Below are 55,901 nucleotides of genomic sequence, written 5' to 3' on the forward strand. Positions count from 1 at the left end.
TTTTTTAGGCTCTCGAAGATGGTGTCGACAGCAGCCTCCGCCTTGTTGCGGGGAAGGCCGGTTCGTTCAATCACTCGATGCACAATGTCCTGCTTGATCAAGGCATTCGCTCCAGACCACGGTCGCTTGCAAAAACCGGGCCGCTCGTCTTACGGGAGCTTCGCCACGGCATTGTCAGTATCGATGATGCCTTATAAGATGCAGATTCTGAACAAAATGTGCGACGAAACTGGTGTGTTGTCACACCGGTCACGGCGCAGCGGACGAGGAGTGGAAGTGTCCATCAAGAGCGACATCTGGATCCGGGAACAGGCCCTGCACCACGGCATGATCGAGCCCTTCAGCGAGAAACAGGTCCGGGAAGGTGTCATCTCCTACGGCCTCTCGTCCTACGGCTACGACCTGCGCGTCTCGGATGAATTCAAGATCTTCACAAACGTGAACAGCGCCATCATCGACCCGAAGCACTTCGACGAGCGGTCGTTCGTCACCGTCCAGGCCGATTCGGTCATCGTTCCTCCCAACTCCTTTGCCCTCGCGCGCTCGGTCGAGTACTTCAAGATCCCGCGTGATGTGCTCACCATCTGCGTCGGCAAATCCACCTACGCGCGCTGCGGCATCATCGTGAACGTCACCCCCTTCGAGCCCGAGTGGGAGGGCTTTGTCACACTCGAGATCTCGAACACAACACCGCTTCCCGCGAAGGTCTACGCGAACGAAGGCCTGTGCCAGATCCTGTTTTTTCAGTCCGATCAGGTCTGCGAGATTAGCTACGCGGATCGCCGTGGCAAGTACCAGAAGCAGCAAGGGATCGTCCTGCCCAAGCTTTAGGGCAGCCGAAGTGACGAAGGTACCCAAAGTCGCCGCAACATGATTGACTTGGGTACCTTCGAGCCGCTTAGATGGTTACTAGAACAACGCAGATCTGGGGAAACGGGGTTGAGAGCCACGGAGACGTGCTCGAAGCCCCTTCTTTTTGCCTTCCTGACGCCCTCCGAGCTGTTTTCGCCCCAATCAGCCGGTCTTTTCTTCCCGAAATGCATCTCATAGCGCGTAGAGCGAAGTTCCGTTCAGGCCTGTGACTAGCCTCCGGGACCGAGCGAAATCCCCTAAATCAAGCGGCGCGGCTCTGCCGCAGCTCAAATCTGGAGAAGATCTATCGCTATGAAAAAGTTTCTTGCTGGCCTTGCCCTCGTGGGACTTGGATTTGCTGGGACGAGCCTGACGGCCTCCGCAGCATCGAGCAAAACCGATCTGGATAACCGCCTGGAAGCAGCAACGCGCGTGATCACGGAAGTGGAAGCGGTGCCGGACAAGGCCATTCCGAACCAGATCACCGAACAGGCCACCTGCATTGGCGTTGTGCCCGGGCTCAAGAAGGCAGCCTTCCTGGTGGGTGGTCAGTATGGCCAGGGTGTCGTGACCTGCCACACCGCCCATGGCTGGAGCGCGCCTGTGTTCTTCCGCATCGCGGGTGCGAGCTTCGGTCTGCAGCTCGGTGGTCAGTCGACCGACCTGGTGCTCGTCGCTGTGAACCAGAAGGGTTTCCAGGACCTGCTGAAGAACAAGGTCAAGCTCGGTGGCGATGCAGCAGCCTCGGCTGGTCCTGTGGGGCGCAACGCGCAGGCCGGCACAGACTGGAAGCTCAATGCCGAGCTGCTGACCTACTCGCGGTCGAAGGGCCTGTTCGCCGGCATCGATCTCACTGGTGATGAGGTCTCGCAGAACTTAGACGACACGAACACCTTCTATGGCGGCAGCAACAATTCGTTCGAATCAATCCTGCGGGGCAACGTCCCGGTGCCGGACACGGCCAAGCCGTTTGTTCGCACCGTAGCCAAGTACTTCCACCGCGCGCAGGACGACAAGAAGTAGTCATTCCGCTTTAGCACAAGGCCCGCTCCGCTCTGGAGCGGGCCTTCTGCTTTGCAGATGCCCAAACGCCGCGACCCGCCGGCGAGTGGCACCGGGAGTGGATGCAGGTATAGTCGCTGTTTACGCATGCGCCGACGGTTTGAATACTGGTTCGTCCTCGCCCTGGTGCGTGGACTGGGGGCGCTGCCGCGTGGCGCGGCCCGCGGCCTGGGCGCAGCCCTGGGCGCCGCCGCGTTTGTGCTGATTCCGCGTCTCAGGCGAACGGGTGAGCGCAACCTGGCACTCGCTTACCCTGCCAGCGATCGCGGATGGCGGATGCAGGTGCTGCGCGAGCTCTACCGCTCGCTGGGGCGTCATCTCGCTGAGTTCTGCCTGATGTCGCGCTACACGCGCGAGAGCGCGTCGCAGTTCGTGCGCTACGCGGGACTAGAACACTATCTGAACGCGCGCGACGCAGGACGCGGCGTGCTGGTCGTGACCGGCCATCTCGGCCTGTGGGAGCTCTCGAGCTTCTATCACTCGCTGATGGGCTATCCCATGAGCATGGTGATCCGCCGGCTGGATAACCCACGCGTGGATCGCCTGGTAAACGGCATCCGCTGCATGCACGGCAACACGGTGCTGCACAAAGATGACTTTGCGCGCGGGCTGCTGGGCGCCATGCGGCGCGGCGACACGGTCGGCATCCTGATGGACACGAACATGACGCCCCCGCAGGGGGTGTTTGTCGACTACTTCGGCATCGCTGCCTGCACCGCTGCGGGCCTCGCGCGTCTCGCGCTCCACACCGATGCCATGGTCCTGCCCGGCTTCCTGACCTGGCGCGCGGATGAGAAGCGCTACGTGCTCGAGTTCGGCGAGGCGCTGCGCCTGATGCGCAGCGGCAACATTGAGCAGGACATCGTCACCAACACGCAACTCTGCACCGCCGCCATAGAGCAGTGGGTGCGCCGCTACCCCGAGCAGTGGCTGTGGCTGCATCGCCGCTGGAAGACGCGGCCGCCCGGGGAACCGCCACTCTATCCCTGAGCCCGCAAGCCAAGTGTCCCGCATATAGTGAAGGCATGCGACTGGCAGAACTCGCCGCCCGGCTCGGCGCGGAGTTGCGCGCGTCTTCCCAGACAGGCGAGATCGCTTGTGTCGGCGCACCCGCCTCTGCCGACGCCGGAACCCTCCTCTTTGCCGAGAGTGAGAACGCCCTCGCGGCCGCGCTCGGGAGCGCAGCCGGGGCAGTCCTCACCAACCCGGCGCTGGTGTCTCACGCAGATGGAGCGAAGCCGCTGCTCGTCGTTGCGCATCCTCGCCTCGCATTCGCCCGAGCGGCTCGCCTGTTCGCCGCAGATGAATTTGCAACCGGTGTGCACGCCACCGCGATCGTCGCACCCACGGCTGACTTGGGCGCAAACGTGTCGATCGAAGCTGGCGCGGTAATCGAAGACGGCGCAGTCATCGGCGACAACACTCGTATCGGCGCAGGGACAGTGATTGCCGTGGGCGTGCGGATCGGCAGTGACTGCCGGCTTTACCCGCGCGTCGTGGTCTACGCAGGGACCAGCATCGGCCATCGCGTTGTGGTGCATGCGGGCGCGGTGCTCGGCGCGGACGGCTTCGGCTATGTGCGTCACCCGGCGACCGGCGAGTACACGCAGTTTCCGCAGCAGGGGCGTTTGGTCATCGAGGACGATGTGGAGATTGGCGCAAATGCCACGATCGATCGCGGCGCGCTGGAAGAAACCAGGATCGGTCGCGGCACCAAGCTCGACAACCTCGTCCACGTCGGCCACAACGTCACCATCGGCGAGAACGTGGTGATCGCCGCGCAAACCGGAGTCTCCGGCTCAAGCACCATCGCCGATGGTGTCATCGTTGGTGGCCAGGTCGGAATTGCAGATCACGTCCAGATTGGCCCTGGCGCGATCCTGGGCGCGCAAGCGGGCGTTCCCTCACGCAAGCGCATTCACGGTCCGGGCGTGGTCTTCTGGGGCACCCCGGCCCGTCCCATTCAGCAGTACCTCAAGGACCTGGCCACGCTGGCGCGTCTCACGCGTAGCCGGCGGTAGCGTCTCACATACTATGGCGATCGTCGTTGTCGGTGGACACTCGCGCAGCGTGGGCAAAACTTCGGTGGTGGCGTCGATCATCGCGCGCCTGCCGCAGATGCACTGGACCGCCTTCAAGCTGACGCAGTTCGGGCATGGCTTCTGCTCCGCAAACGGCGAGCCGTGCGACTGCCAGACGGATGAGCACACCGTGGCGATCAGCGAGGAGCGCGACGCGGCGAGCGGCACCGACACTGCCCGCTACCTGGCCGCCGGTGCGATGCGCTCCTTCTGGGTGCGCGCTCGCATCGGCAACCTTGCCGCGGCGATGCCGCGCGTGCGCAAAGAACTCGCGAAGGCGGAGAACGCGATTCTCGAATCAAACAGCGTCCTAGGCCTGCTGCGCCCTGATCTCTACTTGAGTGTGCTCGATCCCGCGACGGCAGACTTCAAGGACTCTGCCCGGCTGTTCCTCGACCGTGCGGATGCGCTCCTGCTGCGCTCGGACACAGGGCACCTGGTCCCGCAGTGGCGCGGCGTGTCGCTGCGGCTCGCGGAAGGCATTCCGCACTTCACCATCGCGCCACCGGACTACATGAGCGATGCCGTCATTGAGTTCATCGCAACACGGCTGGATGAAGCTGCGCACGCTGTCAACCAGCGTGCGCAGTGACTGATTACGCTCTCCGATGGTCGATCAAGGTTGCGGCGCAGCCATCTGCCAGTGGTCGCCCGTCATCGTGAGCGAAGCCGTGGCGGCGTGCGTGTTGTCCAATGCGCTGCCCACGTCCGGAAATGCGGTCTTGATCTCCTGCGTGTTCACCCAAGGCGCAAGATCGCTGATCTTGTAATGATAGTTGACCTGAGCGTTCTGACTACCGTTGCTGGAACTGCCCGGCGTCACGCTGTCGATCGACGTCACGTCACGGTGACCGTAGCAGAAATTTCCGTAGCCGGGTTGCGTCGGGTCGGCAGTCCAGCTCTGCCGCCCCTTGTCGGACAGATCGTAGTTATTCACCTGCTTCGAGGCCACAATCATGACCTTCTTCTCGCCGGTGGTCCGCGTCAGCAGACCGGCATCGGTGAGCGCGTCGTAGTGCTCCGTCTTCGCATCGTCGGAGGTCGCCTCCTGCACTGGAAACTTCTTCGGCGCAGACCACAGGCAGCTCGGGTGCGCCTTGTAGTAGTCGTTGATGGCGCCTTCGTAATTCGGCTTGGTGGCAGACTCCTTGTTACATCCGGCAGCCAGCAAGACGCTAGCCAGGAGAGTTGCTACAGCAGGTGCGGTCGCTCGCATAAGTCGTCCTCTGGGGACTTAGGATGCAAGCGACCCAGATGCGTTCAGCCGAGGACCTTGACCAGTCCTTCAGCATGAAGCTGGCGGAGCAGCGCGAGCACGTCTTGCTCGAGCTCCGCTGCGTCCGCGCGGTACTCCAGCAGCAGCTCACGGCACAGATCCTCGACGCGGATCGGCGAGCCCATCCGCCGCCACACGGAACTGCCGGTCTCGCCCAAGCCATAGCAGCGGCCGCGGCCGATATTCATCAGCACAATCTCGCGATCCACCTCGGTCGCGACGGGCTTGTCGCTCCAGGAGACGATGCTCTGCGCGGTGATGGATGTCTCTGCTGCCATGCGGTCCTCGCATATGATACTGACACTTCGATGCCCACTGCTGTGCCAGCCCACTCCGGCGTCTTCGTTACTTTGGAGCCGGAACTGCGTTTGCTGCTGAGCTGTCTGCGCTGGCCGCTGCGGGAGGACGATCGAGCATCGATCCATGATCTCGCTCTGCAAACTGCGATGGACTGGACGTCGTTCGCTGTTCTATTCCGGCAACATCGCGTCGGCCCGCTGGTCTACCGGGCGCTCACTGCGGCCGACGCCAAGGTGCCATCAGCTCTCGCGGCAGAGTTGAAGAACGCTGCGGTCGAGAACGCGCACGCAGCCATGCGCTATCTGCGCGAGACGAACCGCTTGTGCAATCTGCTCGAGCGAGCCGGCGTATCGGTGCGCGTGCTCAAAGGGGTCCCGCTCTCGCAGCAGGTCTACGGCGATCCGGGGCTGCGCGACGTAGGCGACATCGATCTGCTGATAGCGCCCGGCCAGGAGGAAGCGGCGGACGATGCGCTGCTCGCAGATGGGTTCCGGCGCACCGAGCCGGCCGCGTGCTTGACTCCGGCGCGACGCCGGTCGTGGAGCCGCCACGGCAAGGACTACACCTACGCAGCGGAGCGCTCCGGCTTCGAAGTGGATCTGCACTGGCGCTTGTTCCGCAATCCGCGCATGCCCGGCAACGCACTGGCGCAGATCGCGGATGTGCGGGTGCACTTCGGCGGGCTCGCACTTCCGACGATGGCCCCACTGCCCAGCTTCCTCTACCTCTGCGTGCATGGGGCACTCGAGGGCTGGCTGCGCTTCAAGTCGCTGGCCGACGTCGGCGCATTCTGGCGCGGTTTTTCAGAGGAGCAGAGAAGGGAAGCAGTCAACTGCGCCCGCTTGCACCAGGTTCTGCCTGAGCTTGCATCCGCTCTTTTGTTCGCCGGAGAGTTACGTTTGCTCGATCCGGAATCGCTCAGCCCCGCCATGCAGTTGGCCGCGAGCAGTCGCGAAGCCCGCCACATCCTCGGCTACGCGAGGACCCTGCACACAGCGCAGGACTACCGGCCGACGTCGGGAGATCCGGGCTCCTGGGCGCTGAAGCGCTACGAGTTCGGGTTGCGCCGCAATGCCTGGTATCGGGCTGAGATTGTCCGCCGCATCCTCTTTCGTCCGCGGGTGTGGGAGCAGGTCGACCTGCCGGACGCGCTGTTTCCGCTTTACGCGCTGCTCAGCCCGCTGGAGTGGGTGCTGTTCCACCGCCCTCGGTCCTCGTCACCCGTGCTGGCTTTGCCCCAGAGGACCCGCTGGGCCCGCTGGCGTGGGCTGCCGTTCGCACGGCGTGTGCTGCTCCTGGAGGCGTTTGCTTCCCTTGCTGCTGCGCGCATTGCTCTTGCCGTGCTGCCGGTGCGGGCAGTCTTCCGCTGGCTGGCCAGCCCGCTGCGCCGGGCCACCCGCCGCCCTACGCGCCGCAGTCTGCCTGACACGGCAGAGCAGGTGCGTTGGGCCGTACTGACCGCGGCGCGCTACGGACCGGGCACGTTCGTCTGCTTCCCCCAGGCGCTCGCGGCGCATGCCATGCTGCGCCGGCGCGGCATCCCCAGCGTGATGCACTACGGGGTCCGCCGCTCGCTCGATCAGCAGCTTCGCGCACACACCTGGCTCGAGGTCGGGGACCGCATGCTGCTGGGCGGTGAGGGAGCGCCGCTGTTCATCCCCCTGCACTCGACCGGACCGATCAAGCCTCAGTCCCCGCCGGTCTGAAGCAGCGTAGCCTTGAGCGCCTCGACCACCTCACCCATCGCAGAGAAGCCCCAGGGCCGCCTGAGGCGCAGCGCGCGCGCGCCGTCGAGTACCGAGCCGCAGCGCACGAAATAGCGCTCCGTGAGGCCAAGGGCGCGCACCAGCCAGGCCTGGTAGGTGTGGTCGAGCATGGCCCGGAGCGCCTCCGCCGGGCTCAAGGTCTCGATCAGCACCTGACTGTCGGGCGGCAAGTTCCCCTCAGCTCGCTCCAGCAGGACAATGCCTGCCAGGGGCAGGGGAGCGCTACTGGTCGGGGTGCCCGTGTAGCGAAACTTCTCATCGTCCGTGAAGACGCGCGACAGGCCGTCCTGCGTGGCGCCCAGCGCGTCGAGCGTGGTGGTCCAGAGCTTCAGCCACGGGGCGACCGGGATGACTCGCCGATCCAGCGGGGCGCCGGGGTCGATGAGGAAGATGTCGTCCGAGACAAGCGGGAACCCATGGCCGGCAAGAAAGGCGGCGAGCGAGGACTTTCCAGCTCCGGAGGCCCCGAGGAAGGCAAACGCGCCGGCAGCGGTAGCCACCGCGCTGCCGTGGAGCGGCAGCAGTTCGCGCTGGTGGCAGAGCGCGGCAAAGATGCTGCCTAGCAGGTACGACCGCACGTCGAGCTCGGCAGCGTCGCTCACGGGCTGGATTCGTACCTCCACCCCCTCCCGCACCCAGTACGAGGCCACGCCATCGATGCGCAGCAGGAACTCGCGCGAGGTGGCTTCGCCGCCGTCAAACGCGACCGCGCCGGGCCCGAGCGTGGCGGGGACGGGGCTCAGGGTTATGGAGACCGGCGTCTCCCCGGCCTGTACCCCTGCGCCCGTTAACTCGGGCGCAGGCAGCTCGGGTATGAGCAGCTCCGATTCATAGAGCAGCGGACCGATGCGGTATTGGTTCAGTTTTGCCCCCCGGCACTATCCCCCGGAAGGTGCATACTCCGCACCTTGGGGACCCAGCTATGCTTAACGAGAGTATCCGAGCATCTGTCATTGCAAGCGGGTGGACGGTGCGGAAGTATCTCTCCTGCTTGTGCTTGCGGTTAACTCTGCAGGTGCGGTGTCGGGCGATCCACAAAGATTGATTGACGGTTCCAAGGGATTGCCCCGAAAATAGAGACGGCACACTGGGCGAGCCCGGTGACCGTGAACGTGTATCCGGTCGACGACGGCCGAAGAAGCAACGGTGGCAGAGAGAAACCTGCATCGTATCGTGGTTGGTTTTTTCGGGACGCAGCTTGCTGCGGTTCCCCAAGCGCATGGCCTGCTGAACGGTTCCTCGGAGGATGGATGACGAACACCCCCAATACGAATTCCCAACAACCGGCGCTGTCCGAGGCTGCACAGAAGGTATGGACGAAGCCGTTGCTGGACGTGCTGGAGCTTCCGAGTGCGGAATACGGCACTGCGCCGACTGTCAGCGATCGCCATGGACGGCATAAGTCCGCCTAACGAGGCAGAACGCCTCCTGCTGTCTGGAGTGTTGAGAGAGGAGCGCCGTCAGGCGCTCCTCTTCTCCTTTGTAGCCTTTGTAGCCGCGTACCGAAGGACCGGGTCCAGCCGATGAGCATGCGTGCCGTGGCAGGACTGTACATTCCGGAGCGGACCTGGTCTGCCCCGGCGCTCGAATCCCAGGTCAGCCATATGCTGGCCGGCATCACCTCCCAGCACATGGACCGGACGGTTGCCCATGAGAGGCTTTTCATGGCGGCGGCCCCATTCGCGGGCCGCAAAGCATTCGTGACTGGGGAACGTCCAGCCCAACAAGCGCTGCTGATCGGGGACGTGCGGCTGGACAATGGCGCGGCTCTCGCTCGTGAGCTCGGCCTCCCAGCCTCGAGCACGGACGAGGCGATCGTCGCGGCTGGCTGGCGGCGCTGGAGCTACGATCTGCCGCACCACCTTGAGGGTGGGTTCGCGCTGGCCTGCTGGGATGAGCCGGAGCGGACATTGTTTCTGGTACGCGACCACGCCGGAGAGCGCCCGCTGCATGTGCTTTCGGGCCTCGATCGCGACGGCTGCTTCGGCTTCGCGTCGATGCCCCTCCAACTATGCCGGATGGCCACGCTTGGCCACCGCGTTCACCTGGAACGGATAGCGGAACTGCTGAGTGCCGTCGACCTGGAATCGCCAAAGACCTGCTTCGAAGGCATTGAGCGGCTTCCTCCGTCCCACTGGGTGAAGATCAGCCCTTCAGGCATGGAGACACGTGCCTACTGGTACCCTCTCCAGAGCCGTCCCATCCGCTATGCGCGGGACAGCGACTACATCGAAGACCTCCGCGAGCGGTTCGACCGGGCAACTGGCGTTTTGCTCGCTGACTCTGGTGGCGTGGGCTGCGAGTTGAGCGGTGGGCTGGACAGCACTTCCGTAATGGCAACGGCGGCCACCCTTCTGGCGCGCGAAGGACGACGGCTCACCGCCTTCACAGCGGTGCCCATGCCGGGGTTCAACGGCAACGCGTTGCCTGGCCGTTTTGCCGATGAGGGGCCGACGGCAATGGCATCGGCAGCGCAGCATGCCAATGTGACCCACGTCTTGGTGGATGCTGCGAACCGCGATCTGCTGGAGACGTCGGATCGACTGGCGCGCCTGACGGGCCAGCCTGCCACCAGCCCAGTGAATGAGCTATGGCTCACCGCAATTCTGGACGGCATGCAAGCCCGCGGCCTGGATGTACTGCTCGTCGGCTACGCGGGAAATTACACCATCAGCTTCGGCGGGCTGATCGGCCTGAATAACCTGTTCCGCAGGCTCCGGTGGATCGAGCTCTTCCGCCGCACCCGGGAGTTGCGGGCACGCGGCTACACCTCCTGGCGTGGCGCGGCTGGATGGGCGACAGGCGGCGTAGTGCCGGCGTGGCTGCGCGCACGTTACCACCCGGATCTACGGCACTTCCGCATGGACGCCAGCCCGGTGCGACCGGAGCGCATCGCTGAGCAGAGACTCCGTGAGCGCGCCTTGGACAGCATCTTCGGCGAGGAGAGCAGCCTTGCAGAGATGCGGCGTCGGCTCTACGAGGTCTTCGACGTTGGGGTGCCTAATGGGAGCGCAGCAGCTGGGTGGGGCATCGCCCAGCGTGACCCGACCCAGGCCAGGAGCATCCTCGAGTTCTGCTACGGGATCCCGATCGAGCAGTTCCTTGCCGGCGGGCAGACTCGCTCGCTTGTGCGGCGCGCAATGGAGGGGCGGCTTCCGGAGGCTGTACTGCGGCAGACGATGCGCGGCATGCAATCGGCTGATTGGTATCTGGTGGTGGGCGCACAACGGGAGCGGCTCGCGGCAGAGCTGCGCCGTGTCGGGCATTCTCCGCAGGTGCAGAACCTGCTCGATATGCCGCGCCTGCAGCGGCTTATCGAGACTTGGCCCACGAGCGGCTATAACGACCCGCAGACCTACGAGAGCTACAATCTCGCCCTCACCCGCGGCATCGCGGCCGCGAGCTTCGTCGCATCCTGGGATCCGGACATGCCTCGGGAGATCGATTCGCCGCTCGAAACAACAAGACCCGGCACCGGGCCGGGCCTTGCGGAGACGCATCGCGTCTGATCAGGCGGTGGTGGTTGCGCAGTACTCGTGGAAGGCGCGGACCAGCTCCTGCCCGATCAACTGGGCAGTGGCGCCTTCGATGACATAGCGCTGCATCAGGTAGACCAACTTGCCATCGCGCAGGATGGCGATTGCCGGCGATGTCGGCGGCTGACCTTCGAAGTAGCTGCGGGCCCGCTCGGTCGCTTCCCGATCCTGGCCGGCGAAGACGGTGATGCTCTGGTCCGGCTTGATCTCGCTCTGCATGGCCAGCCGAACGCCGGGGCGCATCTTGCCGGCAGCGCAGCCGCAGATCGAATTCACCACCAGCATCGTTGTGCCGGGCTTGGCGAGCGCCGCGTCCACCTCTGCTGCTGTCCGCGCTTCCTGGATGCCGGCGCGGGACAGTTCCTCGCGCATCGGGACCACCATGATCTCTGGGTACATGCCTGCTCCTTCTCAATTCGGGTTGTGGGTCGCATCGTGCGCCGGTTCTGTCACAGCGCCGCTGCTTCGATTGTAGTCCCGGGCGTTTGGGAATGCGCGTCACCCGGAAGCGCGGAATTGGCTTTGCTCCATGGAACCAGGAACGCTGCACGATTCACGTGGTGAATACACGCGGGATCGCAACCTCCCGTTCACATGGCCTTGACCCTCCGAATTACGGCAATGCCTAGTCTTGGCGCTATTCGGAGGCTTCACTCGATGATTCGCACCCAAAAAATTACCGCGCTCGGTCTGGCAGCCTGCCTCTCCGCGGGCACGGCCGCGATGCACGCGGCCGACTCTGGCGAGAAGCACCACGCCAAGAGAAACGTCATCCTCTTCATCGCCGACGGTTTGCGTCACGGCTCGGTCAATGAAACCGACGCGCCCACCATGCTGGCGTTGCGCAACTACGGCGTTCACTTCGTGAACAGCCATGCCCTGTTTCCGACCTTCACCACGGCGAACGCCTCTGCGATGGCGACCGGTCACCTGCTGGGCGACACGGGCGATTACAGCAACACCATCTTCACCAACTACCCGCTCTACGACACCGGTAACTTCGGCTTCGCCCCAGGCACGGTAACGCCCTTCGTCGAGAACAACCAGGTGCTGACCGACCTGAACGCACACTTCGATGGCGATTACCTGAACGAGGACACGCTGCTGCAGCTGGCGCGCGAAGCGGGACTGAACACCGCGTCCGTCGGCAAGGTGGGCCCGGTCGGCATTCAGGATGCATCGCAACTCAAGCTCGCGGGTAACGCCATTGCCACGCCGCAGACCGTGTTCATCGATGACGCCACGGGCGGCTCCGCCGGGATCCCGCTGCGGGCGGACATCCAGGCAGCTCTGACGGCTGCGGGCCTCCCGCTGACCGCGCCGAACCGCAGCAACGGCTGTGCCGCGACCGCGCAGTGCAACAACGGCTTCTCCGGCAACAACGTCACGCCGGGCACCACGTCGGCCAACTACACGCAGCAGAACTACTTCGCCGATGCCTTCACCAAGGCTGTGCTGCCCACGTTCGTGAAGAATGGCAAGCCGTTTGCCGCCGTCTTCTGGTCGCGCGATCCCGATGGCACGCAACACAACCAGGGCGACAGCCTGAGCAAGCTGACCCCGGGCATCAACGGCCCCACATCGAAGGCCGCGATCAGGAACGCGGACAACGACCTGGCCGAGATCCTGAACTACATCGCAGCGAATCCTGAGCTGGCCAGGACGACCGACATCATCATCACGTCGGATCACGGCTTTGCGACCATCAGCCACCACGAGACGGACACCGACGGCGGCGTGGCGAACAGCTACGCGACCGCCTTCACCTACAAGGACGCGACCGGCCGCGTGGAAGTGAACCCCGGCTTCCTGCCCGTCGGCTTCCTTGCCATCGATTTGGCGCACACCCTCAATCTTCCGCTGTTCGATCCGGACAGCCAGGTGGTGAGTGCCACGTCCGGCAAGAAGGTGTACGAGCCGGTCGATCCGACGATCGCCCAGCAGACCGCAACGGTGCGGCAGCACCCCGCCGCCGGTGATGGCCTGATTGGCGGAACGGGACAGGTCCTTGAGCAGACGGATGCCAAGGTTGTTGTCGCCGCGAACGGTGGTTCGGACCTGATCTACGTGCCGGACCACGATGCTGCACGCGTTCGGGCGATTGTGAAGTACCTGGTCGCCCAGCCATACACTGGCGCGCTGTTCGTGGACGACACCTACGGCCCTATCGCGGGTGCGCTTCCATTCAGCTCGGTCGGCCTGTTTGGCGACTCGCTGACACCGCGTCCGACGATTGCGATCAGCTTCAAGACCTTGTACCTGAACAAGGGTGACCTGCAGTCTGCCGTGCAGATTGCGGACTCCGGCTTGCAGGAAGGTCAGGGCATGCACGGCTCGCTCGGCCGCGACAATACCTACAACAACATGGCCGCGTATGGTCCGGACTTCAAGCGGTTCTACGTCGATAAGGCGCCAGTCTCAAACGCAGATATCGCTCGCACCTTTGCTGCCATCCTTGGTCTTAAGTTCGACGACAGGGGTGATCTGAAGGGACGCGTTCTGCGTGAGGCGCTGAAGGACGGGGACGATGAGGGCGAGGGCCTTGTGCATCATGAGCGGCGTCGTCTCGTGTCGGAGAAGGACCAGACCGGCAAGCGGACAGTGCTCTACTACCAGCGCGTCGGTCAGCACCTCTACTTCGACGAGGCTTGCCGCGTCAGCAACGTCGGCGACAACGACTACGACGACAGCAACGTCTGCCGCTAACCTGCAGCAGCAATGAGAGACGCCCGGCCTCGGCCGGGCGTCTCTCTGTTTGCGTGCAGACTATTGAGCCCAGGCGAGTCCGTCGGCGAAGGGGCCTGCGGCAATCTCCGTGACCTTCCAGTTGGCAAGATCGATCGCCGCTACCTTGCCGGCAGTCGCGCATGACACGTAAGCGGTTTTCTGGTCCGGACGGATCAGCACCTCCTGCGGATTTGCAGGGACTGGCACGTGGCGCACCACGGTGAGCGTCTTCATATCGACGACCGCCACCTCGTTCGCAGCAGGCACTGCGACGAGCAGCCACCTGCCATCGGCGGTCGCCGCGCTGCCATATCCTTTGCTGGGCAACGGGATCCAGGTGCGCAGCTTGCGTGTGCCGGTGTCGATGGCGGCGAGCCGCGGCTGCGTCTCATCTGCCGTGAAGGCCAGCTTGTCGTCGGCTGAGAGCGCGATGCGCTGCACGCCCCATTGGCTCGCGCCCGGCTGCACCACCGGAATCACCGCGAGCGTCTTCCGATTTACTAGGTCGAGCACCGAGACAGTCCCCGGGCCGACATTGGCCGTGTAGCCCAGACGACCGTCATGGGAGATGGCCAGCATGTGCGATTGCTCCTGCCCGGTCGGCACCGAACCGACGATGTGTCCCGATTTTGCATCGACGATGGTGACGGACTTGTCGAGCTCCGTCGTGACGTAGAGCAGGCCGTGCGCCGCGTCGAGCACCGGCAGATGGGGCCGCACGCCGTGCCCGAAGTCGATGTGGTCGACAACGCGCCGGGATGGCACATCGATGACCAGCATCTCGTGGCCGTCAAGCCCGGGCTTGCCCACGCCCGCATTTCCATAGATCGGCAGCCATGCCGTGCGACCATCGGCGGAGACCGCGATCTCATGGCCGTGCAGTCCCGGTGTGTTCTCTGCGACCTCGGCGACCTCACGCTGTGTCACAGGATCGATGATGCTGACATTGCTGCTCTGCTGGTTGACGACGAGAAGTGACTGCGCAGCAGCGGGCAGAAGGAAAGCAGAGGCAAGGGCGAGCAGAGCAAAGCTGCGAGTGGCGTTCATCGGACTCGGAGTATAGCCCATCGGTGCTGGTCGCCCGCCGCTCACGTAACGCCCCGAGTCCTCCCACCAGAGTGGCAATTACTGTGGGCAGCGGCCTCGTGTAGGCTCGCGCTATGGAGTTCCGGCAGCGGGTTGCGCTCGCGCCCTACACCACTTTTCAGATTGGCGGTCCGGCCGCATGGTTCGCCGAGGCGACCACCGAGGCTGACCTCGAAGCCGGCGTCCGCTTTGCCACTGACCGCGGGCTGCGCATTTTCGTGCTCGGCGGCGGCAGCAATGTTCTGGTCGCTGACGAGGGCTTTGATGGACTCGTGCTACGCATCGCGCTCCGCGGACTGACGTTTCATCCAATCGGTGGCGATGTTGTCCTGCTCTCTGCCGCGGCAGGCGAGGACTGGGATGAGCTGGTCGGCCGTACCGTCGAGGCGGGTCTGGCCGGGATGGAGTGCCTGTCCGGCATCCCGGGCACTGTCGGCGGCACGCCCGTGCAGAACGTTGGCGCCTACGGGCAGGAGGTCTCACGCACGATACGCAGCGTGCGCGCCTATGACCGGCAGACCGGCGCCTGGGCCGATCTGGGTGCAGGGGAGTGTGGCTTTGCCTATAGACGCAGCCGGTTCAACCAGGGTCCGGATCTCGACCGGTTCATCGTGTCCCAGGTCACCTTCGCACTGCGCGAGAATGCACCTGCTGCAGTGACGTATGCTGATCTGAAGAATTACTTCGCTGCACGCGCAATCCCGTCGCCGACACTCGCTGAGGTGCGGCAGGCTGTGCTCTCGATCCGCCTGGGCAAGGGCATGGTCGTGACGGCTGACAATCCGGAGCGCTTCAGCGCGGGCAGCTTCTTCAAAAATCCGGTTGTGCCTGAGAGCAAGCTGATGCGGATTGCAGACGCGGTTCACGTGCCAGAGGCGGACGTGCCCCGGTACCCGGCCGGCAGTGGGGAAGTGAAGCTGCCTGCAGCGTGGCTGCTGGAGCATGCGGGATTTGTGAAGGGCTATCGGATGGGCCCTGCGGCCGTGTCGACGCGCCACACGCTTGCACTTACAAACCAGGGCGGCGCGACCGCTGCGGACATCCTGCGGCTGCGCGATGCCATTCAGAGCCGCGTGCAGGAGCTGTTTGGCGTTGCACTCGAACCGGAGCCGGTGGCTGTTCGCTAGATAGACTCGGCCGCGTCGAGCCGGCGCAGCATGTCATCCAGCAACGGATCGAGTGGTTCCCGCCGCTGACGCCACTCGGGCGGGATGCCGCTGACCCCGGTTCGCATCACCACAATGCCCCCGACGATCGCGCAGTTCGTGTCCATATCACCGCCGCCGTCGATCGTGTTCCACAGAGCCTCTTCGTAGTCGCCAAGATGACGCGCTGCGCACCAGAGCGCAAACGGAACGGTGTCGCGTGCGGTCCCGTGAGCTCCATTGCCGACGGTGAGTGCGGCCTCGAGAGGGTCCGTGTTCCGGGGCATGCGCAACGCCTCACCGATGCTGTCGCGCATCCGGCCGGCGGGCGTGCATTCGATGACCTGCTCGAGAAAGTGCTGCGGGGAAATCACGGTTGTATGCTCGCGATCGCGAGCGGCCAGAGCTGTGGCAATCGCGACGGCGACCGCTCCCGCGACACCGTCCTGGTGGCAATGTGTCGCGATGGCCGACAACGTCGCCTGTTTGGTGGCAGATTGAAGGTCTGCGGCGAAGTAAGCGCCCACGGGCGCAACCCGCATGGCGGCGCCGTTGCCCATCGATCCCTGGCCGCCGAAGAGCGCCTGCGCTTCCTCGAACCAGTTCTCTGTGCCAAGCGCATGCAACCGGAGTAGCAGCCCATTCATGGCCGCGCCGTAGCCGCGCTCCGGATCGTGGTGGTACGCGAAGTTTGCAGCCAGGCTGCGCGATTCAATGCCGCCACGCCGCGCCAGCAGGGCGTAGATGGACGCAGCCATCATCGTGTCGTCTGTGAATCGCCAGGGTGCAGCTGGCAGTCTGCGCCGGGAGCGAAAGTCAGCCGCGCGGTGCTGCGGCTGAAAGAAGCACTCGCCAAACGCGTCCCCGCAGGCCAGTCCTTCAAGCGCCTCGCGTGCCCGGGCCAGCGGAGCTTTTTCTCGAGCGGGTGTCAGCACAGTCGTATGGCCCGAATTGTCACCTGCATCGCTCCCGCCCCTTCTGGGCCCGTCACTCTGTTGTGCTCCACGCATGGGCCACCACGGCAGAAGGGTGCCTGCCGAGAAAGGTACCTGTGGGGGTCACATGGAAATGTAGCAGTCCGCAGTTGCCTTTTGTGCGCCACTGTTCGAGCAGCTTCCGATCGCAGCGGATCGGCCGCCCGAGTGCGCCTGCGCAGCTTCCGCGGAGACTTGCCCGTGTATCTGGGGGTGACTAGCGTCCCCTACCATTAGGAGCGATAGCCCACACCTCGAGGTTGCTGCATCGGCATGGAACCTTTCGCTCTCGGACGGATATCTCGACTCGACCGCCGACCCTCTCATTGCCACTTCGCTCTATTCCATCGAAAAGAATTTTCATGCCGTCGAATCGATCTGCTGGCCAGGTCAGTCCAGGGCACGCAGCAACGACGCGCGCTCGTCCGCTAACACGTCTGCTGCCGAACCCTGAGCCACGATGCGCCCGGCTTCCATGCGCAGCACCTCGGCTCCGGGCTGCATGCCCAGACGCCAGCCTTCTGCTACATCGTGGGTCACGTAGAGCGCCGGCGTGTTCGTGGCGCTTAGCCAGAGATCGAGATCGGTGAGGATCGCATCCTTCAGGGCAAGGTTGAGACCAGCGAACGGCTCGTCGAGCAACAGAACATGTGGGTGCGGAGCTAGCGTGCGTGCAAGTGCAACTCGCTGCTGTTCGCCACCAGAGAGTTGGGACGGCTTGCGTGCCAGCAGCGGCTGCACGCGGAAGAGCGTCGCCATCTCGTCTACGCGGCGCTCCCGCTCCGCGCGTGCGAGCGGCCTCAGCCCGAATGCGATGTTGTCACGCACAGAGAGGCCGGGGAACAGCGCCGCGCGCTGCATCACCATGCCACAGCCGCGTGCCATGGGCGGCAGCCAGCGGCTGGTCTCGCTCTTCCACACGGTGCGACCCGCGAGTGTAATGATCCCCTTCGCAGCGTGACCTCTTTCGCCGCGCGGACGCAGAAGTCCGGCGAGTATGCGGAGCAGAGTCGTCTTGCCCGCGCCGGATGGTCCGACCAGCACCGCCTGACATCCGCGCAGTTGCGCCTTGGCGTGGAAATGAAGACTGCCGACGCGGGCACGGATGGCGAAATCGAGCCACGGCGTCTTCTGCTCAGACATTGTTGCGGACCCGCTCGTGCGTGGGCCATCTCTGCAGGGTGGAGACGGCCAGCAGCGCGACAAGCGATACACCGACCAAGGCCAGAGCTGTGTGATTGGCCGCGGAGTAATTGCCACTCTCGACCTGATCGTAGATAGCGATGGAGAGTGTGCGTGTGACGCCGGGGATGGATCCGCCGAGCATCAGGACGACACCAAACTCGCCGATGGTGTGGGCGAAGCACAATAGTGCGGCGCTCACGACGGACCACCGCGCCGACGGCAGCAGCACGCTGGTGAGCGTGCGGATCGGGCCTGCGCCGAGCAGTACAGCCGACTCAAGCAGCGCTGGATCGGTGGCGCGGAACCCCGCCAACACCGGCTGCACCGCGAAGGGGAGGCTGTAGATCACGGAGCCGACCACCAGCCCGGGAAAAGTGAATGCGAGCGGATGCCCGATCAGCGCGATCATGCCGCGTCCGACGGCGGTAGACGGCCCGAGGAGCACCAGCAGGTAGAAGCCGAGCACCGTCGGCGGCAGTACGAGCGGCAGCCCGACCAGCGCCTCCACCATGCGTGCGCCGATGCTGCGGGACCGCGTGAGCCATGCTGCGAGCGGAAGAGCGAGCGGCAACAGGAGTGCCGTGGTCAGGCCCGCAAGTCGCAGAGTGAGCAGCCATGCCTGGCGGTCCATGGGTTAGCTCTGCGCTCCGACACACGTTGGCGCCATCAGGAGAGAGGCTCCAGACCGCGGCGGCGCAGCTCGGATTGCGCCTGAGCGGAGTGCAAGTATCGCTCGAAGGCAACCGCGCCGGCTGTATTCGTGCCATGGCGCAGCACGAGTTCGCCCTGCACGATAGGAGCGTACGCAGTCTGCGGAATCGATTCGGCATGTCCTTTGCTGCTCAGGGTGCGCGCGAGTGTCAGCGAGATCAGGCCGACCTCCGCATTGCCGCTGTTCACGAACTGCGCGGCCTGCGCGATGTTCTCTGCTGTGCGCAGTTTGGTCTGCACAGCTGGCAGAAGGTGGAGCGAGGTGAGCGCCTCGAGGGCTGCGCGACCGTACGGCGCATGCTGCGGATTCGCAATCGCGATGCTGTGGACCTCGGGGCTTGCAAGCTGATCGAGCCTGAGTGGCTGAGCGGCTGTCGACCAGAGAACCAGCGTGCCGCGCGCATACGGGTGTGGCGATGCGTCGGGTGCGCCCAGTCCCTTCTGCATCAGGCGCTGCGGAAAGCCCATGTCTGCGGCGAGGAAGAGATCGAAGGGCGCACCATTCTCGATTTGCGTGGTGAGCGTCGCGGACGACGCGTACGACGCGACGGTATGGATGTGCGTGTCGCGTTCGAAGTCGGCGAGCAGCGCGGGAAGCACTGGCTCCAGGTCCGCGGCCGCTGCGATGCGCAGCACGGGAGCGTCACGCTCAGCCTGCGCAACGCAACACACCAGCAGCAGACCGAGCAGCAGCGGCGCGAGTAGCAGTGCTGTTCGACAGCGGTGCAGCATGGAGCGGCGATCACACACGCAGCAGCATGACCTCTGTCGACTTGATGAGCGCAGCCGCGGTCTCGCCGACTTCGAGCTGCAGTTCACGGACAGCGTCTGAGGTGATCAGCGACGTGATCACCTGGCCGCCGATCGAGAGCTTCACCTGCGCCAGCAATCCTTCGATCTTGATATCGACCACGCGGCCGACCAGTTGGTTGCGCCCGCTCACCGTGCGCAGCATCTGCCGCTTCGGTGTCTCCGGCCGCCGTGCCTTGTGGAGCAGGCCGTCGAGCTCTGCTTCTGGAATGCGATAGTGGCCGCCCGGCGTCTTGATCGCCTTCAGCTTGCCGCGATAGAGCCACTGCTTCATCGTCGGATACGAGATGCCCAACCGTAGCGCGGCCTCACGAGGAGAGAGCAATTCCGCCATGGTGACAAGTATACGATTCTTTCCAGTTTGCATTGCGCTGAATGGAGCGACATGACGCGGTAACTTGAGTCCCGATGACTCCTCTGGTACCTAAGTTTCGTTTACATTCCACGGGCCACCCGCCTATTTTCACCGACGTGGGCAGTTCTGGGGGAGGGCTGCTCTAGCGCCCGCGGCTTCTTCGGAGGCCGCGGGCGCTTTTGATTGCACCGGCCTGCCGCTAAGATTGGGACAGGGGTGAGGGGGCTTGCGACTTCTGAAGCGGACCTGCATCTCTTAATAGAGAATTTCCGGGGCAAGACCCGCGGGCTGGCCGCTGAAGACAGCGGTACCAGGATGGAGGAATATGGCAGGTCATGGGATCACCGAGGTCAACGATGCGAACTTCGAACAGGAAGTTCTCCAGTCCAGCGAGCCGGTACTGGTCGACTTTTGGGCCGCATGGTGCGGACCGTGTCGCGCACTCGCCCCGATCGTCGATGAGGTCGCCGCAGCCTATCAGGGCAAACTGAAGGTCATGAAAATGGACGTGGACCGCAATGCGGCAACGCCCGCGCGGTACGGGATCCGTGGTATCCCTGCGCTGCTGCTCTTCAAAGGCGGCAAGGTAGCCGAGCAGATCGTCGGTTACGTGCCGAAGGAAACGATCGATCGCAGCATCAGCAAGGTACTGACCACCGCACCCGTCGCTTAAGCGGACATAGAGGGCGAAAGAGGCTCGGCCAATGGCCGGGCCTCTTGCTGTTTGCGCCAGAGTCTCGGATCGCCACCCGGGGTCAGGCGTACTTGCGTAGGATTCCGAGCACCCGGCCTTGTATGGCGAGTTGCTCCGCAGGCACGTAGATAGGCGCCATCTCGGCGTTGGACGGCTGCAGACGAACGCGTTCGCCTTCGATGTAATAGCGTTTCAGCGTCGTCTCGCTGCCGCGCACCAGCGCCACCACGATCTCCCCCTGCCGCGCCGTCTTCACCCGCTCAACCAGCACATAGTCGCCATGGACGATGTGCTCGTCGCGCATGGAGTCGCCGCGCACCTCGAGCGCAAACACATCCTTGTTCCCAATGATGTCGCCGAGCGAGATGGACTCCGAAGTCTCGGCCGCGTCGACCGGCAGACCCGCAGCGATCCGTCCCATCAGGGGAAGCCGGTCCGGCTGCCGCGTCTTGCTCTTCTGCGGCAGGATGTCGATCGAGCGGCTGCGATTGTGCGCGCGCTCAAGCAGGCCCTTCTTCTGCAGGTTCGTGATGTGCTTGTGCACCGTGGCCAGGGACTTCAGATTGAGCCCCCGGGCAATCTCATCGAAGGAGGGCGAGTAGCCGTTCTCCTCGACGAAGTTGCTGATGAAGTCGACCACCTCTTTTTGCCGGCGTGTGACGGACATGCCGCCATTCTAGCGAACAAACAGCGAAGTGGAGCGAAGAATTCTTCGCCTTTCGTTTCTGGCGTCCCAAAGTGGTACTCAGGCGAAGAGGCGTACCAAAAGCGAAAGTGGGGCGAATAAAAGTGAAAGCAAATTCTTGCCAAACCACCCCCGCTGACGAGATCGTGTCCTTGCACACCGGGCCTCAACCGGCGGCAAACCGAGGTATCTACCTTGCGACTCCTGATTGCTGAACACGATCCTGCCCTGGGCCAGTTCCTCGAGCGCTCCTTCCTGAAGGAGGGCTACACCCTGACCGTGGTTCAACACGGCGATGCCGCTGTTCAGGCCATCGCAGCGGGGGACTATGACCTGCTGCTGCTCGACCTCGACCTGCCGGACCAGGCTGGAATGGGAGTGCTCGAGGCGGCACGTCAGTTGGGCAACGGGATGCGGGTGCTGGTGCTCGCTTCCGGCGCCGGCGAACTGGATCTGCGGCTGGCCTGCTACGGCGCCGGAGCGGATGACTGCCTAGCGAAACCTTTCGCCATCCGCGAACTGAAGGCGCGCTGCCAGGTGCTGGCTCGCCGTCACGACGCGATCCCTCGACTGCGCTGCGGCGCGCTGGAACTGAACCGTCTGGACCAGACCCTCGCCTCCGAACAGGGCGATGTGTCGCTCAGCCGGCGCGAGTTCGGGCTGCTCGAATTCCTGATGCTGCACCGCGGCCGTTGCGTCTCTCGCGCCACCCTGCTCGAGCACGTCTGGAGCACCGGTGAAGGCGGCAACCCCAACGTAGTGGATGTCTACATCAACTACCTGCGGCGCAAACTGGGCGCGAACGGCGTGCTGATTGAGACGGTCCGTGGCCAGGGCTACCGCATCGCGTCGCCCCAGATGGGCCGGCCCAGTCTTCCGGTCCCCCTGCCAATGCTGCCCGCCGCCTTTCACACGGGATACCAGCAGGCTGTCTCCTAATCGCGCTTTCCGCGATTGTGCCTCTTGCGATCCGATCCGCGCCCCGTTCACCAGCACACGCACAGAGGAATCCATGGCCACTGCACCCATCTCCACCAGGAAATCCGCCACCATCGTCGTCCTGAGCGCCAGTCGGGAGACGCGCCTGCGCCTGACCACGGCGCTGGCCTCGCAGCGTTGGGACGTGCACGAGGCCGACGGCGGTGCGGCCGCTCTGCTGCTGCTCGACCGATTGAAGCCGCAGGCCACCCTGGTGGAGGGCACGCTGCCCGATCTGCACATCGACGACTTCGCCGAGGAGGTCCGAGCCAGCCATCCTGGTGTTGATCTGATCGCGCTCGATGGCGTCATGGCCGAGGGCAGCGGAAGCGCACGCAGCCCTCGGCGGGGAGAGCTCCTGCAGGTCCTCCGCTCCGTCTGCGGTGAGACCTCCGCGGTCGGCCCCCGCGTTGTTCCAGAACTACCGAAGCCTTTCCCCGCCGTGGCTCCACAGCCGGAGACAAGACTCCGTGTGCCGGGCCTGATTGGCGACTCTGCCCGCATGCTCGAAGTCAGCCGTCGCATCCGGCTGGTCGCCCGGCGTCGCACCACGGTGCTGATCCAGGGGCCGACCGGCAGCGGCAAAGAAGTCGTGGCCCGCTCGCTCCACGAGCTCAGCGATCGCGCGCAGGCACCGTTTATCGCGCTGAACTGCGCCGCCATTCCCGAGGCCCTGCTCGAGGCCGAGCTCTTCGGCCACGCCCGCGGCGCTTTCACTGGCGCTGTGCAGCGTCGGCTGGGCCGCATCGAGGCAGCCCAGGGCGGCACACTCTTTCTCGATGAGATCGGCGAGATGCCGCTGTCACTGCAATCGAAACTGCTGCGGTTCCTTGAAAGCGGTGAACTGCAGCGGGTCGGTGAAAACGAGACGGTCAAGGTCGATGTGCGGGTGATCGCGGCAACGCACCAGCCGCTGGCCCGGCGCTCGCAGGAGGGCAGCTTCCGCGCCGACCTCTTCTATCGTCTGTCGGTCTTCCGCATTGAAACGCCGGCGCTGGCCGAACACAAAGACGATCTGCGCGATCTGGCAGCGCACTTTCTTGGCATCTCCTGCCGGGGCGAGGCTCGGAAGCAGCTCAGTGCCGCCGCCATGGACCGGCTGGTCGAACACTCGTGGCCGGGGAACGTCCGCGAACTCCAGCATGTCATCGAGCGCGCCGTGATCCTGGCCGAGGATCGCCTGGTCATCGCTCCGGAAGAGATCGAGTTCGACCTGGCCTGAGCGTCGGCTGCTTAGAAAACCCTAAGTGCGGACGCCGGCCGAGTGGCAGCCCGCATGCAAAAGGAACCATGGAGGCGGAATCGGATGAATCTGACGACCCCACTAGCCGACCAGCTCACGCACTACATGGATTTGGCGACCACGCAGTTAAAGGCGACCGCGGCCAACATGGCCAACGTGGATACGCCAGGATTTCGCACCGTCGGCTTCGATTTTGAGGGCGAGATGCGCCAGGCGCTGGCCGGTCATGCCCAGGCGGCCGGAACCGGCGGCCCGCCACTGAAGGAAGTCGACGGCCTGCTGGCCCGTCCGGACGGCAACAACGTCTCGATGGATCGCGAAGGTCTGGTGATGGCCGAGGCGCAGCTGAAGTTCCGCACCGGGGTCGAGCTGGCAAAGCGCGAGTTTGCCCGCGTGCTTGATGCGATTCACGCAGACACGAAGTAAGCAGCGCAACCGCGCTGAATGCGCAGGAAAGGAACAGGCGGACGAATGAATCTCTTCGGCGTTCTTGGTGTGAGTGGTTCGGCGCTGGCAGCAGAGCGTGTCCGTGCCGAGGTGACCGCGTCAAACATGGCCAACGCCAACACGACGCGCACCGCCGACGGCAAGCTGTTCCAACGGCAGCACGTGATCTTCGAGACCGCAGGCCACTCTGGCAGTGACGCCGGCAACGGCGGTCTGCTCGGTGGCAGCTTCGCTTCGACGCTAGAGAGTCACGTCGGGGGATTGATCGCGCCTGGTGGCTTTACCGGCTCGGTCGGCACTCTTGGCGAGCCGACTGCCGGTGGTGTGCAGGTTGCCGGCGTGGTGAGCGATAACGGCCAGGGGTTGCGTCGCTACGATCCGCAGCACCCGGATGCGGACAAAGACGGTTACGTGACCTATCCGGACATCGACCCACTCACGGAGATGGTCGACCTTATGGGCGCAACACGCGCCTACGGACTGAATGTTTCTGCGATCCAGGCGACGAAGCAGATGATCAGCGCGTCGCTCGATCTGTTGAAGTAAGCCGCACTCTTGCACCACTTGGAGACTCTATGCCGATCCCATCGCTCTCGAACCTTCCTCCGATTCAGTTATCACCTGCAACCAGCGCACTTGCGCCCGCCCAGCCGGGCGCTCCGTTCGCTGCCCTGATGCGCAATGCCATGCAGCAGATGAGTGCGCTCGATGCGAACGCTGCGCAGGCAGTGGACGGGGTAATGTCCGGCAACGGCACGGACATCCACACCGCCATGATCGCCACCCAGAAGGCGGATCTCGCCTTCCAGATGGCGCTCTCCTTCCGCAACAAAGCGGTGGGCGCTTATCAGCAGTTGATGAACACGCAGTTCTGATCGGCAGGTCCTGAGCGATGGAAACGGCAACCAACTCCACATCGTCAGCACTCGCCATGCTCGCGCCGGTCACTCGATCGTGGCAGCGCGTCCTGGCGCTTCCGAGGAAGACGCGTCTGCTGCTCGCGGGCACCGGCGCAGCGGTGCTGTTTGCGGCGGGTATCTTCTCGTCGATCGTGCTGCAGCCGAGCTCGCGGGTGCTCTATGCGCATCTCGACCCGACCGATGCCCGTGAACTGGGCGACCAGCTCACGGCCGCCAAGATCCCCTTCGAAGTCACGCCCGACGGCAGCACGCTGACCGTGCCTGCAGATCAGCTGGACAAGGCTCGGCTGGAGACGGCGGCCAAGGGCGGACCGAAGAGCGGCCGCATGGGCTTCGAGCTATTCGACAAGCCGAACTGGGTCGGCTCCGAGTTCGATGAGCGCGTCAACTATCAGCGTGCGCTCGAAGGCGAGCTCGAGCACACCATCGCGAGCCTCGGCTCCGTGCAGTCCGCGCACGTCCACCTGGTGCTGCCCCATGACTCACTCTTCACGGCGCAGCAGGAAGAGGCGAAGGCCTCCGTTGTGCTCAAGCTGAAGCGCCGCAGTCTGAGCGAAGACGAGGTCGACGCCATTCGCAACCTCGTCGCCAGCGCCGTCGATCACCTGAGTCCGGGGCGCGTGGTGCTGGTGGACGCCGATGGACGGAGCCAACTCGGCGTGCAGAACGCGAGTCACGCGACCGACGAAGAACAGCAGCGCCTGGCTGATCAGTTGATTGCCACACTTGAGCCTATCGCCGGCGAGGGAAATGTTCGTGCCTCGGTTCATCTTGAATACGACATGACGGCTGCGGACGAGATGCAGGAGATCTACGACCCCACTCACGTGGTGACGCTCTCGATGCAGCGATCGGAGCAGGAATCCGGCGAACACACCACGCCGGGAGGCGTGCCCGGGACCGCCAGCAACGCACCCAACACACAGCCTCCGCTGCTGCCGCCGCCGCGCACGCCGGCCACGACCAGCATTAAGGAAGAGAGTGGCAGCTACGGCGCCTCGAAGACGACGCGCCACACGGTCGCGGGCCCAGGGCGCCTCAAGCGCGCCACGGTCGCGGTTCTGTTGAACGACCGGGTGGAGCACGCCGGTCCGCGCGGGCAGTTCTCGCGCGTGCCGTGGAAGCCGGAACAGATCAAGCGCATCACTGAGCTCGCCCAAGCAACCGTCGGGTACGACGCTGGTCGTGGGGACATGATCTCGGTCGAGAACATCTCGTTCGACACCAGCTCCGAACAGAGCGCGTCGGTGGTCGAACGAGCTCTCGGCACAGCGCGCAGCCTGGATCTGCCGCGCTATGCAGCCGCGCTGGTCGGCCTGCTCGCACTCATTCTGCTGGTGCTCCGGCCGGTCACGCGCAATTTGGCTGTGACTGCGGCGCTGCCCGCACCCGGCAGTCTGATATCCGTCAGCGATGAAGCTCTCGAGCCGCTGGCTGCTCTGGCCAGTGGAGAGCCGGTTCGGCCGCCCCTGCCCACCCTGCTGGAGCGCGTCTCGGCCAGCGTCAACGCAGACCCGATGCAATCCGCCCGCCTGCTGCATGCATGGCTTGAGAGCGACTGAGGAGAGATGATGCCAGAGCTGACCAGTGCTGCCGTTCCCGCAACACCTCCTCCGCCCCCGGTGCTCGTCGGTCGCGCATCGACGCTCACAGGACGACGCCGTGCAGCCATTCTTTTGATGGCGCTCGGCGAAGACGTGGCGCGGCCCGTCCTCCAGGAGCTTCCTGAAGCGATGATCGAGCTGGTCGCGGCAGAAATCACTGCGCTGGACCAGATTCCCCCTGAGCTGACCAACAGCGTGCTCGAGGACTTTGAAGAGCTGCTCCGATCACAGCAGCAGAATCTGCGCGGCGGCATGGCCTCCGCCAACCGACTGCTCACGGGCGCCCTCGGCTCCTCGCGCGCAGATGCGGTCATGCTGCAACTGCAGCGCGCCAAGGAGGCGAATGACAGCAATCTCGCGATGCTGCAGCGCGTTGACCCTGCACAGTTGAGCAAGTCGCTCGAGAACGAACATCCGCAGACGGTTGCGCTGGTACTGGCGCACCTCGACCTGCAGCGCGGATCGCAGGTGCTCAGCTCGCTTGGGGAAGAGCAGCGCGTCGCCGCGGTGCAGCGGCTGGCTGAAATGCGCCACTTCTCGCCCGAAGTTGCACAGCGGGTGGCACGCATTCTGAACCAGCAGCTGCAGACCGTCGGTGATGCTCAGAAGCGTTCCTACTCTGGTTACAAAGCGGTGGCCGACCTGCTGAACGGGCTCGAAGCCGAGGCGTCAAAGAAGATCCTTGACCGGGTCGAGATGGAGTCTCCGGAGACGGCGATTCACGTCCGCAACCTGATGTTCACGTTTGAAGACCTGCTCAATGTGCCGGGCGCAAGCGTGCGCGATCTGGTGGCCAGCATCGACCGGCGTCAGCTTGCGCTCGCCATGAAAGGGACCAAGGACGAGCTGCGGGCACATATTTACAAGGCTATGTCCACGAGGGCTGCCGAGATGCTGCAGGAAGAGATCGAAGTCATGGGCCCAGTCCGCTCGCGCGAAGTCATGCAGGCGCAGCAGAGCATTCTCGCCAGCGCGCGCCGCATGGAGGCAGCCGGACAGATCATCCTTAAGCTCGAACAGGGCGACAGCCTGATGGTCTGACGCAGCTCGACCGATCGCGCATAGCGGAACAAAAGGGAAGAGGCGCACGAGATGGACGCAGAAATCCGACGCATGACCTACGCAAGCAAGCCCCCGATGAACAAGCTCCCCCCGGGGCTCGCCTCACTGTTCGGACAGTCCCCGGTCACTCGCATTCGGTATGACGGGTCGGTCAACACACCGACCTCGCCAATAGGCGCCGTTCCCGCGCCCACGCATGTGCTGCTTGAGGCCCGTATCGCAGAACTTGAGGCAGCGCAGGCCTCTCTCGAATTCCGGCACGCAGAAGCACTGCGGGATGCCGAGGCCGCAGCCTCCCATGTATTGCACCGCGCGCTTGCTGAACAGAAAGCGTTGCTTGACGGCGAATGGGCCTCGCAAACGCAGGCAAGTCTCGCGGCCTTCGAGCAGGCTCGCACGGAGTATTTTGCGCAGGCCGAAGCGGCTGTCGTCCGGCTGGCGTTGGCCATCGCCCGCCAGATCATTCATCGCGAGTCGCAGGTCGATCCGCTGCTGTTGCGCGGCGCCGTGCGCGTAGCGCTCGAAGATGCGCAGGGTGGTACGACCTGCGTGCTCGAGGTTGCTGCGCATCGCCAGGCCCTCTGGCAGGACTGGATTAACAAAGACGGGCAGCTGCGCGCAGAGGTGCGCGGCGTCGAAGGCGTCCCCGACGATCACTGCCGCGTCATGCTCGGATTGAGCCAGGCTGACCTGAGCACCGAGGCGCAGCTGGCCGAGATCGAGCGTGGCTTCTTTGATCTGCTGCGCAAGCCCGCCGGAGCGCGGGCGACGGAGCCTGCGTGATCGGGGACCTCTCCGCATTGGTTGGCGCATGCGAGGGCTATCTCGGACGTGAGAGTGCGTGGCACTGGACCGGCACAGTCGTGAACGCGGCCGGTCAGAGCCTGGAGTGCGCCGGTCCGGTCGCCTCGGTTGGTCATGGCTGCGAAATCCTCGACAGTAGCGGTCAACGCTACGCCGGCGAGGTGATCGGCTTTCGCGGAGAGCGCGTGCTGGTCATGCCGCTGGACGCGATCGACGGCGTCCGACATGGCGATGTGGTCGTGGGCTTGGGCCGACCGCCGGAGTTTCCCACTGGTCCCGCCCTCATCGGACGTGTGCTCGATGGAAGCGGCCGCCCGCTGGACGACCTCGGGCCGCTGCCTGCTTCCTGCTACGCTCCCGTGCATCGTCCGCCGCCAGCACCCAGCGATCGTGTTCCGATACGCGATCCGCTTGCCACCGGCGTGCGCGCCATCGATGGCATGCTCACTGTTGGGCGCGGTCAGCGCATCGGTATCTTTGGCGGATCCGGCGTGGGCAAGAGCACGCTCATCGGCATGATGACGCGCTACACCAGCGCGGACATTATCGTCGTCGGCCTCGTGGGCGAGCGTGGCCGCGAGGTCGCAGAATTTCTTGAGGACGCGCTGGGAGAGGAGGGACGACGCCGTTCTGTTGTCATCGTCTCGACCTCCGACCAGTCGCCTCTGCTGCGAATGCGCGCTGCGCTGGCGGCGACCACTGTCGCCGAAGGTTTCGCAGCCGAGGGCAAGGATGTTCTGCTCATCCTCGACTCGCTGACTCGGTACGCGATGTCCGCACGCGATGTCGGCCTTGCTGCCGGGGAGCCGCCCACCGCAAAGGGCTACACCCCATCTGTCTTCAACCGATTGGCGAAGCTGGTCGAGCGTGCCGGTCGATTCCAGCAGGGCAGCATCACTGCGTTCTACACCGTTCTCATGGAGGGTGACGATCAGCAGGATCCGATCGTCGACTCTGTGCGCTCCTTCGTCGATGGGCATGTCATGCTTTCGCGCGCGCTTGCCGCGGAGGGTTGGTATCCACCCATCCACGTGCTCGATTCCATCAGCCGGTTGATGCCGGCCATTGCCTCGGCCGAGCAACTGGACGCGGCCGCTCAGCTGCGTCGCGCGATGGCGGTCTACGATCGTGCCTCTGACCTGATCCGCATCGGTGCCTACCGCGCTGGCACAGATCCAGAGCTGGATCGCGTGATCGCTCTGCAACCAGCGATACGGCAGCTGATGACGCAACGTGCGACCGAGCGATCCTCGATCGAGCAGTCCGTAGAGGAGATGCTGCAGGTGACTACTTCGTGAGCACGAGCCGGTCTCTTCGCAGACTTCTCGCTCTCCGCGTGCTCGAACACGAGCGGCAGGAAGCGATCCTGCTGACCAAGCGCCAGCGACGGCAGCTCTGCTCCGACGCGATCGCACGCCTCGATCACGAGGATGCAGCAGCAGCCCAGGCGCGCTTTGACGGGCTTGCAGTGGGCGATGCCTGGCAGGCGCTGGCTTCGGAGATGGTGCTCGCCTGCTCGTCTTGGAAGGGCTTGCGCCTTGCGCAGGAGATGGAGCGACATGAGCAGGATGTGGCTGCTGCGGTCCAGGCCTATCAGCAGGCGCGGAACGAGATGCGGCAGGTCGAGACAGCCTGGCATGAGAGCCGTCGACGCGACGCGCAGGAGGCAGTCCGGCGCGAACAGAAGCTGGCGAATGAGTGGTATCTCGCTGCGTTACTCCGACGTCGGCCAGAGTCCTCCGATGAAGATCAGAGCCTTCCAAGAATTACAGCCGCTGCTGCCGCAGAGAATGGTGTTTCGAATGCTTCAGGACATATTGCATGAACTCGAGCGCTCCCATCACCGCATCCGCGGCACCTTTGCAAACAGCCGCTCCCGCGCGACCGCACCCCGGTGATTTTCTGGGTGCGATCCAGGCGTTGCTGATCGCGAATGGGCAGCACACCGTGGCTCAGACCACATCCGGAAGCGCCGCGCTTGAGCTGCGCCCCGATGTCCAGAACCCACATGCGCCCGATCAGCCTGCCAGCGCAGTCCCTGCGCAGCTGCGAACCAAGCCGGTGCCCTTGCAGGAAGCGGCAGGGGCACCCGAGCCGCGCCTCCTGACGACGGCAACCGACGCACTTGCGTCACTGCGGAAGCCGGTAGAGCAGGCCGCACTGTCGGAGCCGCGCGCCACGGACGGGAAGGCACACTCCAGCAACACCACGAAAACCTCCAGTGCTGGAACGAAGCCCGGATCCGGAGCTCGTTTGCAGGCGTCGGCTGTCCTCGCGCCTGAAATGCAGCTCGGCACGGCGCTCCATCAATACACGGCTTTGACTTCGACTCCTCTGATTGTTCCAGCGGCCTCCGCTCAACCGCAGCAGCCTGCGGGCTCGCCTTCTGCCTCCATGAACTCTCCGGACAGCAGCTCGGGGCAAGCGCATCAATCGGGCTTGTCTTCACTGCGTTCCTCCGTAGGAGTCGGCACTCTGCTCAAAACGAGCGCGGGTCTGGCGCAACCGTTGTCAACAGCACCGCCACAGCGTGGGGACGCAGCAGCGCCCTCCATGACACGCGAAGGAGGCCTGCTTTACCGGCCAGGTGCGGCCCCCGTTCTCACCGCTGCATTGGGTACGAGCGCATCAGCGTTGATCGAACACGCCAGGTCGGTAGCGGCTCCAGAGGGTCTGGACGGGGTCGCTGCGCCGAGCTCCACGCAAGTCACAGGCGCGGTTACCAATCAATCATCGGGCAGGGCGGACGCAGGTGGCAGTCTCGCGCAAGGCCTGCTTGCCCAGCACGATCTCCCGCCGGTTGCGGCGTCGTTCCCGATGGATGCGCGGGTGGCGCGAAGCTCCGTTTCGGGTGGATCGGCACGTCGCTTCGTCTCGAACCTTGCTATGAAAGCGGATGCACGTCATGCTTCGCAGCCACCCGCATCCGCAGCCACCCCTGGGGCTGTCCCGGCTGTTCCGGCGAGTGGGCCGGGGCCGCGCGTGACTCCGGCACTACTGCCGCCAGGTCACTCCGCTATGCCGAACGCCGTAGCAATGCCAAGACTGGGCGGAGCCCCGGCAAGCTTCGAGAGCGCGAATGCTGCTGGCGTGGCGCAGAGCGAGGGACCAGCTGGCAATCGGCTCGCCTCGGAGTTAGTTATGCCGTCCGATCTGCCCACAGCGACTTCGCCAGCGCACGTTCTCGAACGGCTGGACCAGGCAGCCCCGGCCGAGCCGCTGCAGCTTCACAGCGACGCCCGCCATCTTGCTGTGGGGGTGGAGTCCGGCTCGCTCGGTTGGGTTGAGGTGCATGCCGTCACCAACGCTGCGGGTCACGTCGAAGCCACCATTCAGACGCAGACCGATGCCGCGGCTCGCGAGGTAGCTTCTCAAACCAGTGATGTGCTCGCGTATGCGCGGGAGCACGCAAGCACACTGAGCCAGCTATCCGTCGACGTGGGGCAGCAGAACGAGGCCCCCCCGCGGGAAAGAGAGGCTCGTGTGCCCATGGAACACGGGATTGGCGACAAAGGAGGAGCAATTGCGCTTACTTCTGAGAGCAATCTGTCCCTTGGTCGCCCAGATTCGCTGATAAGCATCCTTGCCTGACCTCGCCGCGCTCTATGGGGGCCAGATCAGCGACAAACGTAACAACTTTGGTTACAATGAGGAGGGAGTTCATGCAGATTCCAGGCAAGATCCCGGCCGGTGTTGCGGCGCAGGATGCAGCAGCAAACAGCAGTTCGCAAAGCAGCGGCACCATCACTGCAAACGACTTCCTGGCCTTGCTCGTGACTGAGCTGAAGAATCAGGATCCTACGGCGCAGACTGACCCAAACGCCTACGTCAATCAACTGGTCCAGGTGAACAGCCTGCAGCAGCTGATCCAAATCAACCAGAAGACCACGGAGAGTGGCGCGAGTTCCGGAACCTCCGGCAGCTAGTCGCACCGCACTGTGAAACCGCAACACGCCGCGCTTGCGGCCAGGAGGCGTCATGCCATCTTTCTCGACAGCCCTGACCGGGCTTGAGTCCAATAACACCGCGCTGAATACCATCGCGAACAACCTCGCGAATATGAGCACCGTCGGTTACAAGGATCAGACCGATCAGTTCAGCACCCTCTTTTACCAGCAGCTCAACCAGTCGGCCAGCGGCAGCGTGCAAGTGGGTGTCGGTACGCAGATCGCGCAGACCACCACCAACTTCGCCGAGGGCGGTCTCACGAGCACCGGCCAGGCGACGGACATGGCAATCCAGGGGAACGGCTTCTTCCTCGTCAACCAGAATGGGCGGCAGGAGCTGACCCGTGCCGGCGACTTCTCCCTCGATAAGAATGGAGCTCTGCAGACGACGAGCGGCGCTTCCGTGCTGGGCTATCCCGGCGTGAACGGCAGTATCTCGATTGCCGGCGGCGTGCAGCCAATCATGGTGCCGTTGGGCGGAACACTTGCGGCACGGCAGACGGGCAACATGAACATCCAGGCGAATCTGGATGCCTCCACGGCGGTCGGCACAGCGGTGCCGGCGCCGGTCACGCTCTATGACTCGCTGGGCGCCGCACACCAAGCCACGGTCACATTCACCAAGACGGCGCAGAATACATGGAATTACCAGGTCGCGTTACCGGCAGGCGACGCGACCGGCGCGACTCCGAATAGCAGCGGTACGCTGACGTTCGACGGCAATGGAAACCTGACCAGCCCGGCGACCCCCATCACCAACATCGGTTTCACAGGGCTCAACGACGGTGCGCTGAATATGAACTTCTCCTGGAACCTCAGTGGATCTGCCGGCGCAAGTTCAGTCACGCAGACCGCGTCAGCATCGAACGTGGCCAGCACGAGCCAGGATGGCTTTTCGAGCGGTAGCTACCAGAGCTTCAGCGTCGGCAACGACGGCGTTGTTGAAGCGAGTTACAGCAACGGACAGCGGCAGATGATTGGGCAGCTTGCCATTGGTACGGTGGCAAATGTTCAAGGTCTTGAGGCGACAAACGGAACTGCCTACCTCGCCACGCTCGCATCTGGAGATGTTGTCGTCGGTACGCCGGGAACGGCGGGCCGTGGGCTCATCGAAGGGGGAGCGCTCGAGTCTTCGAACGTTGACGTCTCGTCCGAGTTTTCTGCCCTGATCGTCGCGCAGCGCGCGTTCGAAGCGAACTCGAAGACGGTGACAACCTTCGACCAGGCGACCCAGGAAGCGATCAACATGATCCACTAACGTTTCATGAGAAGACCACTGCGGCCCGGCGCGACCAGCCGGGCCGCCGGCTTTGTGGCAAGCCGGCTGCGCAGGTGTCGCTGGGGTGCACGCTCCACGACTCAAGCTGCTGCTATGCCGTGCTCTCGGCTCAGTGGGCCTATCGGCCGTGCTTGTCACGATTTGCGCTTGTGCTGCCTCGTTGGGTGAGGGCACTTTGAACGCCGGATGTAGAATCCTCTGAACAACCCCGGCATGAGCAGCGAAACAGCACCGTTTTCCCCCGAGCCTGGCAGCACATTCGAGAAGGCCATCGACGTCTGCCCCTCCGGCGTTGTCGCTCATCCTCAGGCTTGCCCGATGGGGATTCCGACAGTCTCATGACCAAGTCTGCGCCTGCCAGGTTTTCGACCGCCACCTCTGTTCTGTTGGATGTGCTGCGACTCAGTTCAGCGATCATGATTGCGATCGCGCACCTGACACAGCCTATGTTTTCGGTGGGCTGGCCGAATCTGACGGATGACGGCAAACCGGCGCTGGTGATGCTCTTTCTGCTCTCCGGGCTGGTGATCCGCTATGTGACCGTTCTGCGCCGTGGACGCATGACGGATTTTTGGGTGGACCGCATCTCGCGCGTCTACTCGGTCGTCCTTCCCGCCCTTCTCTTCACGATTGTTGCGTCTTACGTGGCGCTCTGGGTCAATCCGGCCTACTACATCGCTCATTGGGGAACCAATGATCATCCTTTCAGACGGGTGATCATGAATCTCTTGTTCCTCGCGCAATCCTGGAATCTGACGATCTCGGCATTCTCGAACGATCCGTTCTGGACGCTCTCGTACGAAGTCTTCTACTACGTGTTCTATGCGGTTGGCCTGTACCTCGCCGGCACACGGCGCGTGTTCTGGTTGATTGTCACCGCGGTGCTCGCGGGGCAGCACATTCTGCTGCTTCTACCGTTGTGGCTGATCGGGTGCGCCATGCAGGATGCGTACCAGCGTCTGCGGCGCAGTTCGTTGTCGCTGACGCAGTTGAACCTTCGTTTCCTGGGCAGCGGCATCGCCGGCGCGATCCTGACTCTGCTGCTCGTCCGAGCCCTGCTCTGGGCGAAGCAACCGGTCACGCTCTTTTTCTGGGCTCACCATCATGCGCCGGCCAATCTTCACTGGGCCTACATCTACTACATCGAAGGTGTGCCACTCGTGTTCGGGCTGTTGTGGCTGATGCTGCTGCTCGAGCATGTCAGCTTGGCGGAAAAGGCGCGCTGGGTTGGCTGGGTGCGACTGCTTTCTGAGGCGACGTTTCCGCTTTACCTGCTGCATTTCCCAATGTTTGTGCTGATCACGGCCCTGTTCCCCGGCCATCAGGCCAGCGTGCCATTCAAGCTCGGCATGCTCGTCACCTGCATCGGGATCTCAGCGCTGCTCGCCCGGCCCACCGTGCAGTTCAAGAACTACCTGCGCGATCAGTTGCGCCGCTATGTCTTTCACGCGCCACTGGTGCCCGCGACGCCGCGGCTCGAAACGGCGAAAGCAAAGTAGACGCTTCTATTTGTCTCCCTCCGGTCTGCCCCATACAATCACTGCGTGGCCCAGGGAACGTTGACGCAGCCCATGAGTGAACAGCCGGAGCAGACCGTCCCGGTGACCACGCCCGAGCCGAGCTCGGACGCGTGGCGCAGAACCGAACTCGCGCGGCATGCGCAGCGGCCCTTTCCCATGGATTTCATCCGCATGATCTTCACCGATTTGAGCGAGATCCACGGCGACCGCAACTTTGCCGACGATCCAGCCATGCAGTGCAGCATGGCGCGCTTCCACGGTCAGGAGGTGCTGGTCATCTCGAATGTGAAGGGTCGGAACGTAAAGGACAACGTCAAGGTCAACTTCGGGCTGCCCAATCCCGAGGGATACCGCAAGGCACTCCGCGTGATGCGTATCGCTGAGAAGTTTGGCCGTCCGATCTTCACCTTTATCGACCTGCTCGGCGCAAACCCCGGTCTTGGCGCGGAAGAGCGCGGCCAGGGTGAGGCCATCGCCCGCAACCTGCTCGAGATGTCCCGGCTCTCCGTTCCGACGATTGCCACGGTCACCGGGGAAGGCGGCTCGGGCGGTGCACTTGCGCTTGCCGTGGCCGATCGCGTGCTCATGCTCGAGAACGCGGTCTACTCGGTCATCTCGCCTGAGGGCTGTGCTTCGATCATGTGGCGCGATGCAGGGAAGCGCGCGAAGGCCGCGGAGGCGCTCAAGACCACGGCTCACGATGTGAAGGCGATGGGCTGCGTCGACGACATCGTGCCGGAGCCGCCCGGCGGCGCGCATCTCGATCCGGAAGAGGCTTCGCGCATGCTCGACGAGAAGCTGAGCTTCCACCTCCGCGAACTGGAGAGCCTCTCCGGGGAAGCACGTCTTGCCGCCCGTCGCGAGAAGTTCCGCAACATCGCGCAGTTCTACACGTCCTAGTCACACGAAGCAACGCATCGCCCCTCCGCCGGCTTACGGACCACGCTTGGCCACTTCGCAGACCATCCCGTCGACGCACCCCTCGCGCCTGCGCTCGCTCTCCGTCTTCATCGTCGCGCTGATGTATGCGTTCTTCGCGGAGATCGTGGCCCACCACGCTGCGAATGGGCTCAGCTCCGGCGATTGGGTTCCGCTGCTCGATCGCGTGATCGCCCTCTTCCTGCTCATCATTGGCTTCAGCGGCCTGCGGATGCTTTACACCTCCCGCCTCGCCACAGGAGCCGATCGCCGCACGAGCATGACCGATGCTGTCGGCCTGGTCGCGCGTCCTGGTGCGGGGCGCGAGTTCGGTGTCGGCTCGGCGGTCGGCTGGGCGCTGCTGCTCATCACCATCCTGCCTTCGGTGTTCATCGGCGGCCTCGGCGCGAGCGTCTGGACCGCCCCCCATCAATGGTTCCTGCTGTTTCTTGATGTACTGGTGCTGGCCGCGGCCGTCCTCGCGCAGGAGCTCATCTTCCGCGGCTATCCCTTCCAGCGTCTCGTCGACGCGGCCGGGACCACGCTGGCCACCGTGCTGATCTCGATCTTCTTCGTCATCGTGCACTATGAGCCTGGCATGCCCCATGCGGCGGTGTTCTCGCTGTTCTTGCTCAGTGTCATCCTCTGCATCGGCTACTTGCGGACACGTGCTCTCTGGCTGCCTTGGGGACTGCACTTCGCGTGGAACGCCGCAGCCGGTCCGCTGTTCGGGCTGCCGATCACGGGCTACCGTACGTTTGCGCGCGGCTTCTCGCCGGTTGTGCAGAGTCTGCCCTCCGGTCCGGATGCGTTGACCGGTGGCGACTATGGGCCCGAGGGCAGTGTGATCGCGGTCTTCGTCCTGTGCTTCGGCCTTTGGCTGATTCTCCGGGTGACGCGCGAGTATGCCCATCGCTATGCCTTCGCGGAGATCGTGCCCGGTGGTATCCCGGTCGACATCGACGGGATCGCGCGGCGTCAGCACGAGGCTGCCATGGGTCCGGTGGAGCCCGCGGCTCCCCGGCTTATCCAGATTGCGCCGCCATCCGGCGCGCCGCTGTCGAGACCCGGCGAGATATCGTCCGCGGCTCCGGAGCGCAGGGACGCGGGCGACACATACGAGCCGCCGCAACGGACGACCGGCACCTCGGAATAAGCGGCTGGAAGCCATGTCCTGAAGCGGGCATCCTGACGCAAGGATGGGCCCCAGGGCAGTGCAACCTACTTGCCTTTTGACCACCTCCTATCGTTTTGCCGGCCCAACACTCACTCTCTCTTGTCAGGGATGGCGTGACTGGCGCATCATTTCCCCAGTTGAGAGGTCCCCCGATGCGAGTCCGCCTCGGTTCCCGCAGAGCCATCTGGCCGGCCGTCTGGCTGGCAGGCAGCATGATTTCAGTCGTCGGCGGTTCGCCGCTGCTGGCACAGACACAGGTGTTCGTCGTCCAGACGGAGCACCAGGACAACATCCCCCCATTCCACCCAACCAGTGTGAAGCTGGACGACCGCAAGCTGACGCCGCGCGCGCACCGGGAGCTGCTTACCGCGTTTATCGCGGAGCAGGGCTTCGCCCGCCGGCCCATGCCGCTGGACCCGCACGGCCTGACCCTCGAGGCCAACGGCGACTTGAAGCCGGACGGGGTCAACTACGAGGAGATGCTGCAACGCAAGGGCATCAGCTCGAAGGCCGGCGACCGCATGATCATTACGGATATGAAGATCGAGGCGAACAGGATCGTCTTCGACTTCAATGGCGGTCCGGACCACAAGCACAAGTACCTGCGCCACGTTTCGCTCGGGGCGGGCGGCGCCAATATGCCCGTGGTGCGTGATGACGGGCAGGAGCCGGTTGGCTCACGGCTGACGCTGGTCTTCAAAGGTGCGGTGCCGGAGATGACCGCGGATCAGGTGCGCTCGCTGATTCAGCCGGTGATGGACTTCAACGTGAAGACGCCGCTCGAGGCGTACGTCGACACCTTACCGCCACTGCTCAAGGAAGCCATCCTGCAGCACCGCGTGCTGGTCGGTATGGACCGCAAGATGGTGACCTACGCTCTCGGCCAGCCGCACAGCAAGGTGCGCGAGTCGAGAAACGGTGTGCAGTTCGAGGAGTGGATCTTTGGCGAGGCGCCACAGCCGACCCAGTTCGTGCGCTTCGAAGGCACGCGCGTCGTCCAGGTGGAGGTCGGTGCGGTCGGCGGTGATCTGGTCGTCCGCAATCAGGACGAAACCAACGGCTACACACCGGATGGAGAGATACACGAAGTGAAGCTGGGCGACGCCGCGCCGACTGCGACCGAAGGCGATGCGGCGCGGCACAAGGCGCCGTCCCTGCGGCTACCCGGGGAGACACTGCCCGGAAGCCAGCAGCCGGTACTGGCACCGGCCGGCCAGCCGATTGATCGTCCGCAACCGCTACCCGGACCTCCCGGATCGGCGCCTGCCACACCGCCGTCAGGGGGGTCGCCAACGGGTCACTGAGGCACGCGCGAGGTCATGTACACTAGACCGAGCGGCGTGCCGCCTCTCTGCATTACCCCACATCAGCCATCGCGCCAGTGTCTCTGAAGCCTGCGTCCGCGGCTCGAGATGGGCGCGGGCATGAGGCAGGCCGGCACCAGATCAGCTCGAGGAGTCACAAGGAACCATGGCGAAGATCGCAAAGACAGCAGATCGCAAGAAGGTGATGGATACGTCCAAGAGCACGGACTGTCCCAAGTGCAGCAAGCCGACGCGCATCGTAAAGCGCGTGAAGGACCGCGAGCGCGGCGTGCCCGGCGGAGTGTACATCTCCTGCTCGGCATGCGATTTCTACGAGAAGCTCTAAGCCCTTCGAGCGATCACCCGAAACCCCAGAGCCCGGCCACAGCCGGGCTTTTTCACCCCAGAGCCCGGCCATGAGCCGGGCTTTGCTATGTGCTCGCGATGAACGTGCTGCGGCTTTCGGCCGTACGGATCTCTTCAAGGATGGCGTCAACCGCGGCGCGCGGATCAGACGCCGCCGTGATCGGCCGGCCCACGACCAGCATGTCGGCACCGCCACTGAGCGCGGATGCGGGCGTCGCGATGCGCTTCTGATCGTCGCCCTCGGTGCCAGCCGGCCGGATGCCTGGCGTCACCAGCAGTGCCTCGGGCAGTGCTGCGCGCAACGCGCCAGCTTCCTGCGGTGAGCACACCATGCCGGCCATCCCGCACTCCGTCGCGAGGCGGCCAAGGCGCAGAACCTGCTCTGCCGGTGTCGCGCAGACGCCGATGTCGTCCAGCGAAGCACCATCAAGGCTGGTCAGGACGGTGACCGCGAGCAGACGCGGCGGTCTCGTCAGTGAGGCTGCGGCATCTCGCGCGGCCGTCATCATGGCGCGGCCGCCGCTTGCATGCAAGGTCAGCAGGTCGGGCTCCATGCGGCTGATCGAGCGGATCGCGCCCGCCACGGTGTTCGGAATGTCGTGGAGCTTCAGGTCCAGAAACACCGAGCAGCCGCGATCCTTGAGTTGGCGGACGACCCGATCTCCTGCGGCAAGATAGAGTTCCAGCCCCACCTTGAACCAGCGCACGCGGCTCTCGAGGCGGCTCGCCAGAGCGAGCGCGGAGTGCGCGTCAGGCATGTCCAGTGCGACAATCAGCGGGTCCGTGGTGGTCATCTCCACCATCGTAAGCCCGCTGATCGGGAGCGCTGCGCTTTTCTTGAAGGGAAGGACTACAGGCCCGGACGGGTCAGGACAGCCACTTCTTCGCTCGACGGCTTGGCGTCCACCAGGTCGATGCGCACACGCGCGGTGCCCTTGGCGCTGAAGCCGAGGCGCTTGGCGGCTGCATAAGAAAGATCGACGACGCGCGTCGAGACCATGGGACCGCGATCATTCACCCGCAGCAGCAGCGAGCGGTGGTTGTGCAGGTTGGTGATCCGCACCAGCGAGCCCAGCGGCAGCGTGCGGTGCGCGCAGGTCATGGCGTTCATATCGTAGGGCTCGCCATTCGCCGTCGGCATTCCCTGCAGGGCGTGTCCGTACCAGGAAGCGCGGCCGAACTGGAACCAGTGCTGGCGCTGCTGAGACTGTTGCGGCGTGGCGGGTGCGGCAGCCGACGCATGCACAGCCTGACCGGTGCGTTCCGTCGTCATCAGGAACGCGGCACAAAGGATCGTCGCGGCGGCGACGGGAAATCGTAGCGATCGATTCGTATTGAGAGGGACAGTGCTCATAATCAGCAGCCTCCATTGTAAGGAGATGGATGCACCTAAGGCAAACAAAAGAGGCCTGTTATTCGCCTCCGATCAGTTGCAAAGGGGAACGGAGTGTGTTACTCCCGTTCCGCTGATTCGCATATTCCTGCTGGACCCGATACGCGATTCCATGACGCGATTTCTATCGATTCGGAGGCCTGTGCTTGCGACTCCGCTGCGCGCTTCGCGAGCGAATGAGGTGCACAATACTCCCATGGAGCGTCACGACGCCACCCCGGAACATCCCTCAGACAACTCCCGCGCTGCTTCGGTCAAACCGCCGGTCTGCCTCACCATCGCGGGCTTTGATCCGTCTTCAGGCGCCGGTGTCACCGCTGACCTGAAGACCTTTGCTGCCTTCGATGTCTACGGGGTAGCAGCGATCACTGCCCTGACCGTGCAATCGACGCAGGGGGTGCGGGCGGTCGAGCCGGTCTCGCCCGATCTGTTGCGGGAGACCCTGTCCTGCCTGGCGGCTGATGTGACGATTGCGGCCGTCAAGATCGGCATGCTGGCGAACGCCGCATTGGTGCGGGAGACTGCCCGCTTTCTCGAGAACGTATCCGTTTCGCGCGAGTGCATCGTGCTCGACCCGGTCTGCCGTTCAAGCTCCGGCCGCGCGTTGCTGACCGAAGACGACGTTGCCGAGCTGCGCGGGCAGCTGCTCCCGAGGGTCGGCTGGATCACACCCAATCTGGACGAACTGGCCGTGCTGACGGGTATGCCGGTCGCGACTGAGCGGGCGGCGATCGAGGAGCAGGCGGCCCGGCTCGCCGCGTTGGCGGGAGGCTCAGAGCATCTGGGAGTCGTGGCGACGGGCGGCCATCTTACCCGGCCGGATGACTACATCCTCTGGCGTGGAGAAGGGCACTGGCTCGAGGGCGAACGGATCGAGACGCGCTCCACGCACGGGACCGGCTGCGCGTTGTCGAGCGCGCTGGCGGCCGGGCTCGCCTCTGGAATGACCGGCAACAACGCAGTGCGTGGGGCCAAGCAGTTCGTGACAGAGGCGCTTCGCGCGGCCTACCCGGTGGGGCAGGGCCGCGGTCCGATGCACCACCTCTTTCGGTTGGGTGTGGGCGCTTAGCTGCGGGCTTTGGTGCGGAGCTCCGCATGCCGACAACAGGGATCAGGAGATAAGCCGCTCGGAGACCTCGCCCGGGTCGCGCCGGATAGGCTCGGGCGGCATGTGCGTCTGCATGCCGTGCTGGACTGAGGGCGCGTTCTGGAGCGAGTGATTGCCTGACTTGTCTGGGTGCGCAGCCAGGCTCTCTGCTGCAGGGTTGCGCTGCTCGGCCTGTAAATGCGCTACCGCATGGTCGGAGCCCGTGGCCAACTGCGTGGCCTCCCGCGCCGAGATTGGGCCGCCCTGCTGGGCGGCGAGGATGTCCTCCTGCAGGACGATGAAGCGGCGGATGTACTTGAGCGGGTGGGGCGCCTCAACCATTTCGCGCAGGTGGTAGAGCCAGGAGTCCGCTTTCAGCATGCGCCGGGCGAAGGCGCGCCGATGCACCATGATGACCTGCCCGTCCTTGCGCCGTTGCGGGTAGCTGACAGCCGGCACCATGAAGCTCATCTGCAGCCCGGCCTTCCAGAAGGTCTGGGCAAATTCATGCGAGAAGAGCAGGGCATAGCAATTGCGGCCGCGGCAGAGATGCTCGACGGCAGGCTCGAACCCGGGCCACTCCGGCGCTACGAACGCGCGGTACCAGCTTCGAAAATCGAAGCCATTTGAGCGGGCCTGCAACACGATCTGACGAATGACTTCGTGACGCGTCATCGCAGCCTCTCAGCGACTCTCGACGGGAAGCCGTCGCGGCAGACGACCACGCTCTCGCTCCCTGCAACCTTGGAGTTGAGATTAGCCCTGCATGGTTGGGAACCGATGAACTTTTCTCCGTACCATCCGTCTTTCATGGAGGAACAAAGGTGGAGGGTGGCCGAGCCAGGCCCTCTATGCCGAACCGCAGCACGCCGCGTAAGGTGGCAGAGGGCAGGGGAGCGAAGCAGCATGGGCAAGAGGTCTCCAGTGCAGAGCGACAACGCAACTGTATGGTGTCGGCGAAGGCGTCTCCGTTACAAAGCGGCGCGTTGGAATTGTTTGCTGGCACTGGTGCTGGTCGTGGCAACAGCGGCCGCCCAGGTCGGATCGCGCCCCGTGCACACAAATCCGCTTAACCACGACCCCCAGGTGCGGGCAGCCTACGAGCAGTTCTATACGCTGGACTACGACGGGGCGCTGAAGCGCTTCCGGCAGATCCAGCAGGCACACCCACAGGACCCGATCGTTGCCGATTATGTGCTCGAAACAGTGCTCTTTCACCAGCTTTACGACCTGGATCTGCTCGATACCACGCTCTACGCACACAATGGCTTCCTGACCGGCAAGCACTCAGTCCGCGAAGACAAAGCCTTCACCGCAGAGATCGATCAGCTCTCGAGCGATGCGATCCGAATGGCCGAGGCGCGGCTCTCCACCAACAGCAAGGACGTGGACGCGCTGTACGCGCGCGGCTGGGCGAAGAGCCTGAAGGCGACTTACATGGGGCTGGTGCAGCGTTCGTTTATTGCGGCGTTGCGGTTAGCCCTGCAGGCCCGGTCGGACAACGATCGCGTGCTCGAACTCGACCCGGACTATGTCGATGCGGAGCTGGTCGTCGGGGTGCATCAGTATGTCGTGGGATCGCTGCCGGGACCGATCAAGCTGATGGCGGGGCTGGCCGGCATTCACGGGAACAAGGCACACGGACTCAGCCTGCTGGAGGACGATGCCCAGCATGGGGTCACGACGTCGGTTGAGGCGCGCACTGCCTTGTCACTGTTCCTCCGCCGCGAGGCGAAGTACGACGACGCTGCGCACTGGAACGAGACACTGAAGCAGCAGTATCCCCGCAACTTCCTCTTCTGGCTGGAGGCGGCCAACCTACAGAAGGATGCCGGCCGCGCGCCGGCCGCGATCGTGGAGTACCGGGCGCTCCTGCAGCAGGCGCGTCATGCGGGCTACTTCACGAATGCGCATCTGCAACTGGCGTGGTTTGGACTGGCGGAGACGCTGCGCGGACAGAAGCAGGACGCCGAAGCGGCGACCGCATACCAGCAGGCGCTCGCACAGCCCACGGTCAGCCCGGAGCTCAAGCGTCGAGCCGCGCTTGGCGCAGGAATGGAATACGACCTGATCGGGCGGCGGGAGCAGGCGGAGGCGGCGTACCGCGATGTCCTCGCGCTGGGCGACAGCGATGAAGCGGACGACGCGCGACGATATCTGAAGGCGCCATACCGCGGATAGCGAGACCCCAGAGAGCTCCGCAAAACGCCGGCTTGCTGCGCTAGAATGTCGTCGAATTCAGCAGAGTGTGGAGGAGCACCCCATGGGCAGCTACTGCAGTCAATGCGGCAAGGCCGTCCCCGTCGATGCGCGTCACTGTTCAAGCTGCGGGCATCCGCAGGGTGGCGCATTTGCCGGAGGGCGGGCGATTCCGCCAGCCGGTGCGCAGCGACGCTTATTCCGGCCGCGCGCCGGACGGATGATCGCCGGCGTGTGCCAGGGGCTCGCTGTCACCTATGGGTGGAACCCAACACTGGTGCGCGTGATCTTTGTTCTACTGGCGTGTTTCAGCGGCGTGGGCCTGCTTGTGTATGTGGTCTTGTGGGTCGCTGCACCGGAAGAGCCGCTCCTGTTGCCGACGGTCGCTGCGTACACGCCGCCAGCCAACCCGCAGACCTAGGCCGCGCTCTCACTGGGGACGCTCGGGGCGCCCGCGGGCGAGGTCCTCTCCGCGACACCTATCCTGAGCGATGTCCAGCCCTCTCCATGCCGATGTGTTGTCGCAGCCGCCCGGCAATCGCGGCGCGAGCACAGATGATGCGCCTTGGGTGATCCTGCTCCACCCCACCCCTGTCGATCACTGGTTCTGGCGCCCGGCCGCGGCAGCGCTGCTGCCCGAGTACCGCGTGCTGCTGCCCGACCTGCCTGGGCATGGCCAGTCGCCGCTCGACGAGCACGAACCGCTCAGCATGGTGAGCATGGCGCGCGCGGTGCTTGCGCTGCTCGACGAGTACGGCATCGAACGCGCGCTGTTCGGCGGCTGCTCGCTCGGCGGTTATCTGCTCTACGAACTGTGGCGACAGGCGCCGGAGCGCATCCGTGGCCTGGTGATCGCTTGCGCCAAGCCACATGCAGATATGCCCGAGGCACTGGCTCGCCGCAGGGCCACGATCGCAACCATTGAACACGACGGCACCTCGGCAGTGTTCCCGCAAATGATCGAGTCGCTGGTCGGCGCACCCGCGCAGCAGGCAGACCCCGAAATACTCGCGCGACTCAGCGGCATGGCCGAGCGGATGACACCCGCGGCTGCCGTCGCCGTGCAGCATGCGCTGGGCAGCCGGCCCGACTCGCGAGCGACCGCTTCGACCATCCGTGTTCCTACGGCGGTGTTGGCTGCGGCACTGGACCAGGGCAGCACGCCCGCGGAGATGCGCGAATTGGCTGACCTGGTCCCCGGTGCGTCCTTCTACCTGCTGCACGATATGGGTCACTACGCGCCCTATGAACAGCCGAAGCTGGTGGGCGCGTCGATGCGCCACTTCTTCGACGAGTGCGTTGGCCGCAAGCCGTAGACGGCGTTCCTGCAACGCGGTGCGCTGTGGGAAGATGAGGCTTATCCACACGTGTGAGGGATCGACAGTTTGAGCCGGAGAACGGACGTGTCTGCCGCTGCATCGCCACGTGCCGCGGTGCGCGGCTTCGCCTATGACGAGCGCGGCGAGCTCTGCTGCGACGGTGTGCTGGTCGAAGCGTTGGTCCGTCGCTTCGGCACGCCCCTCTACTGCTACAACGCGCGGTTGATCCGGGAGCGGCTGGGGCTGTTCGAACGTCACTTCGCAGGGCATAAACCGCTGATCTGCTACGCGGTCAAAGCCAACTCGAATCTCGCACTGCTGCGCCTGCTCGCGAAGGAAGGAGCAGGGTTCGACATCGTCTCCGGTGGCGAACTCGAGCGTGTGCGGCGGGCGGACAAGCGCGCGCTCCAGCGGACCGTCTTCTCTGGCGTGGGCAAGACAGCGGACGAGATGGATGCTGCGCTCGAGGCGCGCATCCGGCTATTCAATGTGGAGAGCGAGCCGGAGCTCGATCTGCTGGCAGAGCGCGCCGCGAAGCTTCGCCGCAAGGCGCGCATCGCGCTGCGCGTGAATCCGGATGTGTTTGCCGAGACGCACCCCTACATCTCGACGGGATTGCGCGAGCACAAGTTCGGCATCGACATCGCGCGCGCTCGTGCCGTGTACGCCGCCGCTGCCAAACACCGCTGGCTGTTGTCAGAGGGCGTGAGCGTCCACATCGGCTCGCAGATTCGCAGTGCCGATCCTTTCGGCGCAGCGCTCGAGCGGGTGCGCGATCTGGTGTGTGAGTTGAGAGCCGACGGCATCCGTATCGGCACCATCGATGCGGGCGGGGGACTGGGCATCGACTACGCCGATCCACTCGGCGCAGAGCGCTTCAACCCGGACGCGGAGGTCGCTGCGTATGCGCGAGCGATGACTGCGGCACTGGGCGATCTCGATGTGCAACTGCTGCTCGAGCCGGGGCGGTTCCTGGTGGCGCAGGCGGGAGCACTGATCGCGCGCGTGCTCTATCGCAAGCAGAACGGCAGCAAGACATTCGTGATCACCGATGCGGGGATGAACGACCTGATCCGGCCCTCCCTCTACGGCGCGCACCACGAGATCGTGCCGGTGCAACGCGGAGAAGCGAGCGACGAAAGCGTTGTGGATGTGGTTGGACCGGTGTGCGAGACCGGCGACTTCTTTGCGCGTGACCGCCAGCTGGCCCAGGTGCAGCCGGGGGAACTGGTCGCGCTTCTCGACGCGGGCGCGTACGGCATGTCGCTGGCCTCGAACTACAACACGCGCGGGCGCCCGGCCGAGGTGCTGGTGGATGGCCGACGCGTGCAGCAGATCCGCCGCCGGGAGACGATCGAGGATCAGCTCCGGACCGAGCGCTGAGACACGGCGAGCGCCGAGTGCTGAGACAGCAAGGCCCGCAGCCGGAGACCGGTGCGGGCCGAGCGTTTCTGAGAGCCGCTTACTGCGTGATTGAGTGAACGGACGCGAGCGTGCCCGCTTCAGCGGCCTGCGACGGGTTGCTGTAAGTGTTCGCCGGAAGCGCCTGCGGACCGGAGGCCGTGTTCGGCCCGAGGCCCAGCTTGATCAGTGCGCGCGAGTCGGGGGTCAGCTTCGTCTGCCAGCCGTGATCTGCCTGGAACTTCTGCATGGCCGCTTCGGTCTGGCCGTCCCACTGGCCGCTCGGCTCTCCGGTGAGGTAGTTCTCGCGAATCAGTGCCTTCTGGATTTCGGTGGCGCGCTGCGTGTCGATGCCGCGCTGGCCGATGGGCTCATGGTGTGCCGCGCGATGGCCATGCTTCTTCGTCACTTTGGCGGTCTTCGCGGAAGCGGCGAGGCCGGAGAACGCGATCAGGACCGCAGCTGTCAGAAGTCTGCTGCCGGGAGTAAGACGGAACATGCGCAATCCTCGGTGGGGGAATGGGGTCTCGCGTTTTCGAGAGACTAACGACATGAACATCAGATTGCAATGGAACAGAAGTAGGCACCCACAAAAGTGGTGGGTGCCCAGTGTTTCTGGTAACACCGAAGTGTTACTTACGGCAGAGTTCCGCCGCGGTAGAAGCTACCCGAGTTCGGCTGCCGCGGGTCGACGATGCTGACCACCACGTCCTGCCCGGTCTTGAGGGCATTGATGGCGGCACTGTACTCGGCCTTGTTGTTGACCGGCGTCTTGTTGACCTCGGTGATCACCAGGCCGGGGCCGAGGTTGATCTCGTCGGCGAAGGAGCCGGGCTTGACTGCCTGGATCAGCACACCATGCACGCCCTTGGAGGCGAACTGCTGTGGCACGCTGACGGCCGTGATGCCCAGCTTGTCGGGACCTGTCTCCTGCTCACTCGGTCCGTTCTCCTCGCCCGGTTGGTTGGCGGGGCCGTTCAGAGCGCTCACCGTCTTCGTGCGATCGGCGATAGTGACGTTCGCGGTGTCCTGCTTGCCAGCGCGGAGGTAGCCGACCTTGGTAGTAGAGCCGGGGTGGCGAGCGGAGATGATGTTGACCAACTCATCGCCATCCTTGATCGACTTGCCGTCGATGGAGGTGATGATGTCACCGACTTTCAGACCGGCCTGGTCTGCTGGGCCGCCCTTGGCGATGCTCGAGATCAGCACGCCGGACTTGAAGCCATAGACGCGGCCGACAGCGCTTGGCAGATCAGGCTGGAAGGAGATGCCGATGGATCCGCGAACCACCTTGTGGGTGGGCCCGATCAGGTCGTTGTAGACCTGGATCACGGTGTTCGAAGGCATCGCGAAGCCCACACCCTGGTAGCCGGCAGACTGCGTGTAGATCGCCGTATTGATGCCGATGACCTGGCCGTCCATGTTGAGCAGCGGGCCGCCCGAGTTGCCTGGATTGATGGCCGCGTCGGTCTGGATGAAGTGCTGGAACTGACCCTTGGCGCCGGGCTCGATGGTGCGGTTCTTGGCCGAGATGATACCGGCCGTCACGGTCTTTGAGAGCGCGAACGGGCTGCCGATGGCGATCACCCACTCACCCACCTGCGATCCGTCGGAGTTGCCGAGCTGCACCGTCGGCAGCGCGTTGGGGGCATCGATCTTGATGACCGCGACATCGGTGTCGGGGTCAACGCCCACCACGTGCGCGGGGCGACCGCGATCGCTGTCGTTTTCCGGGTCACTCGAAAGCTTGACGTAGATCTTGTCGGCCTTGTCGACCACGTGGTTGTTGGTCAGGATGTAGCCGCGCGGGTCCACGATGAAGCCGGATCCGAGCGATTCGCGGGTCGCGCCGCCACCCTCCGGGCCGCCTTCGCCATCGGGAGCCTGCCCACCGAAGAACCGGTTGAAGAAGTCCTGGAAGTTGTCCTGGCCGCCACCGCCACCACCTGGCCCGCCACCACCCTGCTGATCGTCATCGCCACCGCCCTGCTGGTCGTCGGGACCCTGCGGGCTGGGCGGTTGCATTCCGCGTGGCCGCCGGCGGCTGCTGGAGCGGCGCTCTTTGGGCAGCGTCTCGGTCGAAATGTTCACGACCGCCGGGCCGACGCGCTTGGCGATCTCACCGAACTGGTTGCCGAGCTGGACGGGAGAGGGAATCTTCAGCGGCGTCGCATCCGAGCTGTTGACCTGATTCTCGCTGCCGTGGACGCCATGCACGGCGACCGAGCCGATCAGGATGCCGGTGGACAGAGTACCGAGGACGATAAAGGTGGGCGCCAGACGGTTGAGCTTGATCCGTCGGAGGAGATCGTTCATAAGCAGGGTCTAACCTCGTCAATGTCGCGAAGCGGCTTCGCGCGGCGATACAAGGGAATGCTGCACTGGGGATCGGGAATCAGAGTCTACGCAACGCTCCAGTATAGATGCTGGGTCGTGCTGGCCGATTCCGGGCGTGCTGCAGTATTAGACGCCAGGCGGCGGATTGAGTTTGATGGAGCGCCGCTCCCTGCGTTCGCTGCTATGGAACTGGCGCTTCGTGTGCCGTGGCATGCACGGTGCTGGGCAGCAGTTCGGTAACGGCGATGCCGCCCAGGATCAGCAGTGCTCCGGCCGAGGCGCGACCCGAAAGCCGCTCGCCGGCAAAGAGAAACGATGTGAGGAAGGCGAACACCGGCTCGAGCGCGAGGATGAGCGCGGTGCGCGTGGCCGAAAGCCGCTGCTGCGCCCAGGACTGCACAGTGAAGGCGACAGCGGTCGCGAGCACGCCCGTGATCAGCAGCGCAACGAGCAGGCGCCCGGTGAACGCGATCCGCGGGTGTTCGAAGATGGGGAGCGCGACGGCCATGATGATCGTGCAGAACGCCATCTGCAACACTGCAAGCGTGCCGAGCGGCAGCCGCGCCGACACATGCGCGAGCGCCAGCACGTGCAGCGCAAAGCCAAGCGCGCAGAGCAGGGAGAGCAGGTCGCCCGTGTTGATGCTCGCGAACAAGAGGCCCCAGGCGGTGTGCGGCGGCGTCGTGAGCAGCAGAATGCCTGCGAAGGCGGCGATGGCTCCGGCGAAGGCAGCGAGGCCGGGGGCGCGCAGGCTCCTCGGGCGCAGGGCAGGCACGATCGATAGCAGCGGGACCAGCACGACGATCAGCCCGGTAATGAATGCGGACTTCGCGGGCGTGGTGCGCGCGAGGCCGGCGGTCTGAAAGCTGTAGCCCGCTGCCAGGCAGAGTCCCACGATCGCTCCTGCGCTCAGGTCGCTGCGCCGCAGTCGCCGCAGGTCGCGGTGATAGATGACGGCGAGCACGGATGTCGCGATCACCATCCGCAGCAGGTTGAAGAGCAGCGGCGATGCATCGCGCAGCGCGTCCTTCACCAGCACGAAAGTGGATCCCCAGATGGCGGCGATCCCGATCAGCAGCAGCGTTGGCAGGCGGTGGCGTGGTGTGTCGATGGCGGCTCCAATGCTGAGCGCTGCTGCGCAGCGTTTGTCTCGCTTATCTATAGTCTCAAGTCTCAGCCAGAAGGAGTCTCAGGCAGTTGCGAAGCTCAAGTGCTCGCATTAGTGTCAGGCCGTCGTGCGGCGCGAGTTCCCAAGCCGCGGGGCGCGTGAAATTGGTTCGAGGGTGTGTTTCTGGTACCTTCCGTGGAAGGCGATCGCAAGGGCAGTCGGCGAGGCGATGGATACTGTCCATGTGAGGGTCTGGAAGCGTGGAGACGGTTTTCGATCGTCGTCAAAACAGCATGGACCTGCTTCGCCTGATCCTGGCATCCCTCGTCCTGATTGCTCACTCGGCTGCGATTGTTCCCGGCGGCATCGATGGTTTCCTCGCCGTGACGCGCCTTCGGTCGCAGAGGGCGCAATCGCGGTGCACTCGTTTTTCATCTTGAGCGGCTTCCTGATCACCGCAAGTTATGAGCGGTCGTCCTCTCTTTATTCTTTCCTGAAGAAGAGAGTGGCCCGGATCTATCCAGCTTTCCTGGCGATGTCGTGCTTTGTCGCGCTGGTGGTGGTTCCTCTTGGCGGAGGCGTGCTCAAGGGCTCAGACGTGAGCCGAAAGGTGATCTTCGTTTTGCTGGACGCTCTCCGGCTCAAAGATCTACATGCGACGGGGGTCTTCGCGCATTCAGCGGTGCCCGGCGCTCTCAACGCCTCCTTGTGGACCGTGAGCTATGAGTTTCTCTGCTATCTCGGTATCGCCCTGCTCGGCGTCACCACGCTGTTGCGCCGCCGAGCAGTTCTGGTGTGCCTGTTTGTTGCTTCGCTTGCATGTGGCTGGCTGGTTCTTCGGTTGCAGATCGTGGCGTCGAAAACCTGGGTGAGTGTTCTGCTGGGGTATCCACAAGCCTGGGCCAGCCTGCTTCCGATGTATCTTGCGGGCGCGGTGGCTTACCGGCTGCGCCACCGGATCAAGATCACCTGGCCGGGTGTTCTTGTGTCATCGATGTTCCTGGTGATCAGTGTGCGTATTCCGTCGACCTACCTTGTTTTGTTTCCCTTCGCAGGAACGTATCTACTGCTGGCATTTTCCTTTTCTGAGCGGCTGGCGCGCTTCACGAAAGTCAGCTGGGGCGATATCTCGTACGGCACATATCTGTATGCGTTCCCAGTGCAGCAGCTGACGTACCAATACTGCGGCCCACGCGTTACGCCCGCGAGGATCACTCTGATCTCACTACCGATCACGTTCATTCTGGCGTGGCTGAGCTGGTTCTTCGTCGAGCATCCGACTCTGCGGCTGCTGCGGCGATCAGAGCAGGTGAGTTCTACACCGGTAGTCCTGAAGCCCAGTCGTCTCAAAGCGTAGTTCGATTCAGCGCGTGGTCACGTTTGCGACGTAGACCGGCAGGCCTGCGACCACGGTGCGCAGCACCTTTGTGCCGAGCATGTCGTGCGCAGCAATGTGGGTCAGGTCGCGGTCGAGCACGATGAAGTCCGCTGCCATGCCGGGCGCGAGTGTGCCTTTGTACGACTCGCTGAACTCGGCGTACGCAGAGCCTTGCGTGTAGGCGTAGATCGCCTGCGCGATCGTCAGCTTCTCTTCGGGGAAGAAGGTCTGCGTGCCTGCCTCGTTCTGTCGCGTGACGGCGGAGTAGAGGCCGCGGAAGGGCGTGATCGGCTCGACCGGGTAATCGGTCCCGAAGGCCAGCGGCACGCCATGATCGAGGAAGCTCTTCCATGCGTAGGCATAACGCGCGCGATCGTGTCCGATGCGCTGCTCCGCCCACGCCATGTCGGTGAGCAGATGGCTGGGCTGCATGGACGCGGTCACGCCAAGCTGCTTGTAGCGATCGAAGTCGGGCGCGTCGAGCATCTGTGAGTGCTCGATGCGCGGACGACCAAGGCACAGGTCATGAGAATCGGTATTGTTTAAGCCGCTGCTGCTGGTCACAGCGCTGATGCAGCCGGACTGGAAGGCGTTCAGCGCCATCTCCACTGCTCGATCGCCGATGGCGTGGAAGCCCACAGAGAAGTTCTCAGCCATCCGCTCCTTCGTCATCGCATCGAGGCGTGCCTGGTCGTAACGCGGGATGCCGCTGTTCCCGGGATCATCCGCGTAGGGCGCGTTGAGTGCTGCAGTGCGCGAACCGAGTGAGCCATCCATGAAGCCCTTCAGCATGGCGGTGTGCAGCATGCGGTCGTCGGCGGGATGGTGCGCGCGATGTTCTTTCAGCGTCGCGACAGGATCAGTGAAGGCCAGCCACTCAGAGACGCGTACAGGCAGGTGATCCTCGTGCTCAAGCTGCTCGAGCACGAGGAAGTCCTCCCATGCTGAGTTGTCCTGCACGCTGGTCACGCCGTGCATCGCCGCGTCCGCGAGTGAAAGAGAGAGTGCGCGCTTGCGCTCTGCCGGTGCCGGTGGCGGAATGACCTTGCGCAGCTCTTCCATCGCGGCGTCCTCGCGCACGATGCCGGTCAGCTCACCCTTCGCGTCGTGATCGAACTTACCGCCCTGCGGATCGGGCGTGGCGCTGGTGATCTTCGCCGCCGCAAGGGCTGCGGTGTTCGCGACCGCGATGTGTCCATCGACTCGCACGAGGAACGCCGGATGACCGGCCGTCACGGAGTCCAGCTCCTGCCGCGTGGGCAGAACCTTCAGCGGCCACAACGTGTGATCCCAGCCACCGCCGTCGAGCCAGTGGCCTGCCGGTGCGGCCTTCGCTGCACGGCTGATACGGCTCAACATGTCATCGAGGCTGGTGCTGCCAAGCAGGTTCACGGAGAGCTGTTCGTGTCCCGCTTCGCCGATGTGCGTGTGTGCGTCGTTGATGCCCGGCATCGCGAACGCGCCGTTCAGGTCAATGGTCCGCGTCTTTGGTCCCTTGCTCCTGAGCAGATCCTGATCGGTGCCGACCGCTGTGACCAGCCCTGCGCGCATGCTGATCGCCGACACGTAGTCGAGCCGTCCATCCTTTAGCCCGGTCCCGGTCAGGATGTGGCCGTGATAGTAGATGGCGTCGGGCGGGACGGCAGTGGTCTGGGCGGTGAGCGGCAGAGCGATCAGAGCAGCGGCAGCAGCGGCGCGGAGCATGGCTGGGAGTGTAGCAGCGCTCGGCGGGGTGCCACGTGGCCCGATCAGTTCACTTCGCTGTCAGTTCACTTCGTAGAGCCGCTCGGCCGTCAGCATCAGGATCAGCAGGATGCGTTTGAGCGCGAGCTCGCGGTGCGCGGCGTCGTACCACTCCTGGCGGGTGTGGATGCCACCGCCATCACCGCCCGCGCCGATGCTGATGGCTGGAACGCCGAGCGAGAGCGGGATATTCGCGTCCGTGGAGGCGACCCGCGGCTCGGTGCGGATGCCGAGGTGGCGATCGACAGCGAGCAGGTCGTCGTAGAGCGCCCGGCCGCCGTGCGTTGCTGCCAGCAGCCCGGCAGGCCGCTCGCCGATTCGCTCGATCGTGAACGTGGCCTTCGCACGGAGACGGCGCGTGCGACTCTCCGCGGCGGCGCTGTTCGCCGCGATCACGGCATCCTCGAGCGCGCGATGCAGCGCGACCTCGAGACACACCAGCTCCTCGCCGGAGGTGGAGCGCAGATCGAAGCGCGCGCTCGCCTGCTCCGGAATGGAGTTGATCGAAGTGCCGCCCTCGATGGTGCCGACATTGAGTGTGCTGTGTGGGGAGCACACCTCAGACGGAGCGGTGAGCGCGGCGATGGTGTGGCTGAGGATGGCGATCGGGTTTGGCGCACCGGCATCGGTCCAGGAGTGTCCGCCTGGTCCACGCACCGTGGTGAGAAACCGGCGGCTGCCCAGCGCCTCGGTGACCGCGACCTCGTGGCCCGCGCCATCGAGCACGATGTGGGCAGCGATGCGGTCCCGCCATGGCGACTGCTGGTAGAGGTAGCGCATGCCGCGCAGATCGCCCTCGCCCTCTTCGCCGACATTGGCGATGAACAGCACAGGGCAGGGAAACGTCACCGCCGAAGCGACGAGTGCGGCGGCGATGGCGAGCAGCCCGGTCAGCCCTGCGGCATTGTCGCAGGCGCCGGGGGCGATGAGGCGGGTGCCCTGGACCACGGGGTCGATCGGCGTTTCCGCCGGAAATACGGTATCGATGTGCGCGGACAGGACGAGGGCGTGGGGGCAATGAGCCGCGTTGCCGTTGTGCCCCGCCAATCCGGACGCTGCGTCGGTGGGTAGCAGGCCGAGGACATTGCCTTCAGAATCGATGATGGTGTCGGTCAGCCCGATGGAGGCGAACTGGCTCAGCAGCCACGCGGCGCGGGTGGCTTCGCCGAACGGCGGCGCCGGGATGCCGACCAGGGTGCGCTGCCAGTCCATCAGCAGCCCATCGCGAAGGTGCAACCAGCGGAAGGCTTGATGGACTCGCCGCTGCGCCGCGAGTTGAGGCACCCGGCCGAGCGGATTCAGTGAGAGAAACGACTGCATGCCGGCCTTTAATCAAGGGTAGCATCGCGTTCGGGCGAGGCGCCGTACACGACCGAATGCAGATAGAGCCCGCGGGCCGGCGCGGTGGCGCCTGCGACGGTTCGCCTGCGCGCCGCGATCATCGCGGCGATCTCTGCCGGATGCCGCTGACCGCGCCCCACTTCGAGGAATGTGCCGACCAGGTTGCGCACCATGTGGTGGAGAAATCCGCTGCCCGCCACGGTGTAAAGCAGCAGATCGCCTTCCTCGTGCCACAGGGAGTGGGTCAGCGTGCGGACGTTGTGAACCTGCTCGTCGGCTGCCATGCGGGTGGTGCGATCAGCGTCACTGGCGGCGAATGAAGAGAAGTCGTGCGTGCCCAGCACGTCGCTGGCGGCCTCCTGCATCGCATCGAGGTGCAGCGGCCAGGGCATTGCGTAGACATAGCGGGCGAGTGCGGGAGGGCAAATCTCGCCACGATAGATGCGGTACTCGTAACGCTTGCCGGTGGCGCTGTGGCGCGCATGGAAGTCGGCAGGCGCATGCTCTGCCGCAAGTACGCGAATGGCTGGCGGCAGCGTGCGGTTGAGGGCGCGCAGCAGGTTCGTAGGAGGAATCGGCGCAAGGAGCGCGACCGAGGCGACCTGGGCCAAGGCATGCACGCCGGCATCGGTGCGGCCCGAGCCTTGCGGCAGCGTGCGCTCGCCAGTCACCCGCTCGAGCGCGTCTGCCAGCTCACCCTGCACGGTGTATCGCCCGGGCTGCACCTGCCATCCATGAAAGTCCGTGCCGTCGTAGGCCAGCAGCAGCTTCCAGATTTGCCCCGCTGGATGGGGCAGGGAATCGCCGTGTTGATCCAACTCGCCCTGTGTATCGAACTGCATGACCAGGCTGAGGATAGCGCAGGGTGGGGCGAGCGCCCGCGATATACTCGCCTTGCTGTTGCGAGTGCTGTGACCTGCCTTGCGCCGCGTGCGAGGTTTTCGGGAACATGCAGCGTGCTCTCAACGTAATCAGCCACAGGCGACACGACTGAGTCAGCGCTGGGGAGCCGCGCTCTTCAGTAAGGATTCCGCGAAAGCCGGAGTCTCGGGAGTGCTCTGCACCGTCTGTGTGGAGACAGCGAGAAAGATTGAGCGGGGGCGAATGGCAAGCTTGAGGAAAGTTGTGCGGCAGCAGTCGGGGGGAGCAGGACACATGCGCGGCAGACGCCTGGCAGGGTGGGCCGCGATAGCGGCAACGCTGCTCTCGGGTGTGACGCCCATCGCGGCAGCCCAGCAGCAGATCGAGCCGGGATCGGCCACGGCGGGACTGCCCAGCGAGCCGGCGCCCAACGCGACGCAACCACTGTTTCTGCGGCCGGACACGCGCGATTTTTCAAAGTCGCCGCGACCCTTTCCCAACCCGCTGGCGATCTATCGATCGCCGAGCGTCGATGTGCCGAATGTCTTCAATTCTCCGCGGCTCGCCGAGCTCGTGCAGAACGGGAAGATCTATCTCAGCCTGAGCGACGCCATCCTGCTGGCGCTTGAGAATAACTACGACATCGCTATCGCTCGCTACAACCTCGATATCTCCGACACGGACATCGTGCGTTCGCGCGCGGGCGGATCGCTGCTGGGCTCGCCTGCCGGCCTGGTGACCGGCACGTTGAGCGGCAGCACGTCCACACTGTCGGCTTCGGGCGGCGGTCCAGGGGGTACCTCTGCCGGTGCGGCCGGCGCGGGCGCCGGTTCCAGCGGCCTGGTGCTCACGGCCAACGGTCAGGGGCCAGCGCCTACCATTTCCGATCCGTTGCTGACCGGCACGGTGCAGCTTGAGCG

General features: G+C 64.5%; 56 protein-coding genes (1 of these 56 running past the window's edge). 36 read left to right on the forward strand and 20 right to left on the reverse strand.

What is annotated here, in order from left to right:
• Window positions 1–276: 276 nt before the first annotated feature.
• From dcd to AC5IJH_RS01845, 5 genes are all read left to right on the forward strand, one after another.
• The gene (dcd, locus tag AC5IJH_RS01825) at window positions 277–831 is read left to right on the forward strand and encodes a dCTP deaminase (RefSeq protein WP_491901086.1); all 555 of its coding nucleotides are present in this window, start codon (window positions 277–279) and stop codon (window positions 829–831) included.
• 333 nt (window positions 832–1,164) lie between these two features.
• A complete protein-coding gene (locus AC5IJH_RS01830) occupies window positions 1,165–1,875 on the forward strand; it encodes a lipid-binding SYLF domain-containing protein (protein WP_491901087.1) in 711 nt (236 codons plus the stop codon).
• 126 nt (window positions 1,876–2,001) lie between these two features.
• Window positions 2,002–2,904 (forward strand): lysophospholipid acyltransferase family protein, encoded by a 903-nt coding sequence (locus AC5IJH_RS01835; RefSeq protein WP_491901088.1) that lies wholly within the window; start codon window positions 2,002–2,004, stop codon window positions 2,902–2,904.
• A 35-nt stretch (window positions 2,905–2,939) separates the two neighbouring features.
• Entirely contained in the window at window positions 2,940–3,935 is a 996-nt protein-coding gene (gene lpxD, locus AC5IJH_RS01840) for a UDP-3-O-(3-hydroxymyristoyl)glucosamine N-acyltransferase (protein ID WP_491901089.1), read from the forward strand.
• Between the two features lie 13 nt (window positions 3,936–3,948).
• On the forward strand, window positions 3,949–4,587 hold the full coding sequence (locus tag AC5IJH_RS01845; RefSeq protein ID WP_491901090.1) for a hypothetical protein: 639 nt from the start codon (window positions 3,949–3,951) through the stop codon (window positions 4,585–4,587).
• Between the two features lie 24 nt (window positions 4,588–4,611).
• On the opposite strand, the gene AC5IJH_RS01850 is transcribed toward AC5IJH_RS01845, so the two are convergent.
• Both AC5IJH_RS01850 and AC5IJH_RS01855 read right to left on the reverse strand, forming a co-directional pair.
• The gene (locus AC5IJH_RS01850; protein WP_491901091.1) at window positions 4,612–5,211 is read right to left on the reverse strand and encodes a hypothetical protein; all 600 of its coding nucleotides are present in this window, start codon (window positions 5,209–5,211) and stop codon (window positions 4,612–4,614) included.
• Window positions 5,212–5,255: 44 nt separating this feature from the next.
• The gene (locus AC5IJH_RS01855) at window positions 5,256–5,549 is read right to left on the reverse strand and encodes a PqqD family protein (protein ID WP_491901092.1); all 294 of its coding nucleotides are present in this window, start codon (window positions 5,547–5,549) and stop codon (window positions 5,256–5,258) included.
• A gap of 30 nt (window positions 5,550–5,579) precedes the next feature.
• On the opposite strand from AC5IJH_RS01855, the gene AC5IJH_RS01860 reads away from it, so the two are divergent.
• Window positions 5,580–7,277 carry a lasso peptide biosynthesis B2 protein gene (locus AC5IJH_RS01860; RefSeq protein WP_491901093.1) on the forward strand — a complete coding sequence of 566 codons (1,698 nt, stop codon included), beginning with the start codon at window positions 5,580–5,582 and terminating at the stop codon, window positions 7,275–7,277.
• On the opposite strand, the gene AC5IJH_RS01865 is transcribed toward AC5IJH_RS01860, so the two are convergent.
• Window positions 7,259–7,939, reverse strand: a complete 681-nt coding sequence (locus tag AC5IJH_RS01865) for a hypothetical protein (RefSeq protein ID WP_491901094.1) — start codon at window positions 7,937–7,939, stop codon at window positions 7,259–7,261. The genes AC5IJH_RS01860 and AC5IJH_RS01865 overlap by 19 nt on opposite strands.
• A gap of 648 nt (window positions 7,940–8,587) precedes the next feature.
• Here AC5IJH_RS01865 and AC5IJH_RS01870 point away from each other — a divergent pair.
• Both AC5IJH_RS01870 and AC5IJH_RS01875 read left to right on the forward strand, forming a co-directional pair.
• A complete protein-coding gene (locus AC5IJH_RS01870) occupies window positions 8,588–8,749 on the forward strand; it encodes a hypothetical protein (protein WP_491901095.1) in 162 nt (53 codons plus the stop codon).
• A 126-nt stretch (window positions 8,750–8,875) separates the two neighbouring features.
• Window positions 8,876–10,846, forward strand: coding sequence for an asparagine synthase-related protein (locus AC5IJH_RS01875; RefSeq protein WP_491901096.1), 1,971 nt, complete (start codon window positions 8,876–8,878; stop codon window positions 10,844–10,846).
• On the opposite strand, the gene AC5IJH_RS01880 is transcribed toward AC5IJH_RS01875, so the two are convergent.
• Window positions 10,847–11,272 (reverse strand): BrxA/BrxB family bacilliredoxin, encoded by a 426-nt coding sequence (locus AC5IJH_RS01880; protein ID WP_491901097.1) that lies wholly within the window; start codon window positions 11,270–11,272, stop codon window positions 10,847–10,849.
• A 258-nt stretch (window positions 11,273–11,530) separates the two neighbouring features.
• Between AC5IJH_RS01880 and AC5IJH_RS01885 the strand changes: the two genes are divergently transcribed.
• Window positions 11,531–13,579: an alkaline phosphatase family protein gene (locus AC5IJH_RS01885; RefSeq protein WP_491901098.1), complete on the forward strand. Its 2,049-nt coding sequence runs from the start codon at window positions 11,531–11,533 to the stop codon at window positions 13,577–13,579.
• 60 nt (window positions 13,580–13,639) lie between these two features.
• Here the strand turns inward: AC5IJH_RS01885 and AC5IJH_RS01890 are convergent, their stop codons facing one another.
• Window positions 13,640–14,647, reverse strand: coding sequence for a YVTN family beta-propeller repeat protein (locus AC5IJH_RS01890; protein ID WP_491901099.1), 1,008 nt, complete (start codon window positions 14,645–14,647; stop codon window positions 13,640–13,642).
• Between the two features lie 113 nt (window positions 14,648–14,760).
• Between AC5IJH_RS01890 and AC5IJH_RS01895 the strand changes: the two genes are divergently transcribed.
• A complete protein-coding gene (locus AC5IJH_RS01895) occupies window positions 14,761–15,813 on the forward strand; it encodes a UDP-N-acetylmuramate dehydrogenase (protein WP_491901100.1) in 1,053 nt (350 codons plus the stop codon).
• On the opposite strand, the gene AC5IJH_RS01900 is transcribed toward AC5IJH_RS01895, so the two are convergent.
• The 5 genes from AC5IJH_RS01900 to AC5IJH_RS01920 form a co-directional block, all read right to left on the reverse strand.
• Window positions 15,810–16,766, reverse strand: a complete 957-nt coding sequence (locus AC5IJH_RS01900) for an ADP-ribosylglycohydrolase family protein (protein ID WP_491901101.1) — start codon at window positions 16,764–16,766, stop codon at window positions 15,810–15,812. The genes AC5IJH_RS01895 and AC5IJH_RS01900 overlap by 4 nt on opposite strands.
• 429 nt (window positions 16,767–17,195) lie before the next feature.
• Entirely contained in the window at window positions 17,196–17,948 is a 753-nt protein-coding gene (locus AC5IJH_RS01905) for an ABC transporter ATP-binding protein (protein ID WP_491901102.1), read from the reverse strand.
• Window positions 17,941–18,621 carry a molybdate ABC transporter permease subunit gene (gene modB / locus AC5IJH_RS01910; protein ID WP_491901103.1) on the reverse strand — a complete coding sequence of 227 codons (681 nt, stop codon included), beginning with the start codon at window positions 18,619–18,621 and terminating at the stop codon, window positions 17,941–17,943. The genes AC5IJH_RS01905 and modB overlap by 8 nt, the downstream gene beginning before the upstream one ends.
• A gap of 35 nt (window positions 18,622–18,656) precedes the next feature.
• The gene (gene modA, locus AC5IJH_RS01915) at window positions 18,657–19,433 is read right to left on the reverse strand and encodes a molybdate ABC transporter substrate-binding protein (RefSeq protein ID WP_491901104.1); all 777 of its coding nucleotides are present in this window, start codon (window positions 19,431–19,433) and stop codon (window positions 18,657–18,659) included.
• Window positions 19,434–19,443: 10 nt separating this feature from the next.
• Window positions 19,444–19,845 (reverse strand): TOBE domain-containing protein, encoded by a 402-nt coding sequence (locus AC5IJH_RS01920; RefSeq protein ID WP_491901105.1) that lies wholly within the window; start codon window positions 19,843–19,845, stop codon window positions 19,444–19,446.
• A gap of 346 nt (window positions 19,846–20,191) precedes the next feature.
• On the opposite strand from AC5IJH_RS01920, the gene trxA reads away from it, so the two are divergent.
• Complete coding sequence (gene trxA / locus AC5IJH_RS01925; RefSeq protein ID WP_491901106.1) at window positions 20,192–20,539, forward strand: thioredoxin; 348 nt, start codon at window positions 20,192–20,194, stop codon at window positions 20,537–20,539.
• A gap of 82 nt (window positions 20,540–20,621) precedes the next feature.
• On the opposite strand, the gene lexA is transcribed toward trxA, so the two are convergent.
• A complete protein-coding gene (gene lexA, locus AC5IJH_RS01930) occupies window positions 20,622–21,227 on the reverse strand; it encodes a transcriptional repressor LexA (protein WP_491901107.1) in 606 nt (201 codons plus the stop codon).
• Window positions 21,228–21,440: 213 nt separating this feature from the next.
• On the opposite strand from lexA, the gene AC5IJH_RS01935 reads away from it, so the two are divergent.
• From AC5IJH_RS01935 to AC5IJH_RS02020, 18 genes are all read left to right on the forward strand, one after another.
• Window positions 21,441–22,184 (forward strand): response regulator transcription factor, encoded by a 744-nt coding sequence (locus tag AC5IJH_RS01935; RefSeq protein ID WP_491901108.1) that lies wholly within the window; start codon window positions 21,441–21,443, stop codon window positions 22,182–22,184.
• Window positions 22,185–22,257: 73 nt separating this feature from the next.
• Window positions 22,258–23,445: a sigma 54-interacting transcriptional regulator gene (locus AC5IJH_RS01940; RefSeq protein WP_491901109.1), complete on the forward strand. Its 1,188-nt coding sequence runs from the start codon at window positions 22,258–22,260 to the stop codon at window positions 23,443–23,445.
• Window positions 23,446–23,529: 84 nt separating this feature from the next.
• Window positions 23,530–23,892 carry a flagellar basal body rod protein FlgB gene (locus AC5IJH_RS01945; protein ID WP_491901110.1) on the forward strand — a complete coding sequence of 121 codons (363 nt, stop codon included), beginning with the start codon at window positions 23,530–23,532 and terminating at the stop codon, window positions 23,890–23,892.
• A gap of 45 nt (window positions 23,893–23,937) precedes the next feature.
• Window positions 23,938–24,459: a flagellar basal body rod protein FlgC gene (flgC, locus tag AC5IJH_RS01950; RefSeq protein WP_491901111.1), complete on the forward strand. Its 522-nt coding sequence runs from the start codon at window positions 23,938–23,940 to the stop codon at window positions 24,457–24,459.
• Between the two features lie 29 nt (window positions 24,460–24,488).
• On the forward strand, window positions 24,489–24,788 hold the full coding sequence (gene fliE / locus AC5IJH_RS01955) for a flagellar hook-basal body complex protein FliE (protein WP_491901112.1): 300 nt from the start codon (window positions 24,489–24,491) through the stop codon (window positions 24,786–24,788).
• A gap of 17 nt (window positions 24,789–24,805) precedes the next feature.
• Complete coding sequence (gene fliF / locus AC5IJH_RS01960) at window positions 24,806–26,395, forward strand: flagellar basal-body MS-ring/collar protein FliF (protein ID WP_491901113.1); 1,590 nt, start codon at window positions 24,806–24,808, stop codon at window positions 26,393–26,395.
• Between the two features lie 9 nt (window positions 26,396–26,404).
• Window positions 26,405–27,478 carry a flagellar motor switch protein FliG gene (gene fliG / locus AC5IJH_RS01965; protein ID WP_491901114.1) on the forward strand — a complete coding sequence of 358 codons (1,074 nt, stop codon included), beginning with the start codon at window positions 26,405–26,407 and terminating at the stop codon, window positions 27,476–27,478.
• 51 nt (window positions 27,479–27,529) lie between these two features.
• Entirely contained in the window at window positions 27,530–28,282 is a 753-nt protein-coding gene (locus AC5IJH_RS01970; RefSeq protein WP_491901115.1) for a FliH/SctL family protein, read from the forward strand.
• Window positions 28,279–29,601, forward strand: coding sequence for a FliI/YscN family ATPase (locus AC5IJH_RS01975; RefSeq protein ID WP_491901116.1), 1,323 nt, complete (start codon window positions 28,279–28,281; stop codon window positions 29,599–29,601). The genes AC5IJH_RS01970 and AC5IJH_RS01975 overlap by 4 nt, the downstream gene beginning before the upstream one ends.
• A gap of 38 nt (window positions 29,602–29,639) precedes the next feature.
• Entirely contained in the window at window positions 29,640–30,128 is a 489-nt protein-coding gene (locus AC5IJH_RS01980) for a hypothetical protein (RefSeq protein ID WP_491901117.1), read from the forward strand.
• A gap of 1,193 nt (window positions 30,129–31,321) precedes the next feature.
• Window positions 31,322–31,894 carry a hypothetical protein gene (locus AC5IJH_RS01985; protein WP_491901118.1) on the forward strand — a complete coding sequence of 191 codons (573 nt, stop codon included), beginning with the start codon at window positions 31,322–31,324 and terminating at the stop codon, window positions 31,892–31,894.
• Window positions 31,895–31,965: 71 nt separating this feature from the next.
• Window positions 31,966–32,229, forward strand: coding sequence for a flagellar hook capping FlgD N-terminal domain-containing protein (locus tag AC5IJH_RS01990; protein ID WP_491901119.1), 264 nt, complete (start codon window positions 31,966–31,968; stop codon window positions 32,227–32,229).
• A 52-nt stretch (window positions 32,230–32,281) separates the two neighbouring features.
• Window positions 32,282–33,508: a flagellar hook protein FlgE gene (locus AC5IJH_RS01995; RefSeq protein ID WP_491901120.1), complete on the forward strand. Its 1,227-nt coding sequence runs from the start codon at window positions 32,282–32,284 to the stop codon at window positions 33,506–33,508.
• Window positions 33,509–33,867: 359 nt separating this feature from the next.
• Entirely contained in the window at window positions 33,868–35,028 is a 1,161-nt protein-coding gene (locus tag AC5IJH_RS02000; RefSeq protein ID WP_491901121.1) for an acyltransferase family protein, read from the forward strand.
• 72 nt (window positions 35,029–35,100) lie between these two features.
• Window positions 35,101–35,949: an acetyl-CoA carboxylase carboxyltransferase subunit alpha gene (locus tag AC5IJH_RS02005; RefSeq protein WP_491901234.1), complete on the forward strand. Its 849-nt coding sequence runs from the start codon at window positions 35,101–35,103 to the stop codon at window positions 35,947–35,949.
• 46 nt (window positions 35,950–35,995) lie between these two features.
• Entirely contained in the window at window positions 35,996–37,123 is a 1,128-nt protein-coding gene (locus AC5IJH_RS02010) for a CPBP family intramembrane glutamic endopeptidase (RefSeq protein WP_491901122.1), read from the forward strand.
• Window positions 37,124–37,356: 233 nt separating this feature from the next.
• Window positions 37,357–38,448, forward strand: a complete 1,092-nt coding sequence (locus tag AC5IJH_RS02015) for a hypothetical protein (RefSeq protein WP_491901123.1) — start codon at window positions 37,357–37,359, stop codon at window positions 38,446–38,448.
• Window positions 38,449–38,614: 166 nt separating this feature from the next.
• Window positions 38,615–38,794 (forward strand): Rcat domain-containing protein, encoded by a 180-nt coding sequence (locus tag AC5IJH_RS02020; protein ID WP_131991811.1) that lies wholly within the window; start codon window positions 38,615–38,617, stop codon window positions 38,792–38,794.
• A gap of 85 nt (window positions 38,795–38,879) precedes the next feature.
• On the opposite strand, the gene pyrF is transcribed toward AC5IJH_RS02020, so the two are convergent.
• Together pyrF and AC5IJH_RS02030 are read right to left on the reverse strand one after the other, a co-directional pair.
• The gene (pyrF, locus tag AC5IJH_RS02025; protein ID WP_491901124.1) at window positions 38,880–39,608 is read right to left on the reverse strand and encodes an orotidine-5'-phosphate decarboxylase; all 729 of its coding nucleotides are present in this window, start codon (window positions 39,606–39,608) and stop codon (window positions 38,880–38,882) included.
• 56 nt (window positions 39,609–39,664) lie between these two features.
• Window positions 39,665–40,168 (reverse strand): septal ring lytic transglycosylase RlpA family protein, encoded by a 504-nt coding sequence (locus tag AC5IJH_RS02030; protein ID WP_491901125.1) that lies wholly within the window; start codon window positions 40,166–40,168, stop codon window positions 39,665–39,667.
• Window positions 40,169–40,403: 235 nt separating this feature from the next.
• Between AC5IJH_RS02030 and thiD the strand changes: the two genes are divergently transcribed.
• The gene (gene thiD / locus AC5IJH_RS02035) at window positions 40,404–41,276 is read left to right on the forward strand and encodes a bifunctional hydroxymethylpyrimidine kinase/phosphomethylpyrimidine kinase (protein ID WP_491901126.1); all 873 of its coding nucleotides are present in this window, start codon (window positions 40,404–40,406) and stop codon (window positions 41,274–41,276) included.
• Between the two features lie 42 nt (window positions 41,277–41,318).
• On the opposite strand, the gene AC5IJH_RS02040 is transcribed toward thiD, so the two are convergent.
• The gene (locus AC5IJH_RS02040) at window positions 41,319–41,969 is read right to left on the reverse strand and encodes a hypothetical protein (RefSeq protein ID WP_491901127.1); all 651 of its coding nucleotides are present in this window, start codon (window positions 41,967–41,969) and stop codon (window positions 41,319–41,321) included.
• A gap of 342 nt (window positions 41,970–42,311) precedes the next feature.
• On the opposite strand from AC5IJH_RS02040, the gene AC5IJH_RS02045 reads away from it, so the two are divergent.
• The 4 genes from AC5IJH_RS02045 (at window position 42,312) to lysA (ending at window position 46,195) form a co-directional block, all read left to right on the forward strand.
• Window positions 42,312–43,475, forward strand: coding sequence for a hypothetical protein (locus AC5IJH_RS02045; RefSeq protein WP_491901128.1), 1,164 nt, complete (start codon window positions 42,312–42,314; stop codon window positions 43,473–43,475).
• Between the two features lie 82 nt (window positions 43,476–43,557).
• Window positions 43,558–43,914, forward strand: a complete 357-nt coding sequence (locus tag AC5IJH_RS02050; RefSeq protein WP_491901129.1) for a PspC domain-containing protein — start codon at window positions 43,558–43,560, stop codon at window positions 43,912–43,914.
• 70 nt (window positions 43,915–43,984) lie between these two features.
• A complete protein-coding gene (locus AC5IJH_RS02055; RefSeq protein WP_491901130.1) occupies window positions 43,985–44,809 on the forward strand; it encodes an alpha/beta fold hydrolase in 825 nt (274 codons plus the stop codon).
• An 87-nt stretch (window positions 44,810–44,896) separates the two neighbouring features.
• Window positions 44,897–46,195, forward strand: a complete 1,299-nt coding sequence (lysA, locus tag AC5IJH_RS02060) for a diaminopimelate decarboxylase (RefSeq protein WP_491901131.1) — start codon at window positions 44,897–44,899, stop codon at window positions 46,193–46,195.
• 79 nt (window positions 46,196–46,274) lie between these two features.
• Here lysA and AC5IJH_RS02065 read toward each other — a convergent pair whose 3' ends face one another.
• From AC5IJH_RS02065 to AC5IJH_RS02075, 3 genes are all read right to left on the reverse strand, one after another.
• Window positions 46,275–46,712: a peptidoglycan-binding domain-containing protein gene (locus AC5IJH_RS02065; RefSeq protein ID WP_491901132.1), complete on the reverse strand. Its 438-nt coding sequence runs from the start codon at window positions 46,710–46,712 to the stop codon at window positions 46,275–46,277.
• A 137-nt stretch (window positions 46,713–46,849) separates the two neighbouring features.
• Window positions 46,850–48,529, reverse strand: coding sequence for a trypsin-like peptidase domain-containing protein (locus AC5IJH_RS02070; RefSeq protein ID WP_491901133.1), 1,680 nt, complete (start codon window positions 48,527–48,529; stop codon window positions 46,850–46,852).
• A 202-nt stretch (window positions 48,530–48,731) separates the two neighbouring features.
• Window positions 48,732–49,673, reverse strand: a complete 942-nt coding sequence (locus tag AC5IJH_RS02075) for a DMT family transporter (protein ID WP_491901235.1) — start codon at window positions 49,671–49,673, stop codon at window positions 48,732–48,734.
• Between the two features lie 112 nt (window positions 49,674–49,785).
• On the opposite strand from AC5IJH_RS02075, the gene AC5IJH_RS02080 reads away from it, so the two are divergent.
• The gene (locus AC5IJH_RS02080) at window positions 49,786–51,015 is read left to right on the forward strand and encodes an acyltransferase family protein (protein WP_491901134.1); all 1,230 of its coding nucleotides are present in this window, start codon (window positions 49,786–49,788) and stop codon (window positions 51,013–51,015) included.
• A gap of 6 nt (window positions 51,016–51,021) precedes the next feature.
• On the opposite strand, the gene AC5IJH_RS02085 is transcribed toward AC5IJH_RS02080, so the two are convergent.
• Genes AC5IJH_RS02085 through truA form a run of 3 tightly spaced genes read right to left on the reverse strand, consistent with a single transcriptional unit; the run spans window position 51,022 to window position 54,962 of the window.
• Window positions 51,022–52,740 (reverse strand): amidohydrolase, encoded by a 1,719-nt coding sequence (locus AC5IJH_RS02085; RefSeq protein ID WP_491901135.1) that lies wholly within the window; start codon window positions 52,738–52,740, stop codon window positions 51,022–51,024.
• 60 nt (window positions 52,741–52,800) lie between these two features.
• Window positions 52,801–54,099: a M20/M25/M40 family metallo-hydrolase gene (locus AC5IJH_RS02090; protein ID WP_491901136.1), complete on the reverse strand. Its 1,299-nt coding sequence runs from the start codon at window positions 54,097–54,099 to the stop codon at window positions 52,801–52,803.
• Between the two features lie 8 nt (window positions 54,100–54,107).
• Window positions 54,108–54,962 carry a tRNA pseudouridine(38-40) synthase TruA gene (gene truA / locus AC5IJH_RS02095; protein WP_491901137.1) on the reverse strand — a complete coding sequence of 285 codons (855 nt, stop codon included), beginning with the start codon at window positions 54,960–54,962 and terminating at the stop codon, window positions 54,108–54,110.
• 313 nt (window positions 54,963–55,275) lie between these two features.
• Here truA and AC5IJH_RS02100 point away from each other — a divergent pair, with 313 nt between their 5' ends.
• A protein-coding gene (locus AC5IJH_RS02100) for a TolC family protein (RefSeq protein ID WP_491901138.1) crosses the window boundary here: on the forward strand, window positions 55,276–55,901 show its 5' portion. The gene runs 1,492 nt beyond the window's last position; 626 of the gene's 2,118 nt are visible here — the first part of the coding sequence; it begins with the start codon at window positions 55,276–55,278; its stop codon lies beyond the right edge, outside the window.

Origin of the sequence: Candidatus Dedyshia acidiphila (genome assembly GCF_051025295.1) — a bacterium.
Taxonomy (GTDB): Bacteria; Acidobacteriota; Terriglobia; order Terriglobales; family Acidobacteriaceae; genus KBS-83.

Bases quoted from the DNA above. Each gene is read 5' to 3' on its own strand.
- AC5IJH_RS01830 (WP_491901087.1), top strand. From the start codon at position 1,165: ATGAAAAAGTTTCTTGCTGGCCTTGCCCTCGTGGGACTTGGATTTGCT.
- AC5IJH_RS01835 (WP_491901088.1), top strand. From the start codon at position 2,002: ATGCGCCGACGGTTTGAATACTGGTTCGTCCTCGCCCTGGTGCGTGGA.
- lpxD (WP_491901089.1), top strand. From the start codon at position 2,940: ATGCGACTGGCAGAACTCGCCGCCCGGCTCGGCGCGGAGTTGCGCGCG.
- AC5IJH_RS01845 (WP_491901090.1), top strand. From the start codon at position 3,949: ATGGCGATCGTCGTTGTCGGTGGACACTCGCGCAGCGTGGGCAAAACT.
- AC5IJH_RS01850 (WP_491901091.1), bottom strand. From the start codon at position 5,211: ATGCGAGCGACCGCACCTGCTGTAGCAACTCTCCTGGCTAGCGTCTTG.
- AC5IJH_RS01855 (WP_491901092.1), bottom strand. From the start codon at position 5,549: ATGGCAGCAGAGACATCCATCACCGCGCAGAGCATCGTCTCCTGGAGC.
- AC5IJH_RS01860 (WP_491901093.1), top strand. From the start codon at position 5,580: ATGCCCACTGCTGTGCCAGCCCACTCCGGCGTCTTCGTTACTTTGGAG.
- AC5IJH_RS01870 (WP_491901095.1), top strand. From the start codon at position 8,588: ATGACGAACACCCCCAATACGAATTCCCAACAACCGGCGCTGTCCGAG.
- AC5IJH_RS01880 (WP_491901097.1), bottom strand. From the start codon at position 11,272: ATGTACCCAGAGATCATGGTGGTCCCGATGCGCGAGGAACTGTCCCGC.
- AC5IJH_RS01885 (WP_491901098.1), top strand. From the start codon at position 11,531: ATGATTCGCACCCAAAAAATTACCGCGCTCGGTCTGGCAGCCTGCCTC.
- AC5IJH_RS01890 (WP_491901099.1), bottom strand. From the start codon at position 14,647: ATGAACGCCACTCGCAGCTTTGCTCTGCTCGCCCTTGCCTCTGCTTTC.
- AC5IJH_RS01895 (WP_491901100.1), top strand. From the start codon at position 14,761: ATGGAGTTCCGGCAGCGGGTTGCGCTCGCGCCCTACACCACTTTTCAG.
- AC5IJH_RS01905 (WP_491901102.1), bottom strand. From the start codon at position 17,948: ATGTCTGAGCAGAAGACGCCGTGGCTCGATTTCGCCATCCGTGCCCGC.
- modB (WP_491901103.1), bottom strand. From the start codon at position 18,621: ATGGACCGCCAGGCATGGCTGCTCACTCTGCGACTTGCGGGCCTGACC.
- modA (WP_491901104.1), bottom strand. From the start codon at position 19,433: ATGCTGCACCGCTGTCGAACAGCACTGCTACTCGCGCCGCTGCTGCTC.
- AC5IJH_RS01920 (WP_491901105.1), bottom strand. From the start codon at position 19,845: ATGGCGGAATTGCTCTCTCCTCGTGAGGCCGCGCTACGGTTGGGCATC.
- trxA (WP_491901106.1), top strand. From the start codon at position 20,192: ATGGCAGGTCATGGGATCACCGAGGTCAACGATGCGAACTTCGAACAG.
- lexA (WP_491901107.1), bottom strand. From the start codon at position 21,227: ATGTCCGTCACACGCCGGCAAAAAGAGGTGGTCGACTTCATCAGCAAC.
- AC5IJH_RS01940 (WP_491901109.1), top strand. From the start codon at position 22,258: ATGGCCACTGCACCCATCTCCACCAGGAAATCCGCCACCATCGTCGTC.
- AC5IJH_RS01945 (WP_491901110.1), top strand. From the start codon at position 23,530: ATGAATCTGACGACCCCACTAGCCGACCAGCTCACGCACTACATGGAT.
- flgC (WP_491901111.1), top strand. From the start codon at position 23,938: ATGAATCTCTTCGGCGTTCTTGGTGTGAGTGGTTCGGCGCTGGCAGCA.
- fliE (WP_491901112.1), top strand. From the start codon at position 24,489: ATGCCGATCCCATCGCTCTCGAACCTTCCTCCGATTCAGTTATCACCT.
- fliF (WP_491901113.1), top strand. From the start codon at position 24,806: ATGGAAACGGCAACCAACTCCACATCGTCAGCACTCGCCATGCTCGCG.
- fliG (WP_491901114.1), top strand. From the start codon at position 26,405: ATGCCAGAGCTGACCAGTGCTGCCGTTCCCGCAACACCTCCTCCGCCC.
- AC5IJH_RS01970 (WP_491901115.1), top strand. From the start codon at position 27,530: ATGGACGCAGAAATCCGACGCATGACCTACGCAAGCAAGCCCCCGATG.
- AC5IJH_RS01985 (WP_491901118.1), top strand. From the start codon at position 31,322: ATGCCGAACGCCGTAGCAATGCCAAGACTGGGCGGAGCCCCGGCAAGC.
- AC5IJH_RS01990 (WP_491901119.1), top strand. From the start codon at position 31,966: ATGCAGATTCCAGGCAAGATCCCGGCCGGTGTTGCGGCGCAGGATGCA.
- AC5IJH_RS01995 (WP_491901120.1), top strand. From the start codon at position 32,282: ATGCCATCTTTCTCGACAGCCCTGACCGGGCTTGAGTCCAATAACACC.
- AC5IJH_RS02000 (WP_491901121.1), top strand. From the start codon at position 33,868: ATGACCAAGTCTGCGCCTGCCAGGTTTTCGACCGCCACCTCTGTTCTG.
- AC5IJH_RS02005 (WP_491901234.1), top strand. From the start codon at position 35,101: ATGAGTGAACAGCCGGAGCAGACCGTCCCGGTGACCACGCCCGAGCCG.
- AC5IJH_RS02015 (WP_491901123.1), top strand. From the start codon at position 37,357: ATGATTTCAGTCGTCGGCGGTTCGCCGCTGCTGGCACAGACACAGGTG.
- AC5IJH_RS02020 (WP_131991811.1), top strand. From the start codon at position 38,615: ATGGCGAAGATCGCAAAGACAGCAGATCGCAAGAAGGTGATGGATACG.
- pyrF (WP_491901124.1), bottom strand. From the start codon at position 39,608: ATGACCACCACGGACCCGCTGATTGTCGCACTGGACATGCCTGACGCG.
- AC5IJH_RS02030 (WP_491901125.1), bottom strand. From the start codon at position 40,168: ATGAGCACTGTCCCTCTCAATACGAATCGATCGCTACGATTTCCCGTC.
- thiD (WP_491901126.1), top strand. From the start codon at position 40,404: ATGGAGCGTCACGACGCCACCCCGGAACATCCCTCAGACAACTCCCGC.
- AC5IJH_RS02040 (WP_491901127.1), bottom strand. From the start codon at position 41,969: ATGACGCGTCACGAAGTCATTCGTCAGATCGTGTTGCAGGCCCGCTCA.
- AC5IJH_RS02050 (WP_491901129.1), top strand. From the start codon at position 43,558: ATGGGCAGCTACTGCAGTCAATGCGGCAAGGCCGTCCCCGTCGATGCG.
- AC5IJH_RS02055 (WP_491901130.1), top strand. From the start codon at position 43,985: ATGTCCAGCCCTCTCCATGCCGATGTGTTGTCGCAGCCGCCCGGCAAT.
- AC5IJH_RS02065 (WP_491901132.1), bottom strand. From the start codon at position 46,712: ATGTTCCGTCTTACTCCCGGCAGCAGACTTCTGACAGCTGCGGTCCTG.
- AC5IJH_RS02070 (WP_491901133.1), bottom strand. From the start codon at position 48,529: ATGAACGATCTCCTCCGACGGATCAAGCTCAACCGTCTGGCGCCCACC.
- AC5IJH_RS02085 (WP_491901135.1), bottom strand. From the start codon at position 52,740: ATGCTCCGCGCCGCTGCTGCCGCTGCTCTGATCGCTCTGCCGCTCACC.
- AC5IJH_RS02090 (WP_491901136.1), bottom strand. From the start codon at position 54,099: ATGCAGTCGTTTCTCTCACTGAATCCGCTCGGCCGGGTGCCTCAACTC.
- truA (WP_491901137.1), bottom strand. From the start codon at position 54,962: ATGCAGTTCGATACACAGGGCGAGTTGGATCAACACGGCGATTCCCTG.